Origin of the sequence: Klebsiella terrigena, from assembly GCF_006539725.1 — a bacterium.
In the GTDB taxonomy this organism is placed as follows: Bacteria; Pseudomonadota; Gammaproteobacteria; order Enterobacterales; family Enterobacteriaceae; genus Klebsiella; species Klebsiella terrigena.
Genome location: NZ_BJNO01000012.1, coordinates 56525 through 114195, shown reverse-complemented (window position 1 = coordinate 114195; position 57671 = coordinate 56525). Strand labels below are relative to the sequence as shown.

Annotated in this window: 47 protein-coding genes (2 of these 47 running past the window's edge); 35 read left to right on the top strand and 12 right to left on the bottom strand. The window is 59.6% G+C overall.

The features are described 5' to 3' along the window. From RTE01_RS14745 to RTE01_RS14730, 4 genes are all read left to right on the top strand, one after another. Positions 1 to 2902, top strand: the 3' portion of a protein-coding gene (locus RTE01_RS14745) for a DUF5107 domain-containing protein (RefSeq protein ID WP_134527288.1). 374 nt of this gene lie to the left of the window's left edge; the window shows 2902 of its 3276 coding nt (coding positions 375-3276); its start codon lies beyond the left edge, outside the window; it ends in the stop codon at positions 2900 to 2902. A gap of 68 nt (positions 2903 to 2970) precedes the next feature. Continuing rightward, complete coding sequence (locus tag RTE01_RS14740) at positions 2971 to 4407, top strand: sugar porter family MFS transporter (protein ID WP_141335129.1); 1437 nt, start codon at positions 2971 to 2973, stop codon at positions 4405 to 4407. Then, complete coding sequence (locus RTE01_RS14735) at positions 4407 to 5234, top strand: aldose 1-epimerase (protein ID WP_141335127.1); 828 nt, start codon at positions 4407 to 4409, stop codon at positions 5232 to 5234. The genes RTE01_RS14740 and RTE01_RS14735 overlap by 1 nt, the downstream gene beginning before the upstream one ends. Before the next feature lie 87 nt (positions 5235 to 5321). Then, positions 5322 to 6455, top strand: a complete 1134-nt coding sequence (locus RTE01_RS14730; RefSeq protein ID WP_134527285.1) for a 3-phenylpropionate MFS transporter — start codon at positions 5322 to 5324, stop codon at positions 6453 to 6455. Here RTE01_RS14730 and csiE read toward each other — a convergent pair. After that, positions 6452 to 7729, bottom strand: coding sequence for a stationary phase inducible protein CsiE (csiE, locus tag RTE01_RS14725; protein ID WP_141335125.1), 1278 nt, complete (start codon positions 7727 to 7729; stop codon positions 6452 to 6454). The two genes, RTE01_RS14730 and csiE, sit on opposite strands and share 4 nt — an antisense overlap. Positions 7730 to 7853: 124 nt before the next feature. Between csiE and RTE01_RS14720 the strand changes: the two genes are divergently transcribed. Both RTE01_RS14720 and RTE01_RS14715 read left to right on the top strand, forming a co-directional pair. Further along, the gene (locus tag RTE01_RS14720) at positions 7854 to 8492 is read left to right on the top strand and encodes a DUF1007 family protein (RefSeq protein ID WP_115192117.1); all 639 of its coding nucleotides are present in this window, start codon (positions 7854 to 7856) and stop codon (positions 8490 to 8492) included. After that, positions 8483 to 9463, top strand: coding sequence for a nickel/cobalt transporter (locus tag RTE01_RS14715; protein ID WP_076947799.1), 981 nt, complete (start codon positions 8483 to 8485; stop codon positions 9461 to 9463). The genes RTE01_RS14720 and RTE01_RS14715 overlap by 10 nt, the downstream gene beginning before the upstream one ends. 43 nt (positions 9464 to 9506) lie before the next feature. Here RTE01_RS14715 and suhB read toward each other — a convergent pair whose 3' ends face one another. Next, positions 9507 to 10310 (bottom strand): inositol-1-monophosphatase, encoded by an 804-nt coding sequence (gene suhB / locus RTE01_RS14710; protein WP_041146729.1) that lies wholly within the window; start codon positions 10308 to 10310, stop codon positions 9507 to 9509. Positions 10311 to 10430: 120 nt separating this feature from the next. Between suhB and trmJ the strand changes: the two genes are divergently transcribed. The 11 genes from trmJ to sseB all read left to right on the top strand — a co-directional run bounded on the left by trmJ (position 10431) and on the right by sseB (position 19538). Further along, positions 10431 to 11171, top strand: a complete 741-nt coding sequence (gene trmJ / locus RTE01_RS14705; RefSeq protein WP_041146728.1) for a tRNA (cytosine(32)/uridine(32)-2'-O)-methyltransferase TrmJ — start codon at positions 10431 to 10433, stop codon at positions 11169 to 11171. A 249-nt stretch (positions 11172 to 11420) separates the two neighbouring features. Then, on the top strand, positions 11421 to 11912 hold the full coding sequence (gene iscR / locus RTE01_RS14700) for a Fe-S cluster assembly transcriptional regulator IscR (protein ID WP_041146727.1): 492 nt from the start codon (positions 11421 to 11423) through the stop codon (positions 11910 to 11912). A 173-nt stretch (positions 11913 to 12085) separates the two neighbouring features. Beyond that, positions 12086 to 13300 carry a cysteine desulfurase gene (iscS, locus tag RTE01_RS14695; protein WP_041146726.1) on the top strand — a complete coding sequence of 405 codons (1215 nt, stop codon included), beginning with the start codon at positions 12086 to 12088 and terminating at the stop codon, positions 13298 to 13300. Positions 13301 to 13326: 26 nt separating this feature from the next. After that, a complete protein-coding gene (gene iscU, locus RTE01_RS14690; protein WP_004866383.1) occupies positions 13327 to 13713 on the top strand; it encodes a Fe-S cluster assembly scaffold IscU in 387 nt (128 codons plus the stop codon). 15 nt (positions 13714 to 13728) lie between these two features. Then, positions 13729 to 14052, top strand: coding sequence for an iron-sulfur cluster assembly protein IscA (iscA, locus tag RTE01_RS14685; RefSeq protein WP_041146725.1), 324 nt, complete (start codon positions 13729 to 13731; stop codon positions 14050 to 14052). A 182-nt stretch (positions 14053 to 14234) separates the two neighbouring features. Continuing rightward, positions 14235 to 14750: a co-chaperone HscB gene (hscB, locus tag RTE01_RS14680; RefSeq protein WP_041146724.1), complete on the top strand. Its 516-nt coding sequence runs from the start codon at positions 14235 to 14237 to the stop codon at positions 14748 to 14750. Between the two features lie 75 nt (positions 14751 to 14825). After that, positions 14826 to 16676, top strand: coding sequence for a Fe-S protein assembly chaperone HscA (hscA, locus tag RTE01_RS14675; protein WP_076947802.1), 1851 nt, complete (start codon positions 14826 to 14828; stop codon positions 16674 to 16676). 1 nt (position 16677) lies between these two features. After that, positions 16678 to 17013 (top strand): ISC system 2Fe-2S type ferredoxin, encoded by a 336-nt coding sequence (fdx, locus tag RTE01_RS14670; protein ID WP_041146722.1) that lies wholly within the window; start codon positions 16678 to 16680, stop codon positions 17011 to 17013. A 1-nt stretch (position 17014) separates the two neighbouring features. Then, positions 17015 to 17215 (top strand): Fe-S cluster assembly protein IscX, encoded by a 201-nt coding sequence (gene iscX, locus RTE01_RS14665; protein ID WP_041146721.1) that lies wholly within the window; start codon positions 17015 to 17017, stop codon positions 17213 to 17215. 178 nt (positions 17216 to 17393) lie between these two features. Further along, positions 17394 to 18680 (top strand): aminopeptidase PepB, encoded by a 1287-nt coding sequence (gene pepB / locus RTE01_RS14660; RefSeq protein WP_041146720.1) that lies wholly within the window; start codon positions 17394 to 17396, stop codon positions 18678 to 18680. 81 nt (positions 18681 to 18761) lie between these two features. Continuing rightward, the gene (sseB, locus tag RTE01_RS14655; RefSeq protein WP_134527282.1) at positions 18762 to 19538 is read left to right on the top strand and encodes an enhanced serine sensitivity protein SseB; all 777 of its coding nucleotides are present in this window, start codon (positions 18762 to 18764) and stop codon (positions 19536 to 19538) included. Positions 19539 to 19568: 30 nt separating this feature from the next. Here sseB and sseA read toward each other — a convergent pair whose 3' ends face one another. The 3 genes from sseA to RTE01_RS14640 form a co-directional block, all read right to left on the bottom strand. Then, a complete protein-coding gene (gene sseA / locus RTE01_RS14650; protein ID WP_041146718.1) occupies positions 19569 to 20417 on the bottom strand; it encodes a 3-mercaptopyruvate sulfurtransferase in 849 nt (282 codons plus the stop codon). Positions 20418 to 20539: 122 nt separating this feature from the next. Further along, positions 20540 to 21724: an amidohydrolase gene (locus tag RTE01_RS14645; RefSeq protein WP_134527279.1), complete on the bottom strand. Its 1185-nt coding sequence runs from the start codon at positions 21722 to 21724 to the stop codon at positions 20540 to 20542. A gap of 37 nt (positions 21725 to 21761) precedes the next feature. Next, positions 21762 to 22973, bottom strand: a complete 1212-nt coding sequence (locus RTE01_RS14640) for a hypothetical protein (RefSeq protein ID WP_041146716.1) — start codon at positions 22971 to 22973, stop codon at positions 21762 to 21764. 626 nt (positions 22974 to 23599) lie between these two features. Between RTE01_RS14640 and RTE01_RS14635 the strand changes: the two genes are divergently transcribed. The 12 genes from RTE01_RS14635 to RTE01_RS14580 all read left to right on the top strand — a co-directional run bounded on the left by RTE01_RS14635 (position 23600) and on the right by RTE01_RS14580 (position 41624). Beyond that, positions 23600 to 28549 carry an alpha-2-macroglobulin family protein gene (locus RTE01_RS14635; RefSeq protein ID WP_134527276.1) on the top strand — a complete coding sequence of 1650 codons (4950 nt, stop codon included), beginning with the start codon at positions 23600 to 23602 and terminating at the stop codon, positions 28547 to 28549. Beyond that, the gene (pbpC, locus tag RTE01_RS14630) at positions 28550 to 30874 is read left to right on the top strand and encodes a peptidoglycan glycosyltransferase PbpC (protein ID WP_134527273.1); all 2325 of its coding nucleotides are present in this window, start codon (positions 28550 to 28552) and stop codon (positions 30872 to 30874) included. It begins immediately after the preceding gene. Positions 30875 to 31034: 160 nt separating this feature from the next. After that, a complete protein-coding gene (gene ndk / locus RTE01_RS14625) occupies positions 31035 to 31466 on the top strand; it encodes a nucleoside-diphosphate kinase (protein WP_041146713.1) in 432 nt (143 codons plus the stop codon). A gap of 292 nt (positions 31467 to 31758) precedes the next feature. After that, positions 31759 to 32925 (top strand): bifunctional tRNA (adenosine(37)-C2)-methyltransferase TrmG/ribosomal RNA large subunit methyltransferase RlmN, encoded by a 1167-nt coding sequence (locus RTE01_RS14620; RefSeq protein ID WP_041146712.1) that lies wholly within the window; start codon positions 31759 to 31761, stop codon positions 32923 to 32925. 272 nt (positions 32926 to 33197) lie between these two features. Beyond that, on the top strand, positions 33198 to 34175 hold the full coding sequence (rodZ, locus tag RTE01_RS14615) for a cytoskeleton protein RodZ (protein ID WP_115192123.1): 978 nt from the start codon (positions 33198 to 33200) through the stop codon (positions 34173 to 34175). 26 nt (positions 34176 to 34201) lie between these two features. Continuing rightward, entirely contained in the window at positions 34202 to 35323 is a 1122-nt protein-coding gene (gene ispG / locus RTE01_RS14610) for a flavodoxin-dependent (E)-4-hydroxy-3-methylbut-2-enyl-diphosphate synthase (RefSeq protein WP_076947808.1), read from the top strand. A 91-nt stretch (positions 35324 to 35414) separates the two neighbouring features. Continuing rightward, positions 35415 to 36689 (top strand): histidine--tRNA ligase, encoded by a 1275-nt coding sequence (gene hisS / locus RTE01_RS14605; protein ID WP_133601181.1) that lies wholly within the window; start codon positions 35415 to 35417, stop codon positions 36687 to 36689. Between the two features lie 34 nt (positions 36690 to 36723). After that, the gene (locus tag RTE01_RS14600; protein WP_076947809.1) at positions 36724 to 37344 is read left to right on the top strand and encodes a YfgM family protein; all 621 of its coding nucleotides are present in this window, start codon (positions 36724 to 36726) and stop codon (positions 37342 to 37344) included. A 10-nt stretch (positions 37345 to 37354) separates the two neighbouring features. Beyond that, positions 37355 to 38533, top strand: coding sequence for an outer membrane protein assembly factor BamB (gene bamB, locus RTE01_RS14595; RefSeq protein ID WP_041146707.1), 1179 nt, complete (start codon positions 37355 to 37357; stop codon positions 38531 to 38533). Between the two features lie 114 nt (positions 38534 to 38647). Further along, complete coding sequence (gene der, locus RTE01_RS14590; protein ID WP_041146706.1) at positions 38648 to 40126, top strand: ribosome biogenesis GTPase Der; 1479 nt, start codon at positions 38648 to 38650, stop codon at positions 40124 to 40126. Between the two features lie 132 nt (positions 40127 to 40258). Beyond that, the gene (locus RTE01_RS14585; protein ID WP_134527270.1) at positions 40259 to 41350 is read left to right on the top strand and encodes a Gfo/Idh/MocA family oxidoreductase; all 1092 of its coding nucleotides are present in this window, start codon (positions 40259 to 40261) and stop codon (positions 41348 to 41350) included. Between the two features lie 49 nt (positions 41351 to 41399). Further along, complete coding sequence (locus tag RTE01_RS14580) at positions 41400 to 41624, top strand: zinc ribbon domain-containing protein (RefSeq protein ID WP_123551824.1); 225 nt, start codon at positions 41400 to 41402, stop codon at positions 41622 to 41624. Here the strand turns inward: RTE01_RS14580 and xseA are convergent, their stop codons facing one another. Then, a complete protein-coding gene (gene xseA / locus RTE01_RS14575) occupies positions 41625 to 42995 on the bottom strand; it encodes an exodeoxyribonuclease VII large subunit (RefSeq protein WP_115192125.1) in 1371 nt (456 codons plus the stop codon). It abuts the gene before it with no gap. 158 nt (positions 42996 to 43153) lie between these two features. Here xseA and guaB point away from each other — a divergent pair, with 158 nt between their 5' ends. Beyond that, positions 43154 to 44620 carry an IMP dehydrogenase gene (gene guaB, locus RTE01_RS14570; RefSeq protein ID WP_041146702.1) on the top strand — a complete coding sequence of 489 codons (1467 nt, stop codon included), beginning with the start codon at positions 43154 to 43156 and terminating at the stop codon, positions 44618 to 44620. A 65-nt stretch (positions 44621 to 44685) separates the two neighbouring features. Then, a complete protein-coding gene (guaA, locus tag RTE01_RS14565; RefSeq protein WP_041146701.1) occupies positions 44686 to 46263 on the top strand; it encodes a glutamine-hydrolyzing GMP synthase in 1578 nt (525 codons plus the stop codon). Between the two features lie 74 nt (positions 46264 to 46337). On the opposite strand, the gene RTE01_RS14560 is transcribed toward guaA, so the two are convergent. Continuing rightward, complete coding sequence (locus RTE01_RS14560) at positions 46338 to 47243, bottom strand: AraC family transcriptional regulator (protein WP_141335123.1); 906 nt, start codon at positions 47241 to 47243, stop codon at positions 46338 to 46340. Between the two features lie 97 nt (positions 47244 to 47340). Between RTE01_RS14560 and RTE01_RS14555 the strand changes: the two genes are divergently transcribed. Beyond that, a complete protein-coding gene (locus RTE01_RS14555; protein ID WP_134527267.1) occupies positions 47341 to 48105 on the top strand; it encodes an SDR family oxidoreductase in 765 nt (254 codons plus the stop codon). A 152-nt stretch (positions 48106 to 48257) separates the two neighbouring features. On the opposite strand, the gene RTE01_RS14550 is transcribed toward RTE01_RS14555, so the two are convergent. Continuing rightward, entirely contained in the window at positions 48258 to 48974 is a 717-nt protein-coding gene (locus RTE01_RS14550) for a class I SAM-dependent methyltransferase (RefSeq protein WP_041146698.1), read from the bottom strand. Between the two features lie 89 nt (positions 48975 to 49063). On the opposite strand from RTE01_RS14550, the gene RTE01_RS14545 reads away from it, so the two are divergent. Then, positions 49064 to 49882 (top strand): helix-turn-helix domain-containing protein, encoded by an 819-nt coding sequence (locus tag RTE01_RS14545; RefSeq protein ID WP_134527264.1) that lies wholly within the window; start codon positions 49064 to 49066, stop codon positions 49880 to 49882. Here the strand turns inward: RTE01_RS14545 and RTE01_RS14540 are convergent. Then, a complete protein-coding gene (locus RTE01_RS14540; protein ID WP_141335121.1) occupies positions 49846 to 51042 on the bottom strand; it encodes an MFS transporter in 1197 nt (398 codons plus the stop codon). The two genes, RTE01_RS14545 and RTE01_RS14540, sit on opposite strands and share 37 nt — an antisense overlap. Positions 51043 to 51140: 98 nt before the next feature. Here RTE01_RS14540 and RTE01_RS14535 point away from each other — a divergent pair, with 98 nt between their 5' ends. Then, positions 51141 to 52025 carry a LysR family transcriptional regulator gene (locus RTE01_RS14535; RefSeq protein ID WP_123551818.1) on the top strand — a complete coding sequence of 295 codons (885 nt, stop codon included), beginning with the start codon at positions 51141 to 51143 and terminating at the stop codon, positions 52023 to 52025. A gap of 39 nt (positions 52026 to 52064) precedes the next feature. Here the strand turns inward: RTE01_RS14535 and RTE01_RS14530 are convergent, their stop codons facing one another. Continuing rightward, positions 52065 to 52256 carry a YfgG family protein gene (locus tag RTE01_RS14530; RefSeq protein WP_071844960.1) on the bottom strand — a complete coding sequence of 64 codons (192 nt, stop codon included), beginning with the start codon at positions 52254 to 52256 and terminating at the stop codon, positions 52065 to 52067. Positions 52257 to 52610: 354 nt separating this feature from the next. Between RTE01_RS14530 and RTE01_RS14525 the strand changes: the two genes are divergently transcribed. Continuing rightward, positions 52611 to 54848 (top strand): EAL domain-containing protein, encoded by a 2238-nt coding sequence (locus tag RTE01_RS14525; RefSeq protein ID WP_123551817.1) that lies wholly within the window; start codon positions 52611 to 52613, stop codon positions 54846 to 54848. Between the two features lie 40 nt (positions 54849 to 54888). Here RTE01_RS14525 and ppx read toward each other — a convergent pair whose 3' ends face one another. Together ppx and ppk1 are read right to left on the bottom strand one after the other, a co-directional pair. Beyond that, the gene (gene ppx, locus RTE01_RS14520) at positions 54889 to 56421 is read right to left on the bottom strand and encodes an exopolyphosphatase (RefSeq protein WP_134527260.1); all 1533 of its coding nucleotides are present in this window, start codon (positions 56419 to 56421) and stop codon (positions 54889 to 54891) included. A gap of 3 nt (positions 56422 to 56424) precedes the next feature. After that, positions 56425 to 57671: the 3' portion of a polyphosphate kinase 1 gene (gene ppk1 / locus RTE01_RS14515; RefSeq protein WP_041146692.1), read on the bottom strand. Its footprint extends 814 nt past the window's final position; the window shows 1247 of its 2061 coding nt (coding positions 815-2061); the start codon falls outside the window, past its right edge — the gene reads right to left on this strand; the stop codon is at positions 56425 to 56427.

Here is a 57671-nt window from a genome sequence, read left to right as displayed (position 1 = left end):
TCCGACAACCTTTATGCCCGTCGATTTTACCATCCAGCAGGGGGAAGGCGGCGTGCAAACCGTATGGATGGGCGAAGCCGAGCCCATGCGCGGGCTGCAGGTTATGGCCGGCTTTACCCTTTACCCCGACCGCGCGCTGATTGAAATTACCGGCAAGGTCTTTAACGGCAACGCCACGCCGCGCCACTTCTTATGGTGGGCCAACCCGGCGGTGAAGGGCGGAGATGCCCACCAGAGCGTGTTCCCACCTGACGTTACCGCCGTGTTCGATCACGGCAAGCGCGACGTTTCTGCCTTCCCCATCGCCACCGGCACCTACTATAAAGTGGACTACAGCGCGGGCGTGGATATCTCCCGCTATAAGAATGTCCCTGTACCGACCTCCTATATGGCAGAGAAATCAGCATATGATTTTGTCGGTGCCTACCATCACGATGAACGAGGCGGACTGCTGCACGTCGCCGATCACCATATCTCGCCGGGTAAAAAGCAGTGGAGCTGGGGTTATGGCGATTTCGGCCAGGCCTGGGATCGCAATCTGACCGACGCGAATGGCCCCTATATCGAGCTGATGACCGGCGTCTTTACCGATAACCAGCCGGATTTCACCTGGCTTGCGCCCTATGAAGAGAAAATTTTTGTCCAAAACTTCCTGCCGTATAGCGAGTTGGGAATGGTGCAAAATGCGAATACCCGCCTGGCGCTAAAGCTGGTTCGTGAAGAGGGACTGCTGCGGCTGGGAGTCTATGCGATTGCGCCGCTGGAAAATATCGTACTGGAGCTGAGCGCGGATAATCAGCCGCTCTATGAAACCCAGCTAACCCTGCAGCCGGGTGAAAGCTGGCAGCACGCGCTAGCGGAAAACGGCGCTTCGCGCTTGACCCTGCGGGCGAAAAGCGCCGAGGGCCAGCCGCTGCTGCATTATCAGGAGCATCTCGCCCAGCAGACCCCGTTACCGGAGCCGGCAACCGCGCCGGCGCTGCCGGACGACATCGACAACGGCGATGAACTCTATTTCATTGGCCAGCATCTTGAGCAGTATAACCACGCCAGCCGCTACGCCGGAGACTACTACCGTCGGGCTATTGCGATTGATCCCGAGGATTACCGAAATAACGTCGCCCTTGGCACCCTGGCGCTCAACGGCGCCGACTGGCCGCTGGCGGAGCAGTGCGCCCGCTCCGCGCTGCAGCGCGCCCATCGGCTGAATAAAAATCCGCGCGACGGCGAGGCCAGCATGCTTCTCGCCAGCGCTCTGGAAAGGCAGGGGGATGAAGCTGGCGCCTGGGATAGCTATTACAAAGCCTCATGGAGCGGCAGCTGCCGCGATGCGGCCTACTGGTCGCTGGCCCGGCTGGCGATGAAGCGCGGCGAGGTTGCCGATGCGCTGGAAAAAGTCGACATCAGCCTGCAATTTAATGCCACCAACCACCTCGCGATGGGCCTGAAGGCGCTGGCGCTGGCGAAATTAGGGCGCGGCGATGAGGCGCAGGATTATATCGTCCGCTGCCTCGGGCAGTATCCGCTGAGCTATCCGCTGCACTGCGTGCGCTGGATGATTAGCCAGGATCATGAATCCCGGGAAAACCTGCTGCGCGTCACCGGCCGCAGAGGTGCCAACGCCAGCCTGCTGGCGGGGTGGCTGCTCTCTATCGGACAGCCGTCGTCTGCACAGGCGCTGCTGGCGCTACTGGATTCTCAGGAGGCGCTGCCTATGCTGTGGCGCGCCGCGCTAAGTGACGACGCCGACGAGCGCCAGCAGTTCATCGCCTCGGCGCAGCGCGGTCACGCCCTGCGGGTCCGCTTCCCCAACACGCTGGATGAAGTCTGGATGCTGCAGCGGCTGGAAGAGAGCGCGTTTGCCCGCTATCTGCTGGGCTGCTTCTGGTATAGCAAGCGCCGCTACGAGGATGCCGTAATCTGCTGGCGTGACGTGCTGGCAAAAGATCCTGACTACGCGCCGGCCCATCGCCTGCTTGGCGTCTACGCGTGGAATAAGCGGCAGGATCTTTCCCAGGCGCTGGCCAGCCTGCAGCGAGCGGTGGACATTGAACCGCAGAATGCGCGCTTTCGCTTCGAGCTCGACTATCTCAATAAGCTGACCGGCGCGCCGGTTGGCGATCGATTACGCGATCTGCAGGCGCATCGCGCCGTGGTGCTGAAGCGGGACGATCTCACCGCCGAGTTGCTCAGCCTGTGGAACAGCAGCGGGCACTATGCCGAGGCCGCAGATATTCTCCGTACGCGAAAATTCCATCCCTGGGAAGGCGGGGAGGGCAAGGTGACGGGGCAATATCTGCTTAACCAGCTGCACGTTGCCTTACAGGCGATTGATGGCCGGGCGTACTCTGCGGCGACGCAGCGGCTGGAGGAGGCGCTGCGCTATCCCCTAAACCTCGGAGAGGGAAGGCTTCCGGGGCAGACGGATAACGATATCTGGTATTTGCTGGCCTACTGTGCCGCGCAGGCGGGAGAGACCCAGCGCGCCGCAGCCTGTTACCAGCGCGCGAGCCTGGGAGGTGCGTCGCTGGATGCCGGTCGCTACTACAACGATCAGCCCGCCGATTATCTCTTCTGGCAGGGAATGGCGCTGCGCAAGAGCGGCGACGTGCAGCAGGCGGACCGCCATTTCCACAATTTCATCGACTGGGCCCGACGCCATCGTGACGACGTCCCGGACGCCGATTTCTTCGCCGTCTCGCTGCCTGACCTGGTGGTGCTCGACGTCCCGGCGGCGCAGCAGCACCGGCAGCACTGCCTGTTTATTGAGGCGCTGGGATACCTCGGGCTGGGGAATATGGCTGACTACCGGCAAGCGATTCAGCAGCTGCTGGTCATCAACCCCGCCCACGATAAGGCGCATCTGATCGACCATGCCCTGCAAAGCGGCATTTTTTCCTGAACCTCAACCGGCGGGCTCGCGCCCGCCAACCCTACTGTTCCCTGCGTTTCCCTGAAAGAGGAATCCTTATGAATAACGCGCAGACACATTTGAAAATGGGCTACGTCTGGACGATCTGTCTGGTTGCCGCCTGCGGTGGTTTACTGTTTGGCTATGACTGGGTGGTGATCGGCGGCGCGAAGCCGTTTTATGAAGCCTATTTTTCCATTACCGACCCGGCGCAGTCCGGCTGGGCGATGAGTTCAGCGCTGGTTGGCTGCGTTTTCGGGGCGCTGGCTTCCGGATGGTGCGCGGATAAGTTTGGCCGCAAAATTCCGCTCATCATCGCCGCGGCGCTGTTTACGCTCTCGGCCTGGGGCACGGCGCTCGCCGGCAGTTTCGATCTGTTCGTGGCGTGGCGTATCGTTGGTGGACTGGGTATCGGGCTGGCTTCTGCGCTAAGCCCGATGTATATCGCCGAGATAAGTCCCGCCGCGCAGCGCGGACGCTTTGTGGCGGTGAATCAGCTGACGATTGTTATTGGCGTTCTGGCGGCGCAGCTGGTTAACCTGGCGATCGCAAAGCCGGTGGCCACTAGCGCTACGCTGGCAGAGATCAGCGCCAGCTGGAACGGGCAGGTAGGCTGGCGCTGGATGTTTGGTTCCGGCGTCGTGCCCGCGCTGGCGTTCCTGATCCTGATGTTTTTCGTTCCCGAGTCGCCGCGCTGGCTGGTTCGCGTGGGGAAAAGCCAGCGTGCGCACCAGATGCTGATGCGCATCGGCAATCAGCGCTACGCCGATGAAACCATCAGGGATATCGAGCAAACCCTCAGCAAAGACACGCAAAAAGTCTCCTGGTCCGCGCTGTGGCAGCCCAAAGTTCGCCCGATCATTGTGATGGGTATGGTGCTGGCAATGTTCCAGCAGTGGTGCGGTATTAACGTTATTTTCAACTACGCGCAGGAGATTTTCGCCTCCGCCGGATTTGACATTAACAGCACGCTGAAGTCGATCGTGGCGACCGGGCTTATCAACCTGATCTTTACCATCGCCGCGCTTCCGCTGGTCGACAGGATTGGTCGCCGCAGGCTGATGCTGCTCGGTGCCGCCGGGCTGACCATCATCTATGCGCTGATCGCTGCGGCCTACGGTCTGGGGATCCTGGGATTACCGGTGCTGATTCTGGTGCTGGCGGCGATCGCTATTTACGCGCTGACGCTGGCGCCGGTGACCTGGGTACTGTTATCGGAAATTTTCCCTAACCGCGTGCGCGGGCTGGCGATGTCGCTGGGTACGCTGGCGCTGTGGGTGGCCTGCTTCCTGTTAACCTATACCTTCCCGCTGCTTAATGCCGGGCTGGGCGCGTCGGGCAGCTTCCTGCTGTACGGGGTTATATGCGCGGCGGGGTATCTGTACATTCTGCGCAACGTTCCGGAAACCAAAGGCGTTACGCTGGAGGCGCTGGAAGAGCAGCTGGCGCAGCGTCATGCCGGCAGGCAGGCGCTGAAACAGGAGCAGACGCGCTAATGGCGGACAGCTTCATTCTGGAAAACGCGCATCTACGGATGCGCGTCGATCCGCAGGGTGGCAAGGTGCAAAGCCTGTTCTCCCGCCGGCATCAAACCCCGGTGTTGCATGAAAATCCTGCCGGCGGCCTGTTTCCGATGGTGCCGCTGGCAAACCGGGTGGCCGGCAACCGCTTCTCCTTTCGGGGGCGCGAAATCATCCTGCCGAATCATCAGGCGGACGCGCGTTTTTTTCTCCACGGCGACGGCTGGCTCAGCGCATGGGAGGTCATCGAACGCTGCGCAGAACGCTGTGTGCTGCAGCTGCATAGCCGCCACGCCTGCGGATTCGACTATCGCGCGCAGATCCGCTACGAGCTACGGCAGGGGGAGCTTCTCGCCTCCCTGACCGTTACCCACTTCGGCGACGAGCCGATGCTCTACGGCGGCGGCTTTCACCCCTTTTTTGCCTTCGACAGGCTAAGCCGGATGCAGTTTCAGGCGAGCGGCCACTGGCCTGAGGGCGACTTGCACTTGCCGCTTAGCTGGCGCGGCGAGCTGCCGGAGGGCGGCGATTTCACGCAGCCCGCCTGTGGAGAGGATAGCTGGCTGAACGTCTGCTATTCCGGCTGGAACGGCACGGCTGTCATTCAGCGAGAAGTGATGTCTGTCACAATTTCATCGCAAACACCGTGGCTTATGCTGTTCCGTATGTCGGGTGAACCGTTTGTCTGCCTTGAGCCGCAAAGTCATCCTGTAAACGCTCACAACGTGGACGGGCAGCCTGGTCTGGTGGTATTAGGCCCAGGGGATAGGGTTTCATGGTCGCTAAAAATCGCGGTTAAATAGGCCAGATTCAGCGGGTTATACCTAAATCCTCGGCTTGCGCCCGCCGAGGTTTGTCGCCAGACTGTCGCCTCCATTCGGGAGGAAATCATGGTCTTGCACTCCACGCGCTGGCTGGCGCTTAGTTACTTTACCTACTTCTTTAGCTACGGCATCTTTCTGCCGTTCTGGAGCGTCTGGCTGGCAGGCGCGGGGCTGACGCCGGAAACGATCGGTATGCTGCTCGGCGCCGGGCTGGTGGCGCGCTTTCTCGGCAGTCTGCTGATTGCGCCACGGGTGAGCGATCCCTCCCGGCTTATTTCTGCCCTGCGGGTGCTGGCGCTGCTGACCCTGCTGTTTGTCCTTGGCTTTTGGGCCGATAGCCGCGTCGCCTGGCTGATGGCGGTGATGGTCGGCTTCAATCTGTTCTTCTCTCCGCTGGTACCGCTGACCGATGCGCTGGCAAATACCTGGCAAAAGCAGATAACCATGGACTACGGGCGCGTGCGCCTGTGGGGTTCGGTGGCGTTTGTGATCGGCTCCGCGCTGACCGGCAAGCTGGTCAGCCTGTTTGATTATCGGGCAATCCTGGTGCTGCTAAGCCTCGGCATCGCTTCCATGTTGCTGGGAATGCTGCTTAAACCCTCGGTGATGCCGCAGGGGGAAGTTCGCCACCAGCAGGCGGCCGGGCTCCCGGCATGGCTGAAGCTGGTGCGCCAAAGCTGGCGCTTTCTCGCCTGCGTCTGCCTGCTGCAGGGCGCCCATGCCGCCTACTATGGCTTCAGCGCGATTTACTGGCAGGAGGCGGGCTATTCCGCTTCGGCGATCGGCTATCTGTGGTCGCTGGGGGTGGTTGCGGAGGTGGTTATCTTTGCGCTGAGCAAAAAAGCCTTTAGCCGCTTCAGCGCGCGGGATCTGCTGCTGCTCTCCGCCGTTTGCGGGCTGGTTCGCTGGACGCTGATGGGCTGGACCACCGAGCTGCCGTGGCTCATTGTCGCGCAGATCCTGCACTGCGGCACCTTTACGGTATGTCACCTTGCGGCGATGCGCTATATTTCGGCGCGTCAGGGCGGGGAGGTGATTCGTCTGCAGGCGATCTACTCCGCGGTGGCGATGGGGGGCAGCATTGCGGTAATGACGGTATTTGCCGGCTTCCTCTACCAGCATCTGCACCAGGGCGTGTTCTGGGTGATGGCGCTGGTTGCCCTGCCGGCACTGGTGCTGAGGCCGAAGGCGGTATCCTAGTCCTCGAGCATTTGACAAATATGCTGCCGCTGGTGATCGCTGAACATCTCCTCAGCGTGAAACAGCGGCGGTGAAAACAGCGGCAGCGCCGTAGCATAAGGGGTCACCACCAGCGCCACGCCCTTCGGCGCGCCTTCCTTTTGAAAGGCGTGAACGTTCTGATATTTGATATTGAGCGGCAGCAGGGTCAGCTCGCGCAGCTGCAGCTCAAGAGCCTGCTCGAGCTCGGGATTGTCGTGGGTCAGCAGCACCACCTGCTTCTCGTGCAGCTCGCTTTTCTGCATCAGCCATGCGCCAAAAATTACCGCAATCAGCCCCACTTCCTCCTGATTAAAGCGAACCCTGTAGGCGCTCTCAAACTCCTCCAGCGCCGTTTTGGTGGTGCGCATCAGGCGCGGATAGAGGCGGCTCATCTCCTCCGGCAGCGCATTATCGATACCGATCGCGAACACGCTGCGGTTCAGCGCCTGGGAGAGATGAATATAGAGCTGGTCGCTCAGCCCTTGATCGTCGCTAAACGGCCGGCCGGATAAATCCTGGAAACGGTGGATCAGGCCGGAGATGGCCAGGTGCAGGCGGCGGTCCTGCTGGTGGCCATCGCGGATAGGATCGGGCGTTTTGAGCAGCATGAACAGCAGGGTCAGAAACAGCTGCTCGCCCGCGTGCGGCGCGGTGGCGACCCGACGCTGCCAGTGGCGGATAATCTCAGCAGCCAGTATTGACTCCGCCGCCTCCTGGGTCCAGCGCTGCTGATCTTCGGTAAAGGTCGGCGTCTGCCCGAGATGATGCTGAAGCAGGCAGTACTGCAGATAGAGGCGCAGGAAGTGAATATCCCGACAGTCAAACTGGCGGTTAAGCGTCCGGGCGCAGCGGTTGACCAGCGCCTGCAGATTGGTGTCGTCATATAAGGTGCGCGCAACGCCCTGCAGTTTAAGCTGCGTTTTTAATGCCGGGGTAAAATGGTGGCTGATAAAATGCGGACACAGGCGCAGTGCCCGGCGTAAGCCGTGCAGCAGGCACAGGCGTTGATCGATTGCGGCGCCTTCAATCCGATAGCTGCCGTCCACCTGCGACGCGAGGGTCAGCCGGTGGTAACGCTGAATGTCACGTCCCGTCTCCGCGATATCCTGCCGGGCCGTCGCCTCATCAACAAAGTTGATCGCGCTAAGCCGCTCGGGGGTGACCGGCTGCCCGGGCAGATAAAACATCAGCAGGACCTGGTTACGGCGCTGTGGACTGGAAAGCGCAGATGGTGGTTCAATCACGGTCATCATCTGATAAGTTCCAGTTAGGGTTTTCGCTAAGAATAGCCAATGGATGAACAGAGAGCAGGGCAGGCTGGCGTCTTTACGTCAGGATTGCTGGATAAGTTCACAGAATTTTTCACGTGAGGAACGGATGAAGAGAGTGAAACAATGCACCTGTGCGGCATTTTTCATGGTTTTATCATTTAGCGTGCTAGCGCATCCGCATAGCTTTATCAGCCTGCGAACGGAAGTGGTCGCCGATAACGGACAGCTCACCGGTTTCAAAATGCGCTGGACGATGGATGAGATCACCTCCTCAGACCTGCTATACGATGCCGGCAGCGCGAAGCCGGGAGATGAAGTGTGGAAAAAGCTGGCGGCGGAGGTGATGGCGAACGTCCTTGGGCAGCACTACTTCAGCGAGCTTTGGCATAACGGCCAGCACGTGAAGTTTGATAATCGCCCCGACGGCTACGGTCTGGAGCGCGACGGACACCAGGCGGTGCTGACCTTTACTCTGCCGCTGGCTAAACCGCTGCCCCTCGCGGGACAAACCCTGACGCTTTCGACCTTCGACCCAACCTATTACGTCGATATGTTCTATGACAAGCCGGGCGACGTCACCCTGCCTGCGGCGCTGCGCGCGGGATGCAAGGTGACGGTGGTGACGCCAAAGCCGAATGATAAAATGACGGCTTTTGCGCAGTCGCTCGATAAAGCCGACGCGCCGCCGGAAGATATGGCGCTCGGAACCTATTTTGCTCAGAAGGTGACGCTGACATGTCAGTAGTATTCTCAACCCCTTCCCGGGCTTCCCGCCTGCGCCAGCTGTGGCCGCTGGCGCTGTTTTTAGCGCTGGCAGCGGGTGCCGGCGTCTGGCTCTGGCAGGCCTGGCCGGAGGTGATGCTGCAAAGCGCTATCTGGCAGCGGGCGCTCAATTTTGAGCTTAGCGGCCTGCTGAAAGCGGTGGCCGAAAATCCGCGCGCGGCGGGGCTTTCGCTGCTGGCGTTTAGCTTTATTTACGGCGTCCTGCACGCCCTGGGGCCGGGGCACGGCAAGATTGTGATTACCACCTGGCTGGCGACGCATCCCGCGAAGCTGCGCTCGAGCATTGCGCTGACGCTGGCCGCCTCGCTCCTGCAGGGCGCGGTGGCGATTGTGCTGGTGGTGGTGGTGCTAACCCTGCTGCAGCTGCCCGCAAGGCAGCTTCATCTCAGCAGCTTCTGGCTGGAGAAGGGGAGCTATCTGCTGGTCGGCGCGCTGGGCCTGCTGTTGTGCTGGCGGGCGCTGAAAAAGCTGCGCGGGCAGCTGCGTCGGCCAACGTTTAGCGCCTTTACGCCCCATCATGTTCATCATGCGCACTGCGGCTGCGGGCATCAGCATATGCCGGCGCCGGAGCAGCTGCAAAGCGGCGACGACTGGCGCGCGCGGCTGGCCATCGTTCTGTCGATGGGCATGCGTCCCTGTTCTGGGGCGATCATGGTCCTGCTGTTTAGTAAGGTAATTGGCGTCTTTGGCTGGGGAATGGCGGCGGCGCTGGCAATGGCGGCGGGAACCTCGCTGACCATTAGCGGGCTGGCGCTGCTGGTGCACGGCTTTCGTCAGCTGGCCGTTAGGCTTAGTGCGAATAAAACGCCGCCTCTTTGGCAGCAGATTGGCTGGTCGACTTTGGCGCTGTCCGGCGGCGTCATTTTAGTGGCGGCGGCGGTGGTGATGTGGAGCAGTGCGGTGCCGGGCGGCGGCGGACTGCGGCCGTTTTGAGTGATACTCTCACCCCGGGCGGGCCGGGGTGAGGTGAGAGAGATTAACGCTTCAGCGCTTCGCTCAGCTCTTCACGCATGTTGGCCAGCATGGCTTTAACGACGCGCGGGTTGCCGGCAACGATGTTGCCGCTGTACAGGTGGTTATGGCCACCGGTAAAGTCGCAAACGATAGCGCCCGCTTCACGAGCGATCAGCTCGCCAGCAGCGAAATCCCACGGCTTCAGCGCGATCTCGAAGTAGCCATCAACGCGGCCGGCGGCAACGTAGGCCAGATCCAGAGCTGCAGAACCGGTGCGGCGGAAGTCAGCGCATTCGGTAAACATTTTGCCCAGAATATTCATATAAGTGGTGGCGTGCTGTTTCGCTTTGAACGGGAAACCGGTAGCGATAATTGTGCCATCCAGATCGCGAGCGGTGCTGCCGCGCAGACGATAGCCGTTCAGCTGAGCACCCTGGCCGCGGGTTGCTGTGAAGAGTTCGTTGCGCATTGGATCGTAAACCACGGCGACTTCGGTACGGCCTTTAATGCGTACGGCGATGGATACGGAGAAGTGCGGCAGGCGTTTTACGAAGTTGGTGGTGCCATCCAGTGGATCGATAACCCATTGAACATCCTGATCTTCACCTACGTGCTCACCGCTTTCTTCGGTGATAATAGTGTGCTGCGGGTAAGATTTGCGAATCGTTTCAATAATCAGCGCTTCGGCTGCCTTATCGACGTTAGTCACAAAATCATTGCTGCCTTTCTGGCTGGTTTCTACGGAGTCTGGGGTTTCGTAGTGCTTGGCAATTAAATTACCCGCCTTGCGCGCTGCGCGCACGGCGATATTCAGCATCGGATGCATCGGTCTCTCTCACTGGATGTTAAAGAACGGGAAAAAACGGCGCACATAGTAACAGTGAAATCTGCCTATGTCTTCGTTTTATGATAGCATGCGTGAATAATCTTTAGCCGAAGAACTCTAATGCTGCAAAATATTCGAATCGTACTGGTAGAAACATCACACACTGGCAATATGGGCTCCGTGGCCCGGGCAATGAAAACCATGGGCCTGACAAACCTGTGGCTGGTCAATCCGCTGGTTAAGCCTGACTCGCAGGCTATCGCCCTGGCGGCCGGCGCCAGCGACGTTATCGGCAATGCGCATATCGTCGATACGCTGGATGAAGCCTTGGCCGGATGCAGCCTGGTGGTCGGTACCAGCGCCCGTTCGCGTACTTTGCCGTGGCCGATGCTCGACCCGCGCGAGTGCGGCCTGAAGAGCGTTTCAGAAGGCCAGCACGCCCCGGTGGCGCTGGTCTTCGGCCGCGAGCGCGTCGGTTTGACCAACGACGAGCTGCAGAAATGCCATTACCACGTCGCGATTGCCGCCAACCCGGAGTATAGCTCGCTGAACCTGGCGATGGCGGTGCAGGTCATCGCTTATGAAGTGCGGATGGCGTGGCTGGCGACTCAGGATCAGGAGCAGCCGCAGGTCGAACAGCAGGAAGAGACGCCGTATCCGCTGGTGGATGATTTAGAGCGCTTTTACGGCCATCTTGAGCAGACGCTGCTGGCGACCGGCTTTATTCGCGCCAGCCATCCGGGGCAGGTGATGAACAAACTGCGTCGTCTGTTTACCCGCGCGCGCCCGGAAAGCCAGGAGCTGAATATCCTGCGCGGAATGCTGGCGTCGATTGAGCAGCAGCACAAGAACAAAGAGTAAACCGGCCTCTTTGCGGCGAATCAAGGCCGCAGACGGGCGCGCCGAGTCGATGTCCGGTTGCCCTGAGAGCCGCAGTACGGCAGGGAATATGGGCTTCAGGACGTAAGGGCACAGATAGCCAAATACCTGACTAAAACAGTCAAGTAAATAGTTGACCAAATTACTCGGGAATGTCAGACTTGGCCCTGCTATGCAATACCCATATTAATAAAAAGCCCGGGCAGGGGCGAGTTTGAGGTTAAGTAAGACATGAGACTGACATCTAAAGGGCGTTATGCTGTGACCGCGATGCTGGACGTCGCGCTCAACTCTGAATCGGGCCCGGTTCCGTTAGCTGATATTTCTGAGCGTCAGGGGATTTCGCTTTCCTATCTGGAACAGCTGTTTTCCCGCCTGCGTAAAAATGGTCTGGTATCGAGCGTTCGCGGTCCAGGCGGCGGTTATTTATTAGGTAAAGAAGCCGGTAGCATCGCCGTTGGCGAAGTTATCAGCGCGGTTGATGAGTCCGTTGACGCCACCCGTTGTCAGGGTAAAGGCGGCTGCCAGGGCGGCGATAAATGCCTGACCCACGCGCTGTGGCGCGACCTGAGCGAGCGCCTGACCAGCTTCCTGAACAACATCACGCTGGGCGAACTGGTGAACAACCAGGAAATCCTCGATGTTTCAGGCCGTCAGCACAGCCATGAATCCCAGCGTAATACCCGCACCCAGGACGCTATCGACGTCAAACTGCGTGCGTAGTACTCGTTCTGTTTCAGCTTGCGGCCCGTTCGCCGCAGGGTGAAACGTTCAGGGTAAAAATTATAAAAGATTTTCGAATCAGGCCGGGATGTTGCGACATCCCGTATACCCGGTCGTACATCAAGCCGGCCGCCTGGTTCCTTGCATTGAGTGATGTACGGAGTTAAAGAGCAATGAAATTACCGATTTATCTCGATTACTCCGCAACAACGCCGGTGGACCCGCGTGTTGCCGAGAAAATGATGCAGTTTCTGACCCTGGACGGGACCTTTGGTAACCCGGCCTCTCGTTCACACCGTTTTGGCTGGCAGGCTGAAGAGGCGGTAGATATCGCCCGTAATCAGATTGCCGAGCTGGTCGGTGCTGACCCGCGCGAAATCGTCTTTACCTCAGGCGCAACGGAATCCGACAACCTGGCGATCAAAGGTGCAGCCAACTTTTATCAGAAAAAAGGCAAGCACATTATCACCAGCAAAACCGAGCACAAAGCCGTGCTGGACACCTGTCGTCAGCTGGAGCGTGAAGGCTTCGAGATAACCTACCTTGCGCCTCAGCGCAACGGTATTATCGATCTGAAAGAGCTGGAAGCGGCCATGCGTGATGACACCATCGTGGTTTCCATCATGCACGTGAACAACGAAATCGGCGTGGTGCAGGACATCGCTACCATCGGCGAAATGTGCCGCGCACGCGGTATCATTTATCACGTTGACGCCACCCAGAGCGTGGGCAAACTGCCTATCGACCTGAGCCAGCTGAAAGTTGACCTGATGTCCTTCTCCGGTCACAAAATTTATGGCCCGAAAGGCATTGGCGCGCTGTACGTCCGTCGCAAACCGCGTATTCGTATTGAAGCGCAGATGCACGGCGGCGGTCACGAGCGCGGCATGCGTTCAGGCACTCTGCCTGTCCACCAGATCGTCGGTATGGGTGAAGCTTACCGTATCGCGAAAGAAGAGATGGAAACCGAGATGGCGCGCCTGCGCGGTCTGCGTAACCGTCTGTGGGAAGGCGTAAAAGATATGGAAGAGGTTTACCTCAACGGTGACCTCGCGCAGGGCGCGCCGAACATTCTCAACGTCAGCTTCAACTATGTTGAAGGCGAATCGCTGATTATGGCACTGAAAGACCTGGCCGTTTCCTCCGGTTCCGCTTGTACCTCAGCGAGCCTCGAGCCATCCTACGTGCTCCGCGCGCTGGGCATGACTGATGAACTGGCACACAGTTCTATCCGTTTCTCTTTAGGTCGTTTTACTACCGAAGAAGAGATTGACTACACCATCAACCTGGTTCGCAACTCCATTGGTCGTCTGCGCGATCTTTCTCCGCTGTGGGAAATGTTCAAGCAGGGCGTGGATCTGAACAGCATTGAATGGTCACATCATTAATCGGTAGGCATTAAGGAGAATTAATCATGGCATACAGCGAAAAAGTTATCGATCATTACGAGAATCCGCGCAACGTTGGCTCTTTTGACAACAGCGACGACTCCGTCGGTAGTGGCATGGTCGGCGCGCCGGCGTGCGGCGACGTTATGAAGCTGCAGATCAAAGTCAACAATGAAGGTATCATTGAAGACGCGCGCTTCAAGACCTACGGCTGCGGTTCCGCTATCGCCTCCAGCTCCCTGGTCACCGAGTGGGTGAAGGGCAAGTCTCTGGACGAAGCTCAGGCTATCAAGAACACCGATATCGCCGATGAACTCGAACTGCCGCCGGTAAAAATCCACTGCTCTATCCTGGCGGAAGACGCGATTAAAGCCGCGATTGCGGATTACAAAAGCAAACGTGAAGCGAAATAATTAAGAGGTTATTGTATGTCGATTACTCTTAGCGACAGCGCAGCGTCGCGAGTGAATACCTTCCTGGCCAACCGCGGCAAAGGCTTTGGCCTGCGCTTAGGTGTTCGCACCTCCGGATGTTCAGGTATGGCCTACGTGCTGGAATTTGTTGACGAGCCGGCGGCAGAAGACACCGTGTTTGAAGATAAAGGCGTCAAGGTAGTGATCGACGGCAAAAGCCTGCAGTTCCTCGACGGCACTCAGCTGGACTTTGTTAAAGAAGGCCTGAATGAAGGGTTTAAGTTTACGAACCCGAACATCAAAGATGAGTGCGGCTGCGGCGAAAGCTTCAACGTGTAATCTGCACTATATCCGCTGAATTTCGGCGCAGCATCGCGGCGGCAGGCGGGCGTTTCCCGATACGCTTACGACAGTAGGCGAACGCCGCCGGTTAAGATGCGACCTGAGAGGCGCGGATATATAACCCCACTGCGGAGTACCGTGCGTGGGGTTTGCTTTATCTCGTTAACCCTGAGGTTACTATGGACTATTTTGCCCTCTTCGGGTTACCGGTCAGTTATACCCTTTCGCAAGAACAGCTGGCTGTCCGGTACCAGGATTTACAGCGCCAGTATCACCCCGACCGGTTCGCCAGCGCCAGCGCCGCCGAACAGCTCGCCTCCGTGCAGCACTCCGCGACGATTAATCAGGCCTGGCAAACGCTGCGTCATCCGCTGACCCGCGCCGAATATATCCTTTCGCTTCACGGCTTCGATTTAGCCAGCGAACAGCACACCGTGCGCGACACCGCGTTCCTGATGGAGCAGCTGGAGCTGCGCGAAGAGCTGGATGAGATCGAAAAATCGCAGGATGAAGCGCGTTTGACCGCGTTTATTCAGCGCGTGAAGGGGATGTACGACGTTCGTCAGCGGCAGGTCGTTGAGCAGTTAGACAGCGAAGCGTGGGAGACAGCGGCGGATACCGTGCGTAAGCTGCGTTTTCTCGATAAACTTCAGAATGTTGCAGAACAACTCGAAGAAAAGTTTTTTTCACTCTAACCTGTTCGGGTCGCCATGCAGCCAACGTAGCTGCAACACAGATTATGACGAGTAAATTAATATTCGGAAGCAATTATGGCCTTATTACAAATTAGTGAGCCTGGCCTGAGTGCCGCGCCGCACCAGCGTCGTCTGGCGGCGGGTATTGACCTGGGTACCACCAATTCACTGGTCGCCACCGTGCGTAGCGGCCAGGCCGAAACTCTGCCCGATCGCCAGGGACGCTACCTGCTGCCTTCGGTGGTGAACTACCAGCCCTCCGGCCTCAGCGTCGGCTATGATGCCCGACAGAATGCGGCGCTGGATCCGGTTAACACCATCAGCTCGGTGAAGCGCATGATGGGGCGCTCGCTGGTCGATATTCAGACCCGCTACCCGCATCTGCCTTACCAGCTGCAGGCCAGCGAAAACGGCCTGCCCATGATTCAAACCGCCGGCGGCCTGCTTAATCCGGTCCGCGTTTCTGCCGATATCCTCAAGGCGCTGGCCGCCCGCGCCACGGAAGCCCTTGCCGGCGACCTCGACGGCGTGGTGATCACCGTCCCGGCCTACTTCGACGATGCGCAGCGTCAGGGCACTAAAGACGCCGCGCGTCTGGCCGGCCTGCACGTGCTGCGTCTGCTGAACGAACCGACGGCGGCGGCGATTGCCTACGGCCTCGACTCCGGTCAGGAAGGGGTTATCGCGGTCTACGATCTCGGCGGCGGCACCTTTGATATTTCCGTACTGCGCCTCAGCCGCGGCGTCTTCGAAGTCCTGGCCACCGGCGGCGACTCGGCGCTCGGCGGCGATGATTTTGACCATCTGCTGGCGGACTATCTGCGCGAGCAGGCGGGCCTCAGCGATCGCAGCGATAACCGCCTGCAGCGCGAGCTGCTGGACGCGGCTATTGCGGCCAAAATTGCCCTCAGCGCAGCGGAAACCGCCCGCGTTGACGTCGGCGGCTGGCAGGGCGAAATCACCCGTAGCCACTTTAATGAGCTGATTGCTCCGCTGGTTAAGCGCACTCTGCTGGCCTGTCGTCGCGCGTTGAAGGACGCCGGCGTAAGCGCGGAAGAGGTGCTGGAAGTGGTGATGGTGGGCGGTTCAACCCGCGTGCCGCTGGTGCGCGAGCGCGTCGGCGAGTTTTTTGGCCGTACCCCGCTGACCACCATCGACCCGGATAAAGTTGTCGCCATCGGCGCCGCCATTCAGGCCGATATTCTGGTCGGCAACAAGCCGGACAGCGAGCTGCTGCTGCTCGACGTTATCCCGCTCTCTCTGGGGCTGGAAACGATGGGCGGCCTGGTGGAGAAAGTGATCCCGCGCAATACCACCATCCCGGTGGCCCGCGCCCAGGAGTTCACCACCTTTAAAGACGGTCAGACGGCGATGTCTATCCACGTCATGCAGGGCGAACGCGAGCTGGTGCAGGACTGCCGTTCGCTGGCGCGCTTTGCGCTGCGCGGTATCCCGGCAATGCCGGCGGGCGGGGCGCATATTCGCGTCACCTTCCAGGTCGATGCCGACGGGCTGCTGAGCGTCACCGCTATGGAAAAATCGACCGCGGTCGAAGCCTCTATTCAGGTGAAACCCTCCTACGGCCTGAGCGACAGCGAAATCGCCACCATGATTAAAGATTCGATGAGCCACGCCGAACAGGACGTTAAGGCGCGAATGCTGGCCGAACAAAAAGTCGAAGCCGCACGCGTTCTGGAAAGCCTGGAAAGCGCGCTGGCCACCGATGCCGCGCTGCTAAGCGCCGCAGAACGTCAGGCTATCGATGACGCAACGGCGCAGCTGCGCGCGGTAGCGACAGGCGATGACGCCGATGCAATTAAAGAAGCCATTAAAAATACAGACACACAAACCCAGGAATTTGCCGCACGCCGCATGGACCAGTCGGTCCGTACCGCGCTGAAAGGCCAATCCGTGGACGAGGTTTAATATGCCAAAGATCGTTTTTCTACCCCACCAGGACCTGTGCCCGGATGGCGTAGTTGTGGAAGCTGAGATCGGTGAGACCATTCTTGATGCCGCGCTGCGTAGCGGTATTGAGATTGAACACGCCTGTGAAAAATCCTGTGCCTGCACCACCTGCCACTGCATCGTGCGTGAAGGTTTTGACTCGCTGGCCGAAAGTACCGAAGATGAAGACGATATGCTGGATAAGGCCTGGGGGCTGGAACCCGACAGCCGTCTGAGCTGCCAGGCGCGCGTGACCGCCGACGATCTGGTCGTCGAAATTCCGCGCTACACCATCAACCACGCACGCGAGCATTAATATGGCACTGAAATGGACCGACAGTCGTGAAATTGGCGAAGCGCTGTATGACGCCTTCCCGGATCTCGACCCGAAAACCGTTCGCTTCACCGATTTGCATCAGTGGATTTGCGAGCTGGAAGAGTTTAATGACGATCCAAACGCATCCAATGAAAAAATTCTGGAGGCAATTCTGCTAGTCTGGTTAGACGAAGCAGAATAATTTTCGCGTCATGCTCCACGTTGCAGATGCGTTGGCCGCGTTCGCTCACCCCAATCGCATAGTTATCTACGCTCCAGGGGATTTGCTTACTTGCCGCCTTCCTGCAACGCGAATCATTTAGCGGAAAATTTTAACGGGCTGCCATAGGGTGGCCCGTTTGCTAATAAGGATGAATAAAATGACCGAAGCTATGAAAATTACGCTTACCGTTCAGCCAGCCGACGCGCGCTGGGGAGAAAAAGCGGCTTACAGCATTAACAACGACGGCATCACCCTGCATCTCAACGGTAAAGACGACCTGGGCCTGATTCAGCGCGCGGCGCGTAAAGTTGACGGCATGGGTATCAGGCACGTTGCGCTCGACGGCGAAGGTTGGAATACCGACCGCGCGTGGGCGTTCTGGGCGGGTTATAAAGGGCCGAAAGGCAGCCGCCAGGTTGAGTGGCCGGCGCTGGACGAAGCGCAAAAGCGCGAGCTGGATAGCCGTCTGGCTATTATTGACTGGGTGCGTGACACCATTAACGCCCCGGCGGAAGAGCTCGGCCCGGAGCAGTTGGCCCAGCGCGCGGTCGACCTGCTGTGCGGCGTTGGCTGCGATAACGTCGCTTACCGCATCACCAAAGGCGAAGACCTGCGCGAGCAGAACTACCTTGGCCTGCACACCGTCGGACGCGGCTCCGAGCGCCCGCCGGTTCTGCTGGCGCTGGACTACAACCCAACCGGCGATAAAGACGCGCCGGTTTACGCCTGCCTGGTGGGGAAAGGCATCACCTTCGATTCCGGCGGCTACAGCATCAAGCAGAGCGCGTTTATGGATTCGATGAAGTCCGACATGGGCGGCGCGGCCACGGTGACCGGCGCGCTGGCGTTTGCGATTACCCGCGGTCTGAATAAGCGCGTGAAGCTCTATCTGTGCTGCGCCGACAACCTGATTAGCGGCAACGCCTTCAAGCTGGGCGATATCATTCGCTACCGTAACGGTAAAACCGTAGAAATTATGAACACCGACGCCGAAGGCCGCCTGGTGCTGGCGGATGGCCTGATCGATGCCTCTGCGCAGAAGCCGGAGCTGATTATCGACGCGGCGACGCTGACCGGCGCGGCGAAAACCGCCCTGGGCAACGACTACCACGCGCTGTTCAGCTTCGACGACGCGCTGGCGTCTCGCCTGCTGGCGAGCGCGCAGGCGGAAAACGAAGCCTTCTGGCGCCTGCCGCTGGCGGAGTTCCACCGCGGCCAGCTGCCGTCGAACTTCGCCGAGCTGAACAACACCGGCAGCGCCGCCTATCCGGCGGGCGCGAGCACGGCGGCAGGGTTCCTGTCCCATTTCGTTGAGAACTATCATCAGGGCTGGCTGCATATCGACTGCTCCGCAACCTACCGTAAATCCGCCGTTGAGCAGTGGTCGGCCGGCGCGACGGGGCTCGGCGTACGCACGATTGCCAATCTGTTAACCGCAGAGTAAAAAATGGCGGGGCGCTGGCGCCCCGAATTGTCTCACCCCGGCCCGCGGCCGGGAATTGCTGATTCTGATGTTGTGAGAGCCATGTCCGAAACTAAAAATGAATTAGAAACGCTGCTGGAAAAGGCGGCGATTGAGCCCGGCCATCGCCCGGCTTTTTTCCGTACGCTGCTGGAGTCCACCGTCTGGGTACCCGGCGCGGCGGCGGAAGGTGAACAGGTTGTGGAAGAGAGTGCCGTCGACCTGCAGCACTGGGAAAAAGACGATGGCGCCTCGGTCATTCCCTTTTTTACCTCGCTGGAGGCCCTGCAGCAGGCGGTCGAAGACGAGCAGTCTTTTGTCGCGATGCCGGCGCGTACGCTGATGGCGATGACCCTGGGCGAGACGCTGTTCCTCAACGCCAAACTGCCGGCCGGAAAAGAGTTCACGCCGAACGAAATCAAGCATCTGCTGGGTGAAGAGGGCGGTCCGCTGAGCACGCAAACCGTGCTGGAAGGCGGGGAGTTGCTGCTGCTCTCTGAGGTGGCCGAGCCGCCGGCGCAGATGGTGGATTCGCTGACCACGCTATTTAAATCCCTGAAAACCGTGAAGCGGGCGTTTCTGTGCTCGATCAAAGATAGCGCGGACGCGCCGGCGAACCTGCTGATCGGCATTGAGGCCGAGGGGGATATCGAAGAGATAATCCAGGCGACCGGCAGCGTGGCAACCGACACCCAGCCCGGCGATGAGCCGATCGATATTTGCCAGGTGGTCGAAGGGGAGAAGGGTATCAGCCACTTTATGATTGCCCATATCACGCCATTCTATGAAAAGCGCTGGGGCAGCTTCCTGCGTGATTTCAAGCAAAACCGCATTATCTGATGACGGCGGGGCGCTAACCCCGCCGCTGTTTTAGTGCGCCGGCTCTATCGGCAAATCGGCGCGGGCGCCCCATTCGCTCCACGAACCGTCGTACAGGCTGACGCCGTTAACGCCCAGCGTTGTCAGCGCCAGCACCACCACCGCCGCCGTGACGCCGGATCCGCAGCTGGCGATAATCGGCCGCTCGAAGTCTACGCCCTGGCGCAGGAAAATATCGTTCAGCTCGTCGATAGTTTTCAGCTCGCCGTTAATCACCAGCTCGGTCCACGGAACGTTCAGCGCCCCGGGAATATGCCCCCGGCGCAGGCCAGGACGCGGCTCATCGACGAGACCGTTAAAGCGCCCGGCCGGACGCGCGTCGACGATCTGGGCCGATCCTTCATGGCTCACCAGCAGCACGTCGGTCAGCCGCTTAACCACCAGCGGATCGAAGCGGCCGTCGAATTCGCCCTCCGGCAGCTGCGGCTCGTCCTGCTCCAGCGGCAGCTCATCGCGCCGCCAGCCGGCCAGCCCGCCGGCGAGAATAGAGACGTTTTCAACCCCGAAGGTCCGCAGCATCCACCAGGCGCGCGGCGCCGAGAAGAGGTTGCCCTCATCGTAAACCACCAGATGCTTATCGCTGCTGACGCCCAGCTCGCGCATCGCCACGGCGAAGGCTTCCGCCCGCGGCATCATATGCGGCAGCGGGCTGGTGCGATCGGATAGGGCTTCAATATCGAAAAAGACGGCGTTGGGAATATGGCCCGCGCGATATTCCGCATCCATATCACGCAGGGATTCCTGACCTGCTGGCGCCATTCGGGCATCGATAATCTGGATTTCCGGGTCATCAATATGTTCTGCCAGCCAGTCGGCGGCGACAAAAAACGAAGTGGACATGGCTCTCTCCGTGTCATCAACAATAGATAGATTGTTGATGTTTTTGCCCTTACCGACAAGGCATTTTCACGTAATAGATATCGTAATGTGATATGTCCCCGGCGCACGCCGGGGAGAAACGATCAGAAGCGGTTTTGATGCAGATAGCGCCAGGCGTACTGGGCGTACAGCCCGGCGCCGGTATTCATAACCTGCTCATCAATATTGAAGCATCCGTGATGGTGGGCGTAGTCGCTCCCTTTCTCTTTATTGCCGGAGCCGAGCAGGGCAAAACAGCCGGGGATGTCCTGCATATAAAAGCTGAAATCCTCTCCGCCGGTCGTTGGCTTTTCGCTGAATAGCGCGTCGTCGCCGAAGGCCTCGCGGATCACCGATTGCGCCAGCCGTGCGCTGCGCTCTTCGTTAATTACCGGTGGCGTGCCGTAGCAGTAGTCGACGGCAACGGTGGCACCATACATCGCCGCGGTATGCTGCGCATAGCGCGCTATTGCGGCCTCCAGGCGCTGGCGGGTTTCAATGCTGAAACAGCGCACGGTGCCGTCAAGAACGGCATTTTCGGCAATCACGTTGAACCGGGTGCCGACATCCATTCGGCCGATTGAGACCACCGCGGATTCCAGCGGCGAAGTTTCACGCGCCACGATAGCCTGCAAATTCATCACGAAGGCGGAGGCGACGACTGCCGCATCGATGCAGGCCTCCGGCATTGAGCCGTGACCGCCGCGGCCGCGAAAAGTGACTTTGAGTAAATCCGCGGAGGCAAACGACGACCCCAGGTTGCAGGAGATTTTACCGGCAGGCGAACCGGACCAGATATGCATGCCAAAAATGTTGTCGACGCTATCGAGCGCGCCCTGGTCGATCATGGCCTTCGCCCCCTCGGCAATCTCCTCGGCGGGCTGAAAAATTAAACGCACGTTACCGGACATCTGCTCGCGAACCTCGTACAGTGCACGGGCGGCGGTGAGCAGCATTGCGGTATGGGAATCATGCCCGCAGGCGTGCATTTTCCCGGCGATTTGCGATTTATAGCTGAGCCGATCGTTGAGCTCCTGCACCGGCAGCGCATCCATATCGGCACGCAGGGCGACCGTCTTGCCCGGCCTGCCGCCGGTGATGTCTGCAATGACGCCGGTCGGAACGGTACGACGGCAGGCGATGCCGATGCTCTCCAGTTCCGCCACGACGCGCTCCGTCGTTCGCCGTTCCTCCCACGGCAGCTCCGGGTGGGCGTGGAGATCGCGACGAAAGGCGATTGTCGCCTGCTCTTCTCTGGCGACGATGGCGGTAATAGCGGGGTTAATCATAAAACGGACTCCATAGGTACGTAGAAAATGAAAGCGTTCAGCCCACAGCCGGCACCAGATAGCCCACCAGTATTCCGGCGAGGATGACGGAAACAATCGTCACGGAGATAAACCCGCCGACCAGCATTGGCCCCAGCATGTGCTGAGTCAGCATCTGGCGTTCTTTTTCATCCTGGGTGAGAGAGTTAATGGCTTCGTTGGTGATGATGTAATCCGCCGGAAAGCCGTACAGCGCGGTCAGGGAGATAGCGAATGACATGGCGCCGCTGACGCCGAGCGCTTTCCCTATGGCCCAGGAAACGATGAACATGCCGATAACCGCCGTGGCGATGAGCACCGCCATCGGGAAAAGCAGGCGCAGCAGCATATCCGGCGTGGCTTTGTTCAAGGTATCAAAGATAAACAGCATCAATGCCATTACGGCAAAGCCGAAGCCGTTCGCTTTTTGCAGCGTATGTTTTTCAAGAAAGCCCAATGAAGTAAAGACCACGCCAAAAAACAGGCACAGTACGAACGGGCTGATGCTGACTATGGGCTTTGCCAGCTCGGAGACAAACCAGGCCAGGCAGCCCACTATCGCCAGGCGCAGGAATTTAAAATAGGTACTGTTGTAGCTTGTGGGGATGCGGCTAAACAACCTCGGCATCATTTCTTCACCGCAGGCGAGGAGGGTCCGTTCATCTTCAGCGCTATCAGGATGATGTTCGCCGCTGCGGTAGCGCGTAAGCAGCGCTTTTCCTTCGCGTTGCAGCATGATGGCGGTGAGGGGATAGCCGGCGAATCCCTGCATCACGTAAATCAGAATCGCCAGCACCGACAGATCCACCAGCCCGGCGTTGCTTGCGCCTTGCGACATAATCAATGATGAAACGATCCCGCCGACCAGCGGCGGGATGGTAACCAGCGCGGTGTTGCGATCAAACAGCAGCAGGCTCACCGCGAAGATGGCCACCGTTATCCCGGCGATACCCGCCAGCGCAACGACCACCGTTTTCCACTGGCGCATGAGCTCCTTCAGCGACAGCAGGGTTCCCATATTGGTAATCAGAAGATACATCAGCATGATGGCGACGGGCGCGGTGATTCCCGCCCGGCTGATAATATCCGCCGGGAAAAAAGTCCAGTACCCGCCCAGAAACAGCGCTGCACAAACAAAGACGGAAGGAACCCAGGCTTTTGTCCGCGTAGAAATAACATCGCCTGTATAAAGAATGAAAAGAATAATTAAAAGAGCGCTCATTTGTGACATAGATAATTCCCATATTATTTATTTTATATGTCAATCCGGAACGGATGACTGTTGTGCCGTTATTGATTCCGCAGAACGGGCGGTCAGTGCTACCACCAGAAGTTTTTTAGCCGACGTGGGCATTAACATATATCGTCAATCATGCGCCTGCCGGGCAGCGGCAATGAAACCATTTCTCCATCTGAAGCTGAGAATGGACGGCCGCCGCGAAGGTAAGGGCGGCATGGCATATCACGGTATAGCGTTCAAGTAAGAGAAAACCAACTGGTTGTCAATTTATAGGTGGGGGCTAATGTTAATTTCAGAATTAAGCCGGGCGGAAGTATGCGCTTTCACATTATAATTAAGCCTGTGTATTATCAGTCTCTCTTATTTTCAATTGCGCTCTGCGGCATATTTTATATTCATCACGCGAGGTTTGTTGTAATCTTTCGCGCTGCCCGGACGCAAATACGCCCTAGTCATTATTCTCATCTGCCGGGTAAAACGTATCGCTGAAATTATATCATCGGCAAAATCAGGCCGTCGACGGGCTGCGGATATTATAAGCAACTGGTAATTCCGCCATTGACGCATAATAATATGTTCACTACAGATATCAGGCCGTTGGGCCGAGGGGTTAAAGGATGAAACCATTTCGTTTAGCGACGCTGTCGCTGGCGCTGCTTACCGCACTTTCGCTTGCCGGCTGCGACGACAGCGGCAAAACTCAGACCGCCGGGCCAGCCGCCGCCTCTTCCGCGGATAAGCCGAACGCGGCGAAACCGGACGGCGCCCAGCTCGCTAAGCTGGCGGAGAAAAGCAAAGGCAAGGCGCTGACGCTGCTCGACGCCTCGGAGGTCCAGCTGGACGGGGCGGCGACGCTGGTCCTGACCTTCTCCATTCCGCTGCAGCCGGATCAGGATTTCTCCCGCAGCGTGCACCTCGTCGATAAAAAAAGCGGTAAGGTTGACGGCGCCTGGGAGCTGGCGCCGAACCTGAAAGAGCTGCGCCTGCGCCATCTTGAGCCGAAACGCGACCTGATTGTCTCCGTTGACCCTACGCTCACCGCGCTGAATACCGCGACCTTCGGCACCTCTTTTGAAAAAACCATCGCCACCCGCGACGTCGCTCCCAGCATCGGCTTTGCCAGCCGGGGCTCGCTGCTGCCGGGCAAAGTGGTGGCCGGGCTGCCGGTGATGGCCCTGAACGTTGATAACGTCGACGTGAACTTCTTCCGCATCAAGCCCGAATCGCTGTCCGCCTTCGTCAGCCAGTGGGAGTACCGAAATTCGCTAAGCAACTGGGAGTCCGACGAGCTGCTGAAAATGGCCGACCTGGTCTACAGCGGGCGCTTTGACCTCAACCCGGCGCGCAATACGCGGGAAAAGCTGCTGCTGCCGCTGGCGGATATCAAACCGCTGCAGCAGCCGGGCGTCTACGTGGCGGTGATGAACCAGGCGGGCCACTATAGCTACAGCAACGCCGCGACGCTGTTTACCCTCAGCGATATCGGCGTCTCGGCGCATCGCTACCACAACCGGCTGGACGTCTTCACCCAAAGTCTCGAAAACGGCGCCGCGCAGTCCGGTATCGAGGTTCAGCTGCTCAACGCCAAGGGGCAGACGCTGGCGCAGGCTAAAAGCGACGGCCAGGGCCACGTGACGCTGCAAACCGATAAAGAGGCCGCGCTGCTGCTGGCACGCAAAGAGGGGCAAACCACCCTGCTGGATCTTAAGCTGCCCGCGCTGGATCTGGCGGAGTTCGCCATTGCCGGAGCCCCCGGCTTCAGCAAGCAGTTCTTTATGTTTGGCCCTCGCGATCTCTACCGCCCTGGGGAGAGGGTGATCCTCAACGCGCTGCTGCGCGACGGCGACGGCAGGCCGCTGGCCGAGCAGCCGGTGAAGCTCGAGGTGGTTCAGCCGGACGGCCAGGTGATTAGCTCCCGGATGAGCCAGCCGGTGAACGGCCTGTATCAGTTTACCTGGCCGCTCGACGCCGGCGCGCCGACCGGCATGTGGCATATCCGCGCCAGCACCGGCGACAATCAGCCGCGCGAGTGGGACTTCCACGTCGAAGACTTTATGCCCGAGCGTATGGCGCTGAACCTGAGCGGACAAAAGGGCGCCGTGGCGCCGAACGCCGACGTGACCTTTGCCGTCGCCGGGGCCTATCTATACGGCGCGCCTGCCAGCGGCAATCAGCTGCAGGGGAAACTGTTCCTGCGCCCGCTGCGCGATGCGGTTGCCGCGCTGCCGGGCTTCCAGTTTGGCGATATTGCTGAAGAAAACCTCTCCCGCAGCCTCGATGAAGTCCAGATGACGCTGGACGAAAAAGGCCACGGGGAAGTGACGACTGCCAGCCAGTGGCAGGATAGCCATTCGCCGCTGCAGGTGATTTTACAGGCCAGCCTGCTGGAGTCCGGCGGTCGTCCGGTGACCCGCACCGTGCAGCAGGCCATCTGGCCTGCCGAGACGCTGCCGGGCATCCGTCCTGAATTCGCCCTGAAGGACGTGTACGACTACCGCACCGACAGCACGGTGAAGCAGCCGGTGGTGGATGAAAACAGCAACGCCGGATTTGAGATTGTTTACGCCGACGCGGCCGGAGACAAAAAAGCGGTCTCCGGACTGCAGGTGCGCCTCATTCGCGAACGCCGCGACTATTACTGGAACTGGTCGGATAGCGAAGGCTGGCAGTCGCAGTTCGATCAGAAAGATCTGCAGGAGGGCGAAGAGTCGCTGGATCTGCAGGCCGGGCAAACGGCGAAGGTCAGCTTCCCGGTGGAGTGGGGCTCCTACCGGCTGGAGGTGAAGGATCCGGATGGGGCGGTCAGCAGCGTGCGCTTCTGGGCCGGATACAGCTGGCAGGATAACAGCGACGGCGCGGGAGCCGCGCGTCCGGACCGGGTCACCATGAAGCTGGATAAACCGGCCTACAAACCCGGCGACACCATTAAGCTGCATATCGCCGCGCCGGCGGCAGGCAAAGGCTATGCGATGGTCGAGTCCAGCGAAGGCCCGCTGTGGTGGCAGGAAATTGACGTTCCGGCCGCGGGAATGGATCTCTCCATCCCGGTTGATAAAGCCTGGAACCGCCACGACCTCTATCTCAGCACGCTGGTGATCCGCCCCGGCGACAAATCGCGCTCCGCAACGCCGAAACGGGCGGTGGGGCTACTGCATCTGCCGCTCGGTGATGAAAGCCGCCGCCTGACCCTGGCGCTGGATGCGCCGGAAAAAATGCGTCCCAACCGGCCGCTGACGGTCAAAGTGAAGGCCAGCGTCAAAGAGGGCGAGACGCCGAAGCAGGTGAATGTCCTGCTCTCGGCGGTGGATAGCGGCGTGCTGAACATTACCGACTACGCGACGCCGGATCCGTGGAACGCCTTTTTTGGCCAGAAGCGCTACGGGGCGGATATTTACGATATCTACGGCCAGGTCATTGAGGGGCAGGGACGACTGGCGAGCCTGCGCTTCGGCGGCGACGGCGACGAGCTCAAGCGCGGCGGTAAGCCGCCGGTTAACCACGTGACGATTATTGCCCAGCAGGCCCAGCCGGTGACGCTCGATGACAAGGGCGAAGGCACCGTGACGCTGCCGATCGGTGATTTTAACGGCGAGCTGCGGGTGATGGCCCAGGCGTGGACCGCCGATGATTTTGGCAGCAGTGAAGACAAAGTGGTGGTCGCCGCGCCGGTGATTGCCGAGCTGAATACGCCACGCTTCCTCGCCAGCGGCGATACCACGCGCCTGGCGCTGGATCTCAGCAACCTGACCGACAGGCCGCAAACCCTGAACGTCGCGCTGAGCGCCGACGGTCTGCTGCAGCTTGCGCAGCCGGAAATCCCGCCGGTTCAGCTGGCGCCGGGCGCACGTCGCACCCTGTTTGTGCCGGTGAGCGCCAAAGAGGGGTTTGGCGACGGTCAGCTCAGTGCGACCATCAGCGGCCTGAATCTGCCGGGTGAGACCTTCGCCCCGATGCAAAAGCAGTGGAAAATTGGCGTCCGTCCGGCCTTCCCGGCGCGGACGGTTAACGCTGGCGCGGTGCTGCAGCCTGGCGAAAGCTGGCAGGTGCCGCCGGAGCAAACCCTCGGCTTCTCGCCGGCGACCCTGCAGGGGCAGCTGGTGTTCAGCGGCAAGCCGCCGCTCAATCTGGCGCGCTATATTCGCGACCTGAAGGCCTATCCTTACGGCTGCCTGGAGCAGACCGCCAGCGGACTGTTCCCGTCGCTCTACACCAGCGCGGCGCAGCTAAAAACGCTGGGCATTACCGGCGACAGCGATGAAAAACGCCGCGCGGCGGTGGATATCGGCATCGCGCGCCTGCTGCAAATGCAGCGCGACGACGGCGGCTTTGCGCTATGGGATAAAAACGGCCCCGAGGAGTACTGGCTCACCGCCTACGCCATGGACTTTCTGGTGCGGGCGGGCGAGCAGGGCTACAGCGTGCCGACCAACGCCATCAATAACGGCAACCAGCGCCTGCTGCGCTATCTGCAGGAACCGGGGCTGATGACCGTTCGCTACAGCGACGACGCGCCGGCCAGCCGCTTTGCCGCCCAGGCCTACGCCGCTCTGGTACTGGCTCGTCAGCAAAAGGCGCCGCTTGGTGCGCTGCGTGAAATCTGGACCCGCCACGAGCAGGCGCGTTCCGGCCTGCCGCTGCTGCAGCTTGGCATTGCGCTGAAGGCGATGGGCGACGCGCCGCGCGGCGAGCAGGCGCTGAAGCTGGCGATGACCACGCCGCGTCAGGACCGGGATCGCTGGCTGGGGGACTACGGCAGCGCGCTGCGTGATGATGCCCTGAAGCTGGCCCTGCTGGAGGAGAATAAGCTGCTGCCGGAGGCGCAAAACGCGCTGCTGAGCAGCCTGGCTGACGAGGCCTACGGCCAGCGCTGGCTCTCTACTCAGGAGACCAACGCCCTGTTCCTTGCCGGCCGCACGCTGCAGGATCTTCCCGGCAGCTGGCAGGCGCAAACCTCGCTGCAGGCGCAGCCGCTGGCGGCGGATAAAGCGCAGACCCGTAACCTGACCGGCGACCAGCTGGCGGCGCTGCAGGTTAGCAATACCGGCAGCCAGCCGCTCTGGCTGCGTCTTGACAGCAGCGGCTATCCGCTTAGCGCCCCGCAGCCTGCGGGCAACGTGCTGGGTATTGAACGGCACGTCTTCGACACCCGCGGCCAGCAAAAATCGCTGACCTCGCTGCGCAGCGGCGAGCTGGTGCTGGTGAAGCTGGAAATTACCGCGACGCGCAACGTGCCGGATGCGCTGGTCGTCGATCTGCTGCCGGCGGGGCTTGAGCTGGAAAACCAGAACCTGGCAAACAGCAGCGCCAGCCTGCAGGAGAACGGTGAGGCGGTGCAGAACCTGCTCAATCAGATGCAGCAGGCGGATATTCAGCACATCGAATTCCGCGACGATCGCTTTGTTGCTGCGGTAGCGGTAAACGAAGGGCAGCCGGTGACGCTGGTCTACCTGGCGCGGGCGGTAACGCCTGGCACCTATCAGGTGCCGCAGCCGCAGGTGGAGTCGATGTACGTTCCGCAGTGGCGGGCAACCGGCACGGCCAGCGGCCCGCTGAACGTTACCCCGTAAATGCGGCGGTTGGTAAAGATAAGGCGCCGCTGGCGATGGCTGGCGGCGACGCCCTTTCTGCTGTGGCTGGCGCTGCTGGCGGCGGATCGCCTGTGGCCCCTGCCGCTGCACGAGGTGGCTCCGGCCCGGGTGGTGGTGGCGCAGGACGGTACGCCGCTATGGCGCTTTGCCGATAAGCAGGGCGTCTGGCGCTATCCGGTGACCCTCGATGACGTGTCGCCGCGCTATCTTCAGGCCCTGATCCAGTATGAAGACCGCTGGTTCTGGGATCACCCCGGCGTAAATCCGCTGGCCATTGCCCGCGCGGCCTGGCAGGACCTCACTTCCGGGCGCGTCATCTCAGGCGGCAGCACGCTGACCATGCAGGTTGCGCGGCTGCTCGACCCTCATCCCCGAACCTTCGGCGGCAAGCTGCGCCAGCTGTGGCGCGCGCTGCAGCTGGAGTGGCATCTGTCGAAAAGCGAGATCCTGACCCTGTACCTCAATCGTGCCCCGTTCGGCGGCACGCTGCAGGGGATCGGCGCGGCCAGCTGGGCGTATCTCGGGAAACCGCCGGCCCGGCTCAGCTACGGCGAAGCGGCCCTGCTGGCGGTGCTGCCGCAGGCGCCGAGCCGCCTGCGTCCTGACCGCTGGCCGCAGCGGGCCCAGGCGGCGCGCGATAAGGTGCTGGCGCGCATGCAAACCCAGGGCGTGTGGTCGGAGAAGACGGTGCGCGAGGCGACGGAAGAGCCGGTATGGCTGTTCCCCCGCCAGATGCCGCAGCTGGCGCCGCTGTTTTCCCGGCGGATGCTGGCCAGCAGCCGCGAAGATAAGGTGGTGACGACCCTTGATGCCGGGCTGCAGCGCCAGCTGGAGGATTTAGCCCTCAACTGGAAATCACGCCTGCCGCCGCGCAGCTCGCTGGCGATTGTCGTCGTCGATCATACCGATATGCGCGTGCGGGGCTGGGTCGGCTCGGCGGATATTAGCGACGACAGCCGTTTCGGGCACATCGATATGGTATCGGCGATCCGCTCTCCGGGCTCCGTACTGAAGCCGTTTGTCTACGGCATGGCGCTGGACGAGGGGCTGATCCATCCTGCCTCTTTACTGCAGGACGTCCCGCGACGGTTTAGCGATTACCGGCCCGGTAACTTCGACAGCGGCTTTCACGGCCCGGTCAGCGCCAGCGACGCGCTGGTGCGTTCTCTGAACCTGCCGGCCGTGCAGGTGCTGGAAGCCTACGGGCCAAAACGGTTTGCCGCCACGCTGCGCAACGCCGGCCTGCCGCTGATGCTGCCGGCGGGCGCCGAGCCCAACCTGTCGCTGATCCTGGGCGGCGCCGGCGCCCGGCTGGCGGATATCGTGGCGGCGTATAGCGCGTTTGCCCGTCACGGCAGGGCGGGGCGGCTGCGGATGACGCCGGAAGCCCCGCTGGTGGAGCGGCCGCTGCTGTCGCCGGGGGCGGCGTGGATAGTGAGGCGAATTCTGGCCGGTGAATCCCAGCCGGTGCCCGACGACTCGCTGGTTCAGGTGGTGCCGCTGGCGTGGAAAACCGGCACCAGCTACGGCTATCGCGACGCCTGGGCGATTGGCGTTAACGCCCGCTATCTTATCGGGATCTGGACCGGGCGGCCTGACGGTACGCCGGTGGTCGGGCAGTTTGGCTTCGCCAGCGCGGTACCGCTGCTCAATCAGGTCAACAATATGCTGCTGGCGCGGCCAACGACCGGCCGCGACGGGCTGCCCGCCGATCCGCGCCCGCCGTCGGTGAGGGCGGCGACCATCTGCTGGCCCGGCGGGCAGAGCCTGCCGGCGGGAGACGCCAACTGCCGCCGTCGGCTGGCTACCTGGCTGCTCGACGATAGCCAGCCGCCGACGCTGCTCTTGCCGGGTCAGGAGGGCGTGCGCGGCATTCGTTTTCCTGTATGGGTAGATAAGCAAGGACTGCGGGTGGCGGCCGATTGCCCGGGCGCGATGGAGAAAAACGTCGACGTCTGGCCGCTGCCGCTGGAGCCATGGCTGCCGGCAAACGAACGCCGTCGGGCGAGGCTGGGGCCGGCATCGGCAGAGTGTCCGCCGCCGCAGGCCGCCGATGCCGCGCCGCTGGTGCTTTCCGGCATCCGCGATGGCGCGGTCATTAAACGTTTACCCGGCGCGGCGCGGGTGGTGGTGCCGCTGCAGACCACCGGCGGCGAAGGGCGACGCTGGTGGTTTCTCAACGGCGAACCGCTGGAGGCGGCGGGGGCCGGCGCGAGCCTGACCCTGGAGCGGCTGGATAGCTATCAGCTGGTGGTGATGGATGAGGCGGGACAGATTGCGGCGGCGAATTTCACTCTGCAATAAAGTCGGGGCGGCAAGGCCCTGCTTTTTGTGTTGCTAAAGCTCGTCTTATTTTAACAAAATGTTACCTTCATCCATAGGCAGCGCCTGAGTTGCTCATTATAATGCGCGCCAGGCCATACGATCGTATGCCCAACAACATAAAATTTTATTAGAGGTAATCATGGCTATTGAACGTACTTTTTCCATCATTAAACCAAACGCGGTGGCAAAAAACGTTATTGGCGGCATCTTTTCTCGCTTCGAAGCTGCAGGGTTCAAAATCGTTGGCACCAAAATGCTGCACCTGACCGTTGAGCAAGCTCGCGGTTTCTACGCTGAGCACGAAGGTCGCCCGTTCTTTGACGGTCTGGTTGAGTTCATGACTTCCGGCCCGATCGTGGTCTCCGTTCTGGAAAGCGAAAATGCCGTGCAGCGTCACCGTGACCTGCTGGGCGCAACTAACCCGGACAACGCGCTGGCCGGCACCCTGCGTGCAGACTACGCTGACAGCTTCACCGAGAACGGCACCCACGGTTCCGACTCCGTTGAATCTGCTGCCCGCGAAATCGCGTTCTTCTTCGCCGAAGGCGAGGTTTGCCCGCGCACCCGCTAATCCTCGTCGTCTTTTCGACCGTCGCGGCGTTGGCTGCGCGCGTTCACCCCGGTCACATAGCTATCTATGCTCCCGGGGATTTACTTGCTTGCCGCCTTGCGACAATCGAAAAGCCATAGAGGATTGAGTGCGCAGCAACAGATTTTTTCATCATTGCCGCGTGCAAACGTGGTATTGATACACCAGACTTTGTACAATGCAGCGCCCCTGGACGAGCACTCGTTCATTGGGGCGCTTCTTTTTTTCAACCCACCTGGGGCCATAACGTGTAACAACGAGGCCGGAATAGATTATGTCTGAACATATTGTCACGCCTGATAACGCCGCTCTGACGGTGCCGAACAAAGATGCCAAAATTAACCTGCTGGATCTGAATCGTCAGCAGCTGCGCGAGTTTTTCAAAAACATGGGCGAGAAGCCCTTCCGCGCCGATCAGGTGATGAAATGGATGTATCACTACTGCAGCGATGACTTTGATGATATGACCGATATCAACAAGGTCCTGCGCAATAAGCTGAAGGAAGTCGCGGAAATTCGCGCGCCGGAAGTGGTCGAGGAGCAGCGCTCCAGCGATGGCACCATCAAATGGGCGATTGCCGTCGGCGATCAGCGCGTTGAAACGGTCTATATCCCGGAAGAGGATCGCGCGACTCTGTGCGTTTCGTCTCAGGTTGGCTGTGCGTTAGAGTGTAAATTCTGTTCAACGGCGCAGCAGGGCTTTAACCGCAACCTGCGGGTCTCTGAAATTATCGGCCAGGTTTGGCGCGCGGCGAAAATCGTCGGTGCGGCAAAAATTACCGGCCAGCGTCCGATCACCAACGTGGTGATGATGGGGATGGGCGAGCCGCTGCTGAACCTGACCAACGTCGTGCCGGCGATGGAAATCATGCTCGACGACTTTGGTTTTGGTCTCTCCAAGCGTCGCGTGACGCTCTCCACTTCCGGCGTAGTCCCGGCGCTGGATAAGCTCGGCGATATGATAGACGTCGCGCTGGCCATCTCTCTGCATGCGCCGAACGATACGATTCGCGATGAGATCGTGCCGATCAACAAAAAGTACAACATCGAGACTTTCCTGAACTCGGTGCGCGGCTATATTTCCAAGTCCAACGCCAACCAGGGCCGGGTGACCATCGAATACGTGATGCTCGATCACGTCAACGACGGTACCGAGCATGCGCACGAGCTGGCAGAGCTGCTGAAGGATACGCCGTGCAAGATCAACCTGATCCCATGGAACCCGTTCCCGGGCGCGCCGTATGGCCGCAGCTCCAACAGCCGCATCGACCGTTTCTCCAAGGTGCTGATGGATTATGGCTTCACGACCATCGTGCGTAAAACGCGCGGTGACGATATCGACGCCGCCTGCGGACAGCTTGCCGGTGATGTTATCGACCGTACCAAACGTACGCTGCGCAAGCGTATGCAGGGCGAAACGATTGACGTGAAAGCGATCTGACAAATGCGCAGCGCGCAATATTTCACGCGCGCTGCACAATTATGTTTCCCCGGCAGGCGAACCAGGCTGATTCGGCCAATAATTACGGTGCGTTTTTGTCGACTTTGAGGCAGTATGTAGCGGCACAACAACCGCTTAGCATTCAATATTGATAAGTATCTGTGATAGTTCGCCATACGGACTTATACTGTTTGTTTGACGCTTTGCAGATGTTTCGCGGCGCGGGGTTTACCGGCGCTGAACTTTAAATTTCACGTACCAGTAGTTGTCGAATGAATACTGAAGCCACTCAAGATCATCAAGAAGCAAATACTACGGGCACGCGTCTGCGCAACGCCCGCGAACAACTCGGACTCAGCCAGCAAGCGGTGGCTGAGCGCTTATGCCTGAAGGTTTCCACGGTTCGTGATATCGAAGACGACAAGGCGCCAGCCGACCTCGCTTCAACCTTCCTGCGCGGCTACATCCGCTCCTATGCACGTCTGGTGCGTATTCCGGAAGAAGAGCTGCTGCCGATGATGGCAAAACAGGCGCCTATTCGCGCGGCGAAAGTTGCGCCGATGCAGAGCTTTTCTCTGGGCAAACGCCGTAAAAAGCGCGACGGCTGGCTGATGAGCTTCACCTGGCTGGTGCTGTTTGTGGTGATTGGCCTGAGCGGCGCCTGGTGGTGGCAAGACCATAAGGCGCAGCAGGAAGAGATTTCCACAATGGCCGACCAGTCAACCGCTGAGCTGAATGCGGGCGACAGCGGCAGCCAGAGCATTCCCTTAGATAACGGTGCCGATAACACGGCGCCGGACGTAGCGAACAGCGCGCCTGTGGATACCTCAGCCGCGCCGGCTCCTGCCCCGGCGGCGCCGGCGGCGACCGCGGCGAATAATAACGCCGTCGTTGCTCCGTCTCAGGCGCAGGTCGATACCGCAGCTGGCGCTGCGGTTCCGGCCTCTCCGCTGCCAACCGATCAGGCGAACGTGACCGCAGCCGCTGCGGCTCAGGATCTGGTCCTGAACTTCTCTGCCGACTGCTGGCTGGAAGTTAGCGATGCAACCGGTAAAAAGCTGTTCAGCGGTTTGCAACGTAAGGGCGGTAACCTGAACTTAAGCGGCCAGGCACCTTATAAGCTGAAAATCGGTGCGCCGGCTGCGGTACAGATTCAGTATCTGGGTAAACCAGTCGATTTGAGTCGTTTTATCAGAACTAACCAGGTTGCGCGTCTGACCCTTAATGCCGAAACTTCACCGGCGCAGTAACAGACGGGTAACGCGGGAGATTTTTCATGCATAACCAGGCTCCGATTCAACGTAGAAAATCGAAACGAATTTACGTTGGGAATGTGCCGATTGGCGATGGCGCCCCCATCGCCGTCCAGTCGATGACCAATACGCGCACCACCGATGTGGCCGCGACCGTAAATCAAATCAAAGCCCTTGAGCGCGTTGGCGCGGATATCGTCCGCGTCTCCGTACCGACGATGGATGCGGCGGAAGCGTTCAGGCTCATCAAACAGCAGGTCAACGTACCGCTGGTCGCCGATATCCACTTTGACTACCGTATCGCCCTGAAAGTGGCGGAGTACGGGGTGGATTGTCTGCGTATCAACCCGGGAAATATCGGCAACGAAGAGCGCATTCGCATGGTTGTTGACTGCGCCCGTGATAAAAATATTCCTATCCGCATCGGCGTTAACGCCGGGTCGCTGGAAAAAGATCTGCAGGAAAAGTACGGCGAGCCAACGCCGCAGGCGCTGCTGGAATCAGCCATGCGCCACGTCGATCATCTCGATCGTCTGAACTTCGATCAGTTCAAGGTCAGCGTAAAGGCGTCGGATGTGTTCCTCGCGGTGGAGTCCTATCGTTTGCTGGCGAAACAGATCGATCAGCCTCTGCATCTTGGGATTACCGAAGCCGGCGGCGCCCGTAGCGGCGCGGTAAAATCGGCGATCGGCCTCGGCCTGCTGCTTAACGAAGGGATCGGCGACACGCTGCGCGTTTCGCTGGCGGCGGATCCGCTTGAAGAGATCAAGGTTGGGTTCGATATCCTGAAGTCTCTGCGCATTCGCGCCCGCGGGATTAACTTCATCGCCTGCCCGACCTGTTCGCGTCAGGAGTTTGACGTGATCGGCACCGTCAACGCGCTGGAGCAGCGGCTGGAAGATATCATTACCCCGATGGATATTTCGATCATTGGCTGCGTGGTGAATGGCCCAGGCGAAGCGCTGGTTTCGACGCTCGGCGTCACCGGCGGCAATAAAAAGAGCGGCCTGTACGAAGACGGCGTGCGTAAAGACCGGCTGGATAACGACGATATGATCGATCAGCTGGAAGCGCGTATCCGTGCGAAAGCCTCGATGCTTGATGAAGCGCGCCGTATTGACGTCCAGCAGGTCGAAGAGAAATAATCCGGGGCAGCGTAAGACTTCCCGTGTATGATTGGACCCGCGGGCGCAACGCGCCGGGGTTCATTTTTGTATATATATAAAGAGAATAAACGTGGCAAAGAACATTCAAGCCATCCGTGGCATGAACGATTATCTGCCGGGCGAGACCGCTCTCTGGCAGCGCATTGAAGGCTCACTGAAACAGGTGCTCGGCAGCTACGGTTACAGCGAAATTCGGTTGCCGATTGTAGAGCAGACCCCGTTATTCAAGCGCGCGATCGGCGAAGTGACCGACGTGGTTGAAAAAGAGATGTACACCTTTGAGGACCGCAATGGCGATAGCCTGACGCTGCGTCCGGAAGGGACTGCGGGCTGCGTTCGTGCCGGCATCGAGCATGGTCTTCTGTACAATCAAGAACAGCGTCTGTGGTACGTCGGGCCGATGTTCCGCCATGAGCGTCCGCAGAAAGGCCGCTATCGCCAGTTCCATCAGATGGGGGTTGAAGTCTTTGGTCTGCAGGGACCGGACATCGACGCCGAGCTGATTATGCTTACCGCCCGCTGGTGGCGTGAGCTGGGTATCTCTGAGCACGTCGCGCTGGAGCTTAACTCCATCGGTTCGCTGGAAGCGCGCGCCAGCTATCGCGATGCGCTGGTCGCCTATCTTGAGCAGTTTAAAGATAAGCTCGACGAAGACTGCAAACGCCGCATGTACACCAACCCGCTGCGCGTTCTGGACTCGAAGAATCCGGAAGTGCAGGCGCTGCTGAACGATGCACCGGCGCTGGGCGACTACCTGGATGAAGAGTCCAAACAGCACTTTGCCGGCCTGTGCGCGCTGTTAGACGACGCGGGCATCGCCTATACCGTTAATCAGCGCCTGGTGCGCGGGCTCGATTACTATAACCGCACCGTGTTTGAGTGGGTAACCACCAGCCTCGGCTCGCAGGGAACCGTCTGCGCAGGCGGCCGCTATGACGGTCTGGTCGAGCAGCTGGGCGGGCGCGCAACGCCGGGAGTCGGCTTTGCGATGGGGCTGGAACGTCTTGTTTTACTGGTCCAGGCCGTTAATCCGGAATTTAAAGCCGATCCTGTTGTCGATATATACCTGGTAGCCTCCGGAACCGATACCCAGTCCGCAGCAATGCGTCTGGCTGAGCGGGTTCGCGATGAGCTGCCCGGCGTTAAGCTGATGACCAACCACGGCGGCGGCAACTTTAAGAAACAGTTCGGCCGTGCTGATAAGTGGGGCGCTCGCATTGCTCTGGTGGTTGGTGAATCAGAAATTGCTGACGGAAACGTGGTAGTGAAGGATTTACGCTCAGGTGAGCAAACTACCGTAACGCAGGATAGCGTTGCCGCGCATTTGCGCACACTTCTGGGTTAATCTCCCGGGAATCATTAGTCAGGAGAAGGACTGCGTGGAAACGTATAACAACGAAAACGATCAGGTCGATGCGCTAAAGCGTTTCTTTGCCGAAAATGGCAAAGCGCTGGCCGTTGGGGTGATTTTAGGGATTGGAGCGCTGGTTGGCTGGCGCTACTGGAGCTCTCATCAGCAGGATACGGCCAGAGACTCCTCTTTAGCCTATGAGAATGCCATTTCCGCGCTTAAATCGGACAAGCCTGAAGCGCTGAATTCGGCGCAGAAGTTCGCCGCTGACAGCAAAAACGCCTACGGTGCGTTTGCCTCCCTGGAGCTGGCGCAGCGCTTTGTTGAGAAAAACGATCTGCAGAGCGCTGAAAAGCAGCTCCAGCAGGGATTAGCCGCCGCCCCGGATGATAATCTGAAGTCGGTTATCAACATGCGTCTTGCTCGCGTGCAGCTGCAGCTGAAAAATCCTGATGCGGCGCTGAAGACCCTTGAGGGGATCAAAGGCGAAGGCTGGACCGCGATTGTTGCCGATCTTCGCGGTGAGATTCTGCTGGATAAAGGCGACAAGCAGGGCGCTCGCGCGGCGTGGGAAGCGGGCGTGAAAAGCGATGCTTCACCGGCGCTCAGCGAAATGATGCGTATGAAAATAAATAATTTGTCCATCTGAGAGGGACTCGATGCAATTGCGTAAATTACTTTTGCCAGGGCTGCTTTCCGTTACCTTATTAAGCGGTTGTTCGTTGTTTAACAGCGAAGAAGATGTGGTGAAAATGTCGCCACTGCCGACGGTGGAAAATCAGTTTACGCCGTCCACGTCCTGGAGCACCTCAGTTGGCGATGGTATCGGCGAATTTTACTCTAACCTCCATCCGGCCTTTGCCGACGGCGTGGTCTACGCGGCCGACCGTAAAGGCACCGTTAAAGCGCTGGGCGCTGACGACGGGAAAGAGGTGTGGTCGGTGAACCTGGCCGAGAAAGACGGCTGGTTCTCCCGCACGCCGGCGCTGCTCTCCGGCGGCGTCACCGTCTCCGGTGGTCACGTCTATATCGGCAGTGAAAAAGCGCAGCTGTTTGCCCTGAATACCAGCGATGGTACTGTGGCATGGCAGACCCGCGTGGCCGGTGAAGCGATTTCTCGTCCGGTCGTCAGCGACGGCATGGTGCTGGTTCACACCAGCAACGGCCAGCTGCAGGCGCTGAACGAAGCCGACGGCGCGGTGAAGTGGACCGTCAACCTGGATATGCCGGCGCTTTCTCTGCGCGGTGAATCCGCACCGGCGACCGCCTATGGCGCGGCCATTGTTGGCGGCGATAACGGTCGCGTTAGCGCGGTATTGATGCAGCAGGGTCAGATCATCTGGCAGCAGCGCATCTCTCAGGCCACTGGCCCGACTGAAATCGATCGCCTGAACGACGTTGATACCACTCCGGTTATCGTCAACGGCGTGGTGTATACGCTCGCTTACAACGGCAACCTGACCGCGCTGGATCTGCGCAGCGGCCAGATCATGTGGAAACGCGAGCTGGGCTCGGTGAACGACTTTATCGTTGACGGCAACCGTATCTACCTGGTCGATCAGAACGATCGCCTGCTGGCGTTGACCACCGAAGGCGGCGTGACGCTGTGGACGCAAAGCGATTTACTGCATCGTCTGCTGACCGCTCCGGTGTTGTATAATGGTAATCTGGTCGTCGGCGATAGCGAAGGCTATATGCACTGGGTAAACCCGGAAGATGGGCACTTTGTGGCTCAGCAGAAGGTTGACAGCTCCGGCTTCCGCACTGACCCCATCGTGGCTGACGGTCGCCTGCTAATCCAGGCAACGGACGGTACGCTGTACTCGATTACGCGTTAAGTTGCGCGGTAGTCAGGATTGAGAAACGGCCCCTGGTATACAGGGGCCGTTTTCCTGTTTTTAAAAGCGTCTTGAAAAACGACGTTGCATAGTAATTTGTATGAGGCATTTAACATGATACCTGTGGTCGCGCTTGTCGGGCGCCCTAACGTTGGAAAATCCACGCTCTTCAACCGCTTGACTCGCACTCGTGATGCGCTGGTCGCGGATTTTCCGGGGCTGACTCGTGACCGTAAGTACGGTCGTGCTGAAGTAGAAGGACGTGAATTTATCTGTATCGATACCGGCGGTATCGATGGCACGGAAGATGGCGTTGAAACACGCATGGCTGAACAATCGCTGATGGCGATTGAAGAAGCTGACGTGGTGCTGTTTATGGTTGATGCGCGCGCCGGCCTGATGCCTGCGGATACGGCGATCGCCAAGCACCTCCGTTCTCGTGAGAAGCCAACCTTCCTGGTGGCGAACAAAACCGACGGCATCGATGCCGATCAGGCCATTGCTGACTTCTGGACGCTGGGCCTCGGTGATATCCACCCGATCGCCGCATCGCACGGTCGCGGCGTGACCAGCCTGCTGGAGCACGTGCTGCTGCCGTGGGCAGAAGAGATCGACCCGTCGGAAGAAGTTGACGAAGACGCTGCCTACTGGGCGCAGTTTGAAGCCGAGCAGAACGGCGAATTGCCGGAAGAGCCGGAGGATGACTTTAATCCGCAGGATCTGCCGATTAAGCTGGCCATCGTCGGTCGTCCGAACGTCGGTAAGTCAACGCTGACCAACCGTATTCTCGGTGAAGATCGCGTCGTGGTCTACGACATGCCGGGCACCACCCGCGACAGCATTTACATTCCGATGCAGCGCGATGAGCGCGAATACGTCCTGATTGATACCGCGGGCGTACGTAAGCGCGGTAAAATTACCGATGTCGTAGAAAAGTTCTCGGTTATTAAAACCCTGCAGGCGATTGAAGACGCCAACGTGGTGCTGCTGGTTATCGATGCGCGAGAAGGTATTTCCGATCAGGATCTCTCCCTGCTGGGCTTTATCCTCAACAGCGGCCGCTCGCTGGTGATCGTCGTCAACAAGTGGGACGGCCTGAGCCAGGAAGTCAGAGAGCAGGTGAAAGAGACCCTCGACTTCCGTCTGGGCTTTATCGATTTCGCCCGCGTGCACTTTATCTCTGCCCTGCACGGCAGCGGCGTCGGCAACCTGTTTGAATCGGTACGCGAAGCCTATGACAGCGCCACCCGTCGCGTGAGCACGGCGATGCTGACCCGCATTATGACCATGGCTGCGGAAGACCATCAGCCGCCGCTGGTACGCGGCCGTCGCGTGAAGCTGAAATATGCCCACGCCGGTGGTTACAACCCGCCGATCGTGGTGATCCACGGCAACCAGGTCAAAGACCTGCCGGATTCCTACAAACGCTATCTGATGAACTACTTCCGCAAATCGCTGGAAGTTATGGGTACGCCGATCCGTATCCAGTTCAAAGAGGGCGAGAACCCGTTTGCCAACAAACGCAATACCCTGACGCCGAACCAGATGCGTAAGCGTAAACGCTTGATTAAGCACATCAAGAAAGGAAAGTAAGAGATAAACCCGCCGCTGGCGGGTTTTTTATTGCCGCAGAGCGCAGCATCCGCCGCGCAATCTACCCGGCGTTCCGCCATAATTCCCGTATTATTTCAGCGGATTATTTTGTGCTAACGGGAGTGGGGAACGATGCAGGCAGGATTTATTGGGCTGGGCGCGGTGGTGGAGACGGCCTGGCTGCCGGCGCTGAAAAATCTGGCGATACCGCTGGCGGCGTGCTGGGGTTTTGATAGCGATCCTCAGCGGATGCCGGAGGGCGTCAGCCGCTGCGGCTCGCTGGCCGCGCTGCTGGCAAAGCCGCTGGACATCCTGTTTATTACCACCGCGTCGTTGCAGCATCTTCCGGTGCTGGAAGCGGCGCTCGCCTCCTCCTGCCCGCGAATCGTGGTGGAAAAGCCGATCGTCGCGACTCTGCCACAAATTGCGCATCTACGCGCGCTGCTGCGCGCACCGGAAAACGCCCGCCGGGTGCTGGCGCTGGACCACTGGATGGCGCGCGACGGTGCGCTGAAGCTGGCGCTGGGCCAGCTCGATGCCCGCTGGCAGCCGGAGAACGGCGTACAGGCCTGCGGCCCGCTGCTCTCCTCGCCGCAGGATATTGTGCGTATTGACGGTTTTCTCCAGGAGCCCAGCGGGTTTGACGAGCGGGGCGACCCGGTGGCGCTGAATTTTGCTACCGGCAGGCCGGATACGCGCCGGCTGCGGCATCCCGACGGGGTGATCCTTGATATTGGCACCCACGTGCTGGCGATGCTGCGGGAAACGATCCGCTCCTGCGGCGACGACGACCGAATCCACCTTCGGGTTCGGCAGGCGAAGGATCGTCTGGGCCAGGCGATTGCCCCCGGCGATACGCAAACCGCGGAAGGGGAGGCACATCTGCAGGGGGAGCTGAGCGGGATCCCGCTTAATATCTGGCTCAACAAGTATGCCGGTCCTGCGGGAGGGCAGAAGGGCATGCGGATAGCGCTGCGCGACGGGCGGACGATCAATCTTGACCGCCGTGAGAATAGCGAGGTGGTTGAGCTCGTTGCCGGCGAACAGGTGCAGCGCTGGCGGCGGGCCGGTGCGATCTACGAGCACTGCCTGGGGGAACATATTCTCGGCGCGGACAGCCTGTTTGTGCGCGCTCCCGATGAGGTCGCGCGGCTGACCCGGCGGCGCATCGACGAGGTGGCTCTGCTGCTGCAGCTTCAGCAGCAAATACGCGGGCCGCATTGAACGGCGGTCGTGGTAAACTAGTCAGACGAAAACTGCGTAAGGAATCACCATGGAACTTGCCTGCCCCCTTTGCCACACGCCGCTGGAGCTGCAGGGTGGCCGCGCGCACTGCGGCCGCTGTGAACAAGACTTTGCCGTAGAAGCACGTTGTCCCGATTGCCACCGGCCGCTGGAGGTCTTAAAAGCCTGCGGGGCGATCGATTATTTTTGCCAGCACGGGCATGGGTTGATTTCGAAGAAGCGCGTTGAGTTCGTGCTGCCTGACCAGGCGTAGCTATTTCTTCTTCGCGCGGGCTTTTTTGACCGGCGTGATCGCCTTCACTTCGCTTTCAACCCAGCCGTCGTTTAAGCGGGTGGTTAGCAGATCGCCCGCCTTCACCTGCTTCGTTTGCTTCAGGACGCTGCCGTCGCTGGCGGAGGTGACGCTATAGCCGCGGGCGAGGGTCGCCAGCGGGCTGACGGCTTCGAGATGGGTTACCGTATTGCCGAAACGCTCGCGCTGTTCGCTCAGGCGCGCGCGGATGCTCTCGGCGAGACGATATTCCAGCTGCTGGATACGCGACTGGCCGCGATGAATACGCGGCTGTGGATTGTGCGCGTTCAGGCGCTGAAGGGCGCGCTGCTGGCGCTGATCGGCGCGCTTCATCTGCGTATCAAGCGCCAGACGCATCCGCTGGCGCAGCCGCTCAAGCGTCGTCTGCTGACGCACCAGGCGCAGCTGCGGATGCTGCTGCTGCAGGCGGTGGAAAAGCTGGGTAAACCGGCGATGGCGGTTAGCGAGGAAATAGTCCATCGCCATTTCCAGACGCTGCTGCCCTGACTGCAGCTGACGCAGCAGCTCCTGCTGGTTACGGCTGACGATCTCGGCCGCCGCAGAGGGCGTAGGCGCCCGCAGGTCGGCGACAAAATCGGCAATCGTCACGTCGGTTTCATGGCCGACGGCGCTAACAACCGGAATGCGGCTGGCAAAAATTGCCCGCGCCACCCGCTCATCGTTAAAGCTCCATAAATCTTCCAGCGAACCGCCGCCGCGGCCGACGATCAGCACGTCACACTCCTGGCGCTGGTTGGCTAACGCGATGGCGCGAACGATCTGCCCCGGCGCGTCGTCACCCTGCACCGTCGTTGGATAAACGATAACCGGCAGAGAGGGATCGCGGCGTTTGAGGACCTGCAAAATATCGTGCAGCGCGGCGCCCGTTTTGGAGGTAATCACCCCCACGCAGTGGGCCGGGGAGGGGAGCGGCTGCTTGTGCTGCTGGTCGAACAGACCTTCTGCCGCCAGCTGCGCTTTCAGCTGTTCGTACTTCTGCTGCAGCAGCCCTTCACCGGCGGGCTGCATGCTTTCGACGATGATCTGATAGTCGCCGCGCGGCTCGTAGAGCGTGATATTGGCGCGTACCAGCACCTGCTGCCCGTGCTGCGGGCGGAAGGTGACGCGGCGGTTGCTGTTGCGGAACATCGCACAGCGCACCTGGGCGTTATCGTCTTTTAAGGTGAAGTACCAGTGGCCGGAAGAGGGCTGGCTGAAATTAGAGATCTCGCCGCTGATCCAGACCTGGCCCATTTCCTGTTCCAGCAGCAGGCGAACCGTCTGGTTTAGGCGGCTGACCGTAAAAATTGCGGGGGATTGAGATGGTAACATGTGAGCAAGATCAAATTTTAAATCAGCAGGTTAATCAGTCGATAGTAACCTGCTGGGAGGCGATCGCAAGTATTATTTGCAAAAAAGGGTAGATGCAATCGGTTACGCTCTGTATAATGCCACGGCAATATTTATCCACCCTGGTCGAGATATTGCCCATGCTACGTATCGCTAAAGAAGCTCTGACGTTTGACGACGTTCTCCTCGTTCCCGCTCATTCTACCGTTCTGCCGAATACCGCCGATCTCAGCACTCAGCTGACGAAAACAATTCGTCTGAATATTCCTATGCTCTCTGCGGCTATGGATACCGTGACGGAAGCGCGTCTGGCAATTGCCCTCGCACAGGAAGGCGGCATCGGCTTTATTCATAAAAACATGTCCATCGAGCGCCAGGCGGAAGAAGTTCGCCGCGTGAAGAAACATGAGTCCGGCGTGGTGTCTGACCCGCAGACCGTACTGCCAACCACCACCCTTCGCGAAGTGAAAGAGCTGACCGCGCGTAACGGTTTCGCCGGCTATCCGGTGGTTACCGAAGATAACGAGCTGGTCGGGATCATCACCGGTCGTGACGTGCGCTTCGTTACCGACATGAACCAGGCCGTTAGCGTTTATATGACGCCGAAAGAGCGTCTGGTGACCGTGCGTGAAGGCGAAACCCGTGAAGTCGTGTTTGCTAAAATGCACGAGAAGCGCGTTGAGAAAGCGCTGGTAGTGGACGAGAGCTTCCACCTGATCGGCATGATTACCGTTAAAGATTTCCAGAAAGCAGAACGTAAACCGAACGCCTGTAAAGATGAGCACGGTCGTCTGCGCGTAGGCGCGGCGGTTGGCGCCGGCGCCGGTAACGAAGATCGCGTTGATGCGCTGGTTGCCGCAGGCGTTGACGTTCTGCTGATCGACTCCTCCCACGGCCATTCTGAAGGCGTTCTGCAGCGTATTCGCGAAACGCGGGCAAAATATCCGAACCTGCAAATCATCGGCGGCAACGTGGCGACCGGTGCCGGCGCGCGTGCGCTGGCTGAAGCCGGCGTGAGCGCGGTGAAGGTCGGGATTGGTCCTGGCTCTATCTGCACCACGCGTATCGTTACCGGCGTAGGCGTTCCGCAGATTACCGCCGTTTCTGACGCCGTCGAAGCGCTGGAAGGCACCGGGATCCCGGTTATCGCCGACGGCGGTATCCGCTTCTCCGGCGATATCGCGAAAGCGATTGCCGCGGGCGCAGCGGCGGTGATGGTTGGCTCGATGCTGGCGGGTACCGAAGAGTCCCCGGGCGAAATTGAGCTTTACCAGGGCCGTTCATACAAATCCTATCGCGGTATGGGCTCCCTGGGCGCGATGTCCAAAGGCTCCTCCGACCGCTACTTCCAGAGCGATAACGCGGCTGACAAACTGGTACCGGAAGGTATTGAAGGCCGCGTAGCCTACAAAGGCCGCCTGAAAGAGATCATTCACCAGCAGATGGGCGGCCTGCGTTCCTGTATGGGTCTGACCGGCTGTGGTACCATCGACACCCTGCGTACCAAAGCGGAATTCGTGCGTATCAGCGGTGCTGGCATCCAGGAAAGCCACGTTCACGACGTGACGATCACCAAGGAATCCCCGAACTACCGCATGGGCTCCTGATTTTCATCGCCCGGCCATGCGCCGGGCGATTTTATTTAATTGCTACTGCTCTGGAATAAACGTCAATGACGGACAACATTCATAAACATCGCATTCTTATCCTCGACTTCGGTTCTCAGTACACCCAGCTGGTTGCGCGTCGCGTACGTGAATTAGGCGTTTACTGCGAACTGTGGGCCTGGGACGTGACTGAAGCTCAAATCCGTGAATTCAACCCAAGCGGCATCATTCTTTCCGGCGGCCCGGAAAGCACCACTGAAGATAACAGCCCGCGCGCGCCGGAATACGTTTTTGAAGCGGGCGTGCCGGTATTTGGCGTGTGCTACGGCATGCAGACCATGGCAATGCAGCTCGGCGGCCACGTTGAGGCTTCCAGCGAGCGTGAGTTCGGCTACGCGCAGGTTGAAGTACAAACCGACAGCGCGCTGATCCACGGGATTGAAGATTCGCTGAGCGCCGACGGCAAGCCGCTGCTCGACGTCTGGATGAGCCATGGCGATAAAGTGACCGCCATCCCGTCTGACTTCGTGACCGTTGCCAGCACCGAGACCTGTCCGTTCGCCATTATGGCTAACGAAGAAAAACGCTTCTACGGCGTGCAGTTCCACCCGGAAGTGACCCACACCCGTCAGGGCCTGCGTATGCTGGACCGCTTCGTGCGCGATATCTGCCAGTGTGAAGCGCTGTGGACGCCGGCTAAGATTATTGATGATGCCATTGAGCGCATCCGTCAGCAGGTTGGCGACGATAAGGTGATCCTCGGCCTGTCCGGCGGCGTCGACTCTTCCGTCACCGCTATGCTGCTGCATCGCGCGATCGGCAAAAACCTGACCTGCGTGTTCGTTGATAACGGCCTGCTGCGCCTGAACGAAGCCGAGCAGGTGATGGACATGTTTGGCGACCGCTTTGGCCTGAACATCATCCACGTTTCCGCGGAAGATCGTTTCCTTGCCGCGCTGGCCGGTGAGAACGACCCGGAAGCGAAACGTAAAATTATCGGCCGCGTGTTCGTTGAGCTATTTGACGAAGAAGCGCTGAAGCTGGAAGACGTGAAGTGGCTGGCGCAGGGAACTATCTACCCTGACGTGATCGAGTCCGCGGCTTCCGCGACCGGTAAAGCGCACGTTATCAAATCTCACCACAACGTGGGCGGCCTGCCGAAAGAGATGAAGATGGGCCTCGTTGAACCGCTCAAAGAGCTGTTCAAAGACGAAGTGCGTAAAATCGGTCTCGAGCTGGGCCTGCCGTACGACATGCTGTACCGTCACCCGTTCCCGGGTCCGGGCCTCGGCGTTCGCGTGCTGGGCGAAGTGAAGAAAGAGTACTGCGACCTGCTGCGTCGCGCGGACGCTATCTTCATCGAAGAGCTGCACAAAGCCGACCTCTACAACAAGGTCAGCCAGGCGTTTACCGTGTTCCTGCCGGTTCGTTCCGTCGGCGTGATGGGCGATGGCCGCAAGTACGACTGGGTTGTTTCCCTGCGTGCGGTAGAAACCATCGACTTTATGACCGCCCACTGGGCGCACCTGCCGTACGACTTCCTCGGCCGCGTCTCCAACCGCATCATCAACGAAGTGAACGGTATCTCCCGCGTGGTGTATGACATCAGCGGTAAGCCGCCAGCGACGATTGAGTGGGAATGATTTAGCCTCTGGCGCCCGGCGCCGATGCCATGCCTTTTAAGCCCGCGTAACTGCGGGCTTTTTTCATTTTTGGCTTAGCCCGTGGTTTGCTCGCGTGCGTAGCGGGCCGGGGGCATGCCGACATAGCGGGTAAACGCAGCGCTGAAGCTGCTTGCCGACCCGTAGCCCACGCGTACCGCAACCTGCTCGACTCCGCTCTCTCGATCCTGCAATAGCTGCTTTGCCAGCGCCATCCGCCAGGCCAGCAGATACGCCATAGGCGGCTGGCCAACGATACGATTGAAGCGCGCAAAGAAGGCCGAACGCGACATTGCCGCGACGCTCGCCAGCTCGGCGACGCTCCAGGGATGTTCGGGACGGGCGTGGATCGCGCGCAGCGCGACGGCGAGGCGTTCGTCAGCCAGGCCGCGGCTTAAACCCGGCGCGGATGACGTTTCCGTTGCCGAGCGCAACGCCTCGAGCAGCAGCACCTCAAGCAGCCGCTCCAGCACCAGCCCGCGGGCCGCGCGGCGTTCACGGGTTTCCTCGCCGATCAGCTGTATCAGCGTGGCAAGGCGGGGCCGGTCGCGCACCAGAGCGATATCCGGCAGGAGCGAAACCAGCAGGGCGGCGTCGGGCGTGCCGAAGCTGCAATGGCCGATCAGCATGCGCAGATCGGCCGGGCCGTCTTGGCGCCCAACGTGAAAATGCCCCTCGGCGACCTGGACAGGCAGCGTGGCGGGCATGTCGTCCGGCGCATCAAGGCTGTCGTTGACCAGATCCCGCATCGCAGGAGCAAGAACAAAGTCGCCGGCCTGCAGAGTAAACCGCTGATTTCCGTCGAAGGTGATGCGACAGCTTCCCTCTAGTATTGCGCAGTAGAAGGGCTCACCCGTCGCCGCACGCTCAATGCGCCACGAACCGGCACACTCCACCAGCTTTGAAAAGCGGGCGGCCGGCTGCAGCAGGGTGACGATATCGGCAAGCGGATCTATGAGCATAAACAGGACTATCTCTAAAGTTTTGGCGACTAAAGGCTATATTAAGTCCTCCGCGGCGTCGCTACCATAAGGATGTTCATTTTTAATGGAGATGCCTATGTCTACGATATTGATTACCGGCTGCTCGTCCGGCTTCGGCCTGCAAACCGCAAAGCTGTTCCTTGCCAGGGGCTGGGAGGTGATTGCCACAATGCGCACGCCGACGGAAGGTCTGCTCCCGGCCTCTGAACGACTGCGGGTGCTGGCGCTGGATATCACCGATCCCGCCAGCATCGCCCGGGTCGTGGCGGCGGCAGGCCCAATCGACGTTCTGGTCAATAATGCCGGTTTCGGGGCGCCGTCTCCGGTTGAGCTTACGGCGCCGGAAACCGTCCACGCCCTGTTTCAGACCAACGCCGTTGGCACGCTGGCAATGGTTCAGGCCGTCGTGCCGCAAATGCGCCAGCGCCGGGCCGGCGTGGTCATCAACGTCACCTCGACGGTTACGCTCAAACCATTGCCGATCGTCGGGATTTATCGGGCAAGCAAGGCGGCGGTAAACGCCTTCACCGAGTCGCTGGCGGTGGAGATGGCGCCCTTTGGCGTCCGCGCGCACATCGTCTTGCCCGGCCGTTCGCCGGAAACTCGCTTCGGCGCTAATGCCCGTCCGCACGTGCGCGGCATGGACGATGCGGACTATGCCCCGATGCTGCAGCAGTTCATCCACAGCGTGCAGGAAGACGCCGGCCCGGTCACCCATGCGTCCGATGTGGCGCAAGCGGTTTGGCGGGCAGCGACCGATCCCGCCGCTCCGCTACGTATTCCCGCCGGGGCAGATGCAGAGCTTTGGATGAATGAGGCGGGTCTGTCATCGCGATATTAACGCCCGCAAGGGGCCGTCTTTCAGCCGCGCAGCGGCGGTCAGATGGCTAATCTTATGCGGGTAGCAAAACCTGTCCGGGTGCGCGGTCCTGGCAGGTTTTTGGCGCGCGGGGGGTCAGCAGGGCGCTATTTGTTATTACGGCGGCGCGTTGTTCATGCTGTCTCCGGCAGCCGTCGGGCCAGCCATGCTCCCCAGAACAGGCTGGAAAAGAACCTCACCGGCTGGTCAAAACCGGCTCCTGCGAGCAGGGATATCACGGCTTCCTCTGACTGCGGCGGCTGCGCGCCTTGCAGAATTTTGTCCATCTTTGCCCGCCGCTCCTCGACTCCCGCTCCGCTCATTTTCCAGCGATTCTCCCAGGCCTTCATCAATAAGGGTTGCGAAGCGTAGGGCCGATAATTACCCGCCACGACCAGCGGCGCGCCGGGCTTCAGCCGCGCGGCGATTTGCTGCAGGATATTCAGTTTCTCCGCATCACCGGCCAGGTGGTGCAGCACTCCAATCATGATCCCTGCATCAAAGAGCGGGGCGGCCGCCAGATCGATGACCCCGCCGGAAACCGTTTCTACCCGATCCGTGAGATCCGCCTCGGCGATAGCGGAGCGGGCAAGTTCCAGCATCGGCGGCGACGGATCCACCGCGACGAAGGACCACTGCGGCTCCAGCGCCGCGGCGGCAATGATTTCACCAGCCGTGCCACCCGCACCGACGACCAGAACGCGCGCCGGGACGTCTTCACCCAGCGCGGCAGAGAGCATACATGCGGAGAGTTCGTGGCAGGCATCGTAGCCAGCGAGCGCGATTCGGCTCTGCCTGGCATATTCTCCCGCGCGGGAGGCATCAAATTTGCTGGCGCTATTTTGGGTCATACAAGCTCCTGTTAATTGTTCTGGCGGCAGGCGACGCGCCCCCTTTACACTATGGTAAAAGATTTACAATCACGAAGTTGGGGTAAGGCATGATTGAAAGTACGAATATCCCGCTAAGGCATGATCGATTATCGGCTTTCCTGAAAGCCTTTGGCCTCAGCGCCACGCTGTGCGATTCAGCCGCGCCGGCGAATCTTTTAATCGTCGATGCCGACGGTGCCGGTAGGCCGACGCATCTGCTGTACCGCGCCAGAACGACGGCAAAGCTGCCGACCGGGGTGACGCTCTGCGCCGCGGCCAGTGTTGATTTTGGCGGCAGTGAAAACCCGCTGGTTGGCGCCTTGCCCGATGAGCTGAGCTTTTCGCTGGCGGAACAACCGGCACTGTATGGTCTGGCAGACTTAATTGTCGCTGAGGTTGAGGTGGCGCGCTGCGGCGGCGGGACCATTCGCAACCGTCTGTGCGAGGTCATCGTGGTGCTGGCTATCCGTAAAGCTATTGCGGCGGGGACCGTTGATGCCGGGCTATTAGCGGGGTTGGCCCACCCCAGGCTTCACGTCTGTCTTGTTGCCATGCACGACGAACCGCGGCGGAAGTGGCAGATTGCCGAGCTGATGGCCCTCGCGGACATGTCGCGTGGACCGTTTATCGCCCTCTTTCGCAAAACCGTTGGCCAGCCGCCCGCCGCCTACCTCAACGGCTGGCGGCTGGCCCTTGGGCGTAGCAAACTGCGCAGCGGAGCCAGCGTCAAATCCGCCGCCGCCGCGGTTGGCTTTGGCAGCGCTGCCGCCTTCTCCCGCGCGTTTTCACGTAAGTTCGGCTACTCCCCGGTGCAGGACAAAGGGCGGGAGGAAGAGCGCGATGGACGGGGTCAGGCAGGCTCGCTAACCGTTGCCGCTGGGAGCTGACGCTGGTGCAGGGCAATCGCCAGCGCCAGCGCGGCGACGACCAGCGCGAGCAGCGCAGACACCGCTAAACCTCCCTCGATGCCCAGGCGCTGGTTAAGCCAGGCGTAGGCAAACGGCGAGGCGGCCGCCAGCAGCTGGGCGGGGATCAGCAAAACTCCGGTGCGCCGGGCGTAATCCTGTGCGGCAAACAGCTGCAGCGGCAGCGTGGCCTTGAATACCGTGGTTAAGCCATTAATCGCGCCATATCCCAACACAAACCCGGCGGCGGCCCACGCGAAATAGGGGCCACTCAGGCCGAGCGCAAAGCACAGCGGCATCAGCAGGGTCGTGAGCAGCGTGAGCTTTAGCGGCGTTAATGCGCAGCCGGAAGCCACTTCCAGAAAACGGGCGCCGGTTTGTCCGACTCCCCACAGCATACCTGCCGCCACAGGTAGGCCGTAGCTGGCGATAAACTCGGGCAGATGGGTCGAGGTTCCGTTAGAGACAAAGGTCACCAGCGCGATCAGCGCCGCATACAGCAGGCCAACGCGTCGGTCGTGGCGCGAGGCTGGCGGGCGCGCTTTGCGCTGCGGCGGCCTCGGCAGCCGGATATTCGGCATTTTGCACAGCAGCAGCGCGCTGAGCACGCCGAACAGCGCGTAGACCAGCAGCGCGTGACGCCAGCCGATCGTCGTCAGCAGCCAGGCGCCAAGCGGCCAGAAAACGGCGGAGGCCAGGCCACCCGCCAGCGTCACCCGCGAGATAGTCACTCTTGCACGCTGTCCGTAAAGGTTCACCAACGCGGCGAACAGCGCGTCGTACAGCGCCAGGCGCATACCAATGCCGGTCAGCAGCCAGGCGCAAAACCAGACCGGCAGAGTATGGGCGTTCGCCATGATTAAGCATCCGCCGGCGACGATCAGCGTCCCGGACATCACCACGCGCTGGCCGCCGAGGCGGGCCAGCAGGCGGGCAACGAAGGGGGAGACTATTGCCATCATCAGCATTGCAAGGGTCAGGCCGAGATAGATTTGCGCTGCAGACCAGCCGGTATCCTGGGCGATGGCTCGGGCAAAGGTGCCGGGCATATAAAATGAGATACCCCAGTTGATAAGCTGGTTGCATCCGGCGGCAAAGGTGAGCAGGGCGGGGGCTGAGGGCGATTTTGCGGTTGCTTTCATGGTCTTCTGTTCAGTGATACGGTTGTCGACAGCATATCCCGCAGGCTATTGTGCTGGCAGACCCGTCCGTTTATGACCCTTATAAGAGAAACTTTGCGATGATGACGCTGAATCTGGCAAACCTGGCGACCTTTCGGCTGGTGGTGCAGCGGGGGAGCTTTTCCGCCGCCGCCGACGTGCTGGGGCTATCGCAACCGGCCGTCAGCCTGCAGGTGCGCCAGCTGGAGCAGTTTCTTCAGGCCCGGCTGGTGGAGCGCACCGGGCGGGGCGTGAAGGCGACGGCGGCCGGCCTGACGCTGCTGGCCCACGGCGAACATATTGAGCAGGCGGTCAGCGCGGCGCTGCGGTCGGTCGGCGAGTTTAGCCATGAGGTCAGCGGCGCGATTGCCCTCGGTACCGGGGCGACGGCCTGTATTCATCTTTTACCCCCGATCCTGCAGCAGCTGCGCGAGGGCCACCCGCTGTTGACGGTGGGCGTGACCACCGGAAATACCCTCGATATCGTCCGGGCGGTGGAGGAAAACCGGCTCGATCTTGGGCTGGTGACGCTGCCGGCAAACGGGCGTTGCCTGGCGGTCACCCCGGTTATCGATGAGGAGTTTGTGTTTATTTTTGCCAGCGACGGCCTGGCGCCGCCGCGGCTTACGCCGGACGTTCTGCAGGTCCTGCCGCTGATTGCCTTTGAGGCGGGAAGCGGCACCCGGGCGCTGATTGACGGCTGGTTTCATGCCGCAGGCCTGACGATTGCGCCGGTGATGCAGCTTGGGAGTATCGAGGCGATCAAGCGCATGGTGCGCGCCGGGCTGGGCTACAGCATTGTGCCGCGTATGGCGGTGCATGACGCCGAGGATCGTCGCGGGTTAAGCGTTCACTCGCTGACGCCATACCTTCATCGCCGGCTTGGCGTGGTGATGCGTCAGGATAAAATCCTCAGTAAAGGGATCGCCGAAATGTTGCGCCTGCTGCGGCAACTCGGAAGCTGAACGGACATCGGATACGACGAACGGCTGGTGACGGCGAGGCTATTCTCGGGTCGGCGTGACCACCGGGGCGGTGGATTGCTGCGACTCTTTTTTGTCCTGATGATGGTACCAGGCACCGATAGAGGAGTAGACGAAACGTCCAAAGAAAAAGATAAAGCTGATAAGCAGTACGATACGGGTCATGCGACGGTTAAATCGATGTCGTTTACGCATACTGGGTGCCTGACTCACAAAAGGTTCCTTAAAGTATACCCATAACATGGGCGTTAGGCGTATTAAGGCACAGGAAAGGGGCGGGGTCAATTGATGAGGATGTAAAAGTGCCTCAGCCAAAAGCATTACTTAGTGTTATATAACATAATCAATGCATTTACATGGTTTCTTTTTCCAGCGGCCAATGGCAAAAAAATAAGCATTATTAATATTAGCTAAATGATTTCTTGATTTATATCAACTGTCTGTTTTCGCTGGTAACTAGAATCTCCAGCCAGTTCCGCGTCATTATTCCTTACGCGGTTGAGATGGTTGGGTTGGATGCCTGCCTGAATATACCCTGCTGGAGTTTGGGTTATCCGTAGAGCATCTATGAGCATAATTAATCTGTACAGACAATATCGGGACAAGTGGTGGGCGCTGCCGCTGGTGTTACCTACTCTCTTACTTCCCCTGGCGAGATGGACAAATACCTACGCTGAGCTGAACGGTAATGAAGTTTCTCTTTACTATTTACCGCTGGCGCTGGTATTGAGCCTGATGCTGTTTTTTGGCTGGAGCGCGCTGCCCGGCATTATCATCGGGCTGTGGTGCACGGTGGCCCGTCGCATGGCTCCGGAAGAGGCGGTCGGCGTTATCTTCCACTTTCTGATCCCGGTGGTATTGTGCTGGGGCGGCTACCGTATTTTTGTCCCGCGCAGGCAGCAGATCTCGCACGGTAACGTCGGCCTGATGCCGCAGAGGCTGTTCTGGCAAATGCTGCTGCCGTCGGCAATATTCCTCGTGCTTTCCCAGTTTGCCGAGTACCTTGGCCTGCATCCTCGCGCCACGGGCCTGATCGGCATTGACCCCTTTAGTTTACGATCGCTAATCACTTTCCAGGCGCTGATGGTCGGGTGTTTAACCGGCGTACCGCTGTGCTATTTCCTGCTGCGTATTATTCGTAATCCATTACATATACGCGGATTTATTTCGCAAATTCGCCTGCAAATTGACCCCAAAATAAAGCGGGTTGAGTTTATTTTCTGGGCACTTACGCTGTTAATGTTATTAGTACTATTATTAATACCCTTGAGTAATACCAGTACGATATTTAGCACAAATTATACATTATCATTACTTATGCCGGTGATGCTGTGGGGAGCGATGCGCTTTGGCTATCGCTTTATCGCGATGGTCTGGACGCCGGTATTAATTCTTATTATCCATTTTCATGACCGCTATTTGCCGTTCTCGATGGGCTACAATAATCAGCTGGCTATCACCTCATCCAGTTACCTGGTGTTCTCGTTTATTATCGCCTATATGGCCATGCTGGCGACGCAGCAGCGGCTGATCCACGCGCGCGTGCGGCGAATGGCGTTTCTCGACCCGGTGGTGCATATGCCGAATTTACGCGCGCTAAGCCGGGCCCTCGAAAGCTCGCCGTGGTCGGTGCTGTGCTTTTTGCGCATCCCTGAACTGGAGCTGCTGGGACGGCACTATGGGGTGATGCTGCGCATTCAGTACAAGCAAAATCTGGCAGAACACCTTAGCGCCTTGCTGCAGCCGAATGAGGCCGTTTACCACCTCTCGGGCCACGATCTGGTTATCCGTATGAACTGCGACGATCACAAGGCGCGAATCGACGCGCTGGATAAGCACCTGAAGCAGTTTCGCTTTGTCTGGGACGGGATGCCGCTGCAGCCCGCGGTGGGCCTGAGCTACTGCAGCGTGCGCTCGCCGGTGAAGCATCTGTATTTGCTCTTAGGCGAGCTGAATACCATTGCCGATATGTCGTTAACCAGCGGTCACCCGGAAAATATGCAGCGTCGGGGCGCGATCCACGTCCAGCATGGGCTAAAGGATAAGGTGGCGATGATGAATCAGATCCTGCAGGCGCTGGAGCTGGACCGCTTTCGCCTGATGGCGCAGCCGATAGTCGGGATCCGCGGCGACAGCTACCATGAAGTGCTGCTGAGGATGGTGGGCGAGAATGGCGAAACCATCAATCCGGATAGCTTCCTCCCGGTAGCCCACGAGTTTGGCCTCGCTTCGCGGATCGATCTGTGGGTGCTGGAAAATACGCTCTCCTTTATGAACCAGCATCGGCACACTCTTCCGGGCCTGCGGCTGGCGGTGAATCTGTCGCCGGTGTCGGTGAGCCGCAGCCAGTTCCCACAGGAGGTGGAGCAGCGGCTGGCGCGCTTCGGGGTTGAGCCCTGGCAGCTAATATTCGAGCTGACCGAAAATCACTCGTTGAACAATCCGGAGCAGGCGCGACAAACGCTGGCCCATTTACAGGCGCTGGGCTGCCGCGTGGCGATCGATGATTTCGGGACCGGCTATGCCAGCTACGCTCGGCTGAAAAGCCTCAACGTCGACCTGCTGAAAATTGACGGCAGCTTTATTCGTAATCTGGTCACCAGCAGCCTCGACTATCAGGTGGTGGCCTCGATTTGCCATCTGGCGCGGATGAAGAATATGCAGGTAGTGGCGGAGTATGTTGAAACGGAGGAGATTCGTCAGGCGGTGATGTCGCTGGGTATCGACTACATGCAGGGCTATGAGATTGGCGAGCCCGTGCCGCTGGAAACGCTGGCTAACTTGGACGTGCCGAAGGCGGTTTGACGGGTAAAACAGGCCGGACGCAGAGCGCCCGGCCTGCCTGCTAGCTATCAGGCTCTTCTTCGGCAATCTTCAGCAGCCAGTCGGGTACGCCTTCCCAGTACTGCTGCTCTTTTTCCAGATCGAGCAGCACCAGCGCATTTTGGCTAAACCAGTCGTGCGGGAATACCAGCGTCCAGTGGTTGGCTTCGGTCTTCAGCTTCAGCGTCGGCGGCGTTGTCGTCGCCTGGCGCTGGTTGTTCAGCAGAATGCCGAGGCGTAAGAGCTGAATAAGCGGCAGGAACTGCTTTTTCTTAAACAGCGTAAAGCGCGGCAAATCGTCGAGCTTGATGGCCTTACGGTGATAGCGCACCAGCGTGGCCATCAGCATCTGCTGCTCCTGATTGAAGCCCGGCAAATCGCTGTTCTGCAGAATATACGCGGAGTGGCGATGCATACCGCTGTGGTTAATATTCAGCCCCACTTCGTGCAGCATAACTGCCCATTTCAGCAGCGCCGAGAGGTTCGGGTTATCCAGCTTAGGGTTCTGATCCTGCCACTGCTCAAAGATATGGGTGGTGGTCTCCAGCACCCGACGCGCCTGTTCGCGGTCGATATTGTACTGGTTGGCCAGGCTTTGCGCGGTGCGGCTGCGGATATCCTGATGGCGGAAACGACCCTCCATCTCGTACAGCACGCCTTCGCGCAGCGCCCCGTCCGACAGGCGCAGCTCTTTGATGGCCAGCGCATCGAACACGCCGCACAGAATCGCCAGCCCCGGAGCAAATACCGCTTTGCGCTCTTCAGAGAGGCCCGGCAGGCTAAGCGAGTCGAAGTTTTTATACTTCAGCAGCTCAGCGACCAGCATTTCAAGGCGTTCAGGGGTGATAAAGCCGTCCTTCTCGCCCATGGCGATCAGCACTTCCTGAGCGGCCTTAATGGTCCCGGAGGCGCCGAGCGCCACGGTCCAGCCCTGGATGCGGAACTGCCACGCCAGGGTTTCCAGCTTTTGCACCGCCGACAGGCGCGCGCGCTGGAAATTCTCTTTGTTGATAATGCCGCCAGCGAAGTAAATCTGCGAGAAGCTGACGCAGCCCATTCTGCGGCTTTCGACCAGCCGCGGCTCGAAATCTTCGCCGATGACCAGCTCGGTTGAGCCGCCGCCGATATCAATCACCAGCTTGCGGCCACGCTCGGGCTGAGTATGCTCAACGCCCATAAAAATCAGGCGCGCCTCTTCGTTACCGGAGATTATCTCAATCGGATAGGGGATAACCTGCTCCGCGCGCTTGAGAAACTCGGCCGCGTTCGCCGCCTGGCGTAGCGTATGCGTGCCAACGATGCAGACGCTGGAGGGCGCAAAGCCCTGCAGGCGTTCGGCAAACAGCGACAGGCAGCTAAGCCCGCGCGCGATCGCCTCTTCGCTGAGCACGGAGTTTTCATCCAGACCATCGGCCAGATGAACCCGCTGTTTAAGGCGGCCGATGATCTGCATTGCCCCGTCGACGACACGGGCGATCACCATATGAAAACTGTTTGAACCAAGGTCGACCGCAGCAAACTCCTGGGGACGAGGGGCTTTTTCGTTTATAGGCATAGGTTAATCGGGCTGTTCGAGTGATTTGAGATAGTCATAGATCGCCATCTGAGCGCGAACTTTACGGCGGTTGCCGCGCGGCACGTAGCTATTACTCAGTTCTTTATCAAGATAGCGTGCTTTCACCGTGTCGTTGAACAAGATGTCAAAAATATCCAGCACCCGCTGTTTCAAACGCGGGTCAAGCAGCGGCGCGGCGACTTCAATACGGTAGTCGATATTGCGCGTCATCCAGTCAGCGGAAGAGAGCCAGACCTGCTTATCGCCGCCGTTTTCAAAGACATAGACGCGGTCGTGCTCCAGGAAGCGGTCAACGATGCTGGTAACGCGAATGTTGTCGCTAATCCCTTCAAGCCCCGGTATCAGGGAGCACATACCGCGGATTAACAGGTTAACGGGAACGCCGGAGCTGGAGGCCGCGTAGAGGCGGTCAACCAGGCCCTTATCGACCAGGTTGTTCAGCTTAAGGGTGATCCCGGAAGGCTGGCCGTTCTGGGCGTTAGCAATTTCGCGATCGATCATCTCATACAGCAGGCGGCGCGAGTTCTGCGGCGACACCAGCAGATAGTCAAAGCTAACCGGGCGGTACGGGTTTTCGATAAAGTTGAACACGCGACGAACTTCATTGGTAATTCGCGCATCCGCGGTGATCAGGGAGTAGTCGGTATACAGGCGCGCGGTTTTTTCGTTGAAGTTACCGGTGCCGATATGGGCGTAGCGCACAACCTCGTCGCCCTCTTTACGCGAAATCAGGAACAGCTTGGCGTGGATCTTCAGCCCAGGGGCGGAGAAGATAACGTGCACGCCGGCCTCAGTCAGGCGCTTCGCCCAATGAATGTTGGCCTCTTCGTCAAAGCGCGCCTGCAGCTCGACCACCACGGTGACTTTTTTACCGTTGTGGGCGGCGTGGATCATGGACTCAATGATCCGCGAGTCTTTGGCGACGCGGTAAATATTGATTTTGATCGCCAGCACGCTGGGGTCGAAGGAGGCCTGGCGCAGCAGTTCCAGCACGTGCTCAAAAGTGTGGTACGGGTAGTAGAGCAGCACGTCGCGTTCGCGAATGGCGTCGAAACCGTTGCGGAACTTATCAAACCACGTGTGGCGCAGGCGCGGCAGCGGCTTGTTGACCAGGTTGGCTTTGCCGACGTTCGGGAAGCCGATAAAGTCTTTAAAGTTGTGGTAACGGCCGCCCGGCAGCATCGAGTCATAGCGTGAAATCGAGAACATGGCCCGCAGCATTTCAACCA

What these genes read in the sequence shown, in the direction of transcription:
- RTE01_RS14740 (WP_141335129.1), top strand. Translation starts at nt 2,971, where the DNA reads ATGAATAACGCGCAGACACATTTGAAAATGGGCTACGTCTGGACGATC.
- RTE01_RS14735 (WP_141335127.1), top strand. Translation starts at nt 4,407, where the DNA reads ATGGCGGACAGCTTCATTCTGGAAAACGCGCATCTACGGATGCGCGTC.
- RTE01_RS14730 (WP_134527285.1), top strand. Translation starts at nt 5,322, where the DNA reads ATGGTCTTGCACTCCACGCGCTGGCTGGCGCTTAGTTACTTTACCTAC.
- csiE (WP_141335125.1), bottom strand. Translation starts at nt 7,729, where the DNA reads ATGATGACCGTGATTGAACCACCATCTGCGCTTTCCAGTCCACAGCGC.
- RTE01_RS14720 (WP_115192117.1), top strand. Translation starts at nt 7,854, where the DNA reads ATGAAGAGAGTGAAACAATGCACCTGTGCGGCATTTTTCATGGTTTTA.
- RTE01_RS14715 (WP_076947799.1), top strand. Translation starts at nt 8,483, where the DNA reads ATGTCAGTAGTATTCTCAACCCCTTCCCGGGCTTCCCGCCTGCGCCAG.
- suhB (WP_041146729.1), bottom strand. Translation starts at nt 10,310, where the DNA reads ATGCATCCGATGCTGAATATCGCCGTGCGCGCAGCGCGCAAGGCGGGT.
- trmJ (WP_041146728.1), top strand. Translation starts at nt 10,431, where the DNA reads ATGCTGCAAAATATTCGAATCGTACTGGTAGAAACATCACACACTGGC.
- iscR (WP_041146727.1), top strand. Translation starts at nt 11,421, where the DNA reads ATGAGACTGACATCTAAAGGGCGTTATGCTGTGACCGCGATGCTGGAC.
- iscS (WP_041146726.1), top strand. Translation starts at nt 12,086, where the DNA reads ATGAAATTACCGATTTATCTCGATTACTCCGCAACAACGCCGGTGGAC.
- iscU (WP_004866383.1), top strand. Translation starts at nt 13,327, where the DNA reads ATGGCATACAGCGAAAAAGTTATCGATCATTACGAGAATCCGCGCAAC.
- iscA (WP_041146725.1), top strand. Translation starts at nt 13,729, where the DNA reads ATGTCGATTACTCTTAGCGACAGCGCAGCGTCGCGAGTGAATACCTTC.
- hscB (WP_041146724.1), top strand. Translation starts at nt 14,235, where the DNA reads ATGGACTATTTTGCCCTCTTCGGGTTACCGGTCAGTTATACCCTTTCG.
- hscA (WP_076947802.1), top strand. Translation starts at nt 14,826, where the DNA reads ATGGCCTTATTACAAATTAGTGAGCCTGGCCTGAGTGCCGCGCCGCAC.
- fdx (WP_041146722.1), top strand. Translation starts at nt 16,678, where the DNA reads ATGCCAAAGATCGTTTTTCTACCCCACCAGGACCTGTGCCCGGATGGC.
- iscX (WP_041146721.1), top strand. Translation starts at nt 17,015, where the DNA reads ATGGCACTGAAATGGACCGACAGTCGTGAAATTGGCGAAGCGCTGTAT.
- pepB (WP_041146720.1), top strand. Translation starts at nt 17,394, where the DNA reads ATGACCGAAGCTATGAAAATTACGCTTACCGTTCAGCCAGCCGACGCG.
- sseB (WP_134527282.1), top strand. Translation starts at nt 18,762, where the DNA reads ATGTCCGAAACTAAAAATGAATTAGAAACGCTGCTGGAAAAGGCGGCG.
- sseA (WP_041146718.1), bottom strand. Translation starts at nt 20,417, where the DNA reads ATGTCCACTTCGTTTTTTGTCGCCGCCGACTGGCTGGCAGAACATATT.
- RTE01_RS14645 (WP_134527279.1), bottom strand. Translation starts at nt 21,724, where the DNA reads ATGATTAACCCCGCTATTACCGCCATCGTCGCCAGAGAAGAGCAGGCG.
- RTE01_RS14640 (WP_041146716.1), bottom strand. Translation starts at nt 22,973, where the DNA reads ATGTCACAAATGAGCGCTCTTTTAATTATTCTTTTCATTCTTTATACA.
- RTE01_RS14635 (WP_134527276.1), top strand. Translation starts at nt 23,600, where the DNA reads ATGAAACCATTTCGTTTAGCGACGCTGTCGCTGGCGCTGCTTACCGCA.
- pbpC (WP_134527273.1), top strand. Translation starts at nt 28,550, where the DNA reads ATGCGGCGGTTGGTAAAGATAAGGCGCCGCTGGCGATGGCTGGCGGCG.
- ndk (WP_041146713.1), top strand. Translation starts at nt 31,035, where the DNA reads ATGGCTATTGAACGTACTTTTTCCATCATTAAACCAAACGCGGTGGCA.
- RTE01_RS14620 (WP_041146712.1), top strand. Translation starts at nt 31,759, where the DNA reads ATGTCTGAACATATTGTCACGCCTGATAACGCCGCTCTGACGGTGCCG.
- rodZ (WP_115192123.1), top strand. Translation starts at nt 33,198, where the DNA reads ATGAATACTGAAGCCACTCAAGATCATCAAGAAGCAAATACTACGGGC.
- ispG (WP_076947808.1), top strand. Translation starts at nt 34,202, where the DNA reads ATGCATAACCAGGCTCCGATTCAACGTAGAAAATCGAAACGAATTTAC.
- bamB (WP_041146707.1), top strand. Translation starts at nt 37,355, where the DNA reads ATGCAATTGCGTAAATTACTTTTGCCAGGGCTGCTTTCCGTTACCTTA.
- der (WP_041146706.1), top strand. Translation starts at nt 38,648, where the DNA reads ATGATACCTGTGGTCGCGCTTGTCGGGCGCCCTAACGTTGGAAAATCC.
- RTE01_RS14585 (WP_134527270.1), top strand. Translation starts at nt 40,259, where the DNA reads ATGCAGGCAGGATTTATTGGGCTGGGCGCGGTGGTGGAGACGGCCTGG.
- RTE01_RS14580 (WP_123551824.1), top strand. Translation starts at nt 41,400, where the DNA reads ATGGAACTTGCCTGCCCCCTTTGCCACACGCCGCTGGAGCTGCAGGGT.
- xseA (WP_115192125.1), bottom strand. Translation starts at nt 42,995, where the DNA reads ATGTTACCATCTCAATCCCCCGCAATTTTTACGGTCAGCCGCCTAAAC.
- guaB (WP_041146702.1), top strand. Translation starts at nt 43,154, where the DNA reads ATGCTACGTATCGCTAAAGAAGCTCTGACGTTTGACGACGTTCTCCTC.
- guaA (WP_041146701.1), top strand. Translation starts at nt 44,686, where the DNA reads ATGACGGACAACATTCATAAACATCGCATTCTTATCCTCGACTTCGGT.
- RTE01_RS14560 (WP_141335123.1), bottom strand. Translation starts at nt 47,243, where the DNA reads ATGCTCATAGATCCGCTTGCCGATATCGTCACCCTGCTGCAGCCGGCC.
- RTE01_RS14555 (WP_134527267.1), top strand. Translation starts at nt 47,341, where the DNA reads ATGTCTACGATATTGATTACCGGCTGCTCGTCCGGCTTCGGCCTGCAA.
- RTE01_RS14550 (WP_041146698.1), bottom strand. Translation starts at nt 48,974, where the DNA reads ATGACCCAAAATAGCGCCAGCAAATTTGATGCCTCCCGCGCGGGAGAA.
- RTE01_RS14545 (WP_134527264.1), top strand. Translation starts at nt 49,064, where the DNA reads ATGATTGAAAGTACGAATATCCCGCTAAGGCATGATCGATTATCGGCT.
- RTE01_RS14540 (WP_141335121.1), bottom strand. Translation starts at nt 51,042, where the DNA reads ATGAAAGCAACCGCAAAATCGCCCTCAGCCCCCGCCCTGCTCACCTTT.
- RTE01_RS14535 (WP_123551818.1), top strand. Translation starts at nt 51,141, where the DNA reads ATGATGACGCTGAATCTGGCAAACCTGGCGACCTTTCGGCTGGTGGTG.
- RTE01_RS14525 (WP_123551817.1), top strand. Translation starts at nt 52,611, where the DNA reads ATGAGCATAATTAATCTGTACAGACAATATCGGGACAAGTGGTGGGCG.
- ppx (WP_134527260.1), bottom strand. Translation starts at nt 56,421, where the DNA reads ATGCCTATAAACGAAAAAGCCCCTCGTCCCCAGGAGTTTGCTGCGGTC.